Origin of the sequence: Sphingomonas montana, assembly GCF_001956315.1 — a bacterium.
GTDB lineage: Bacteria > Pseudomonadota > Alphaproteobacteria > Sphingomonadales > Sphingomonadaceae > Sphingomonas_R > Sphingomonas_R montana.
In genome coordinates, this window is sequence record NZ_MOLY01000030.1 from 57,270 (window position 1) to 112,474 (window position 55,205).

Consider the following 55,205-nt stretch of genomic DNA (forward strand, 5'->3'; position numbering starts at 1 on the left):
GACCAGCGCCTCGCGCGAATCGACGTCCAGATGGTTCGTCGGCTCGTCCAGGATCAGCATGTGCGGCGCCTCCCGCGTGATCAGCGCCAGCGCCAGCCGCGCCCGCTCGCCACCCGACAGCTTGCCGACCTTGGTCAGCGCCTTGTCGCCCGAAAACCCGAACCGCCCAAGCTGCGCGCGCACCGCGCCGGGGCTCATCCCCTTCATGATGCGCGTCATATGCTCCAGCGGCGTGTCCGACGTGTCGAGTTCCTCGACCTGGTACTGGGTGAAATACCCGACCTTCATCTTGCCGCTCGACGTCATCTCGCCGTCCATCGCGGGCAGCTGTGCCGCCAGCAGCCGCGCCAGCGTCGTCTTCCCGTTGCCGTTCCGCCCGAGCAGCGCGACCCGGTCGTCCGGGTCCAGCCGGAAATTCAGCCGTTGCAGGATCGGCGTCTCGGCATACCCCACCGCCGCCATGTCCAGCGTCACCAGCGGCGGCCGCAGCTCGCTCGGGTCGGGAAAATTGAACGACAGCGTCGGATCCTCCGCAGCACTCGCGATCGGCTGCATCCGGGCCAGTGCCTTGGCGCGCGACTGCGCCTGCTTGGCGGTCGATGCCCGCGCCGAATTGCGCGCGATATAGTCCTGCAGCTTCTCGCGCTGCTTGGCCTGGCTTGCCCGCGCTGACTCCAGCTGCGCCAGCCGCTCGGCCCGCTGCCGCTCGAACGAGTCATACCCGCCCGCGTACAGCGTCGTCGTGCCGTTCTCCAGGTGCAGGATATAGTCGACGACATTGTTCAGCAGGTCGCGCTCGTGGCTGATGACCACCATCGTCGCGCGGTAGCCCTTCAGGAAATTTTCCAGCCACATCGTGGCTTCCAGGTCGAGATGGTTCGACGGCTCGTCCAGCATCAGCAGGTCCGGCCCCGAGAACAGCAGCGCCGCCAGCGCGACGCGCATCTTCCAGCCACCCGAATAGCTGTCGAGCGGCCGCCCCTGCATTTCCTCGTCGAAACCCAGCCCGACCAAAATCCGCGCCGCCCGCGCCGGCGCGCCATAAGCGTCGATCGCGATCAGCCGTTCGTGCACCTCGCCCAGCTTGTCGAGGTCCTGTTCGGTCTCGCTGGCTTCCAGCAACGCCTTGCGTTCCAGGTCGGCGTCCAGCACCGTCTCGAACGGCGTCGCGGTGCCCGACGGCGCTTCCTGCGCGATATAGCCGATCTTGGCGCCCTTCGGCATCTCGACCGTGCCCTCGTCGGCATCGCCCAGGCCGCAGATGACCTTCATCAGGGTCGACTTGCCCGCGCCGTTCCGCCCGATCAGGCCGACGCGCGCCCGCGTCGGCAACGCGGCGGTCGCGCGGTCGAGGATCGTGCGTCCGCCAAGACGCACCGTGATACCGTTCAGATTCAACATGGCCGCGCCGATAGCGTAATTTGCTGCACCGCGCTATCGGACACGAAACACGAAACGGAATCCGCACCATGACCGATCAGACCCTTGACCAGAACCCAGGCGACCCGAACCCGGGCGACCTGCCGACCACCGAAGCCCCGGCTACGGACACCCCGCCGGACCGGCTGTCCACCAATCCGAAAAGCCCGTTCTTCCTGGCCGAACATCTCCAGCGTGGCGTTGGCATTGTCTTCAACGGGGTCGAAAAAACGAATGTCGACGAATATTGCATTTCCGAAGGCTGGGTGAAAATGGCGGTCGGCCGCACGCTCGATCGCAAGGGCAATCCGATGACGATCAAGCTGAACGGCACGGTCGAACCCTATTACCGCGACACGGCGGCCGCTCCCGAGGACGAACCGGAAGCCCACCCGTCCTGAACGAGCCCGAAACTGCCAACGGCCCACCCCAAACGGTCATCCCGGCGAAAGCCGGGATCTCTCTTCGGTCGGCGACACCCCGTTCACCGCCACGTCACCTCGCGCCCCAGACTCACCCCATCCGCGCCAGCATTGCCCGCTCCTTGGCCACCAACCCCGCGAACGAAGGCCGCGCCAGCATCGCTGCCAGATACGCCGATATCCGTGGATATCCGTCCAGCACCCCGCCGGCATGTTCCAGGTTTACCAGCGGGCTCGCCACCGCCAGATCGGCCAGCGTAATACGGTCCTCGACCAGGAACAGGCTCTCCGGAATACGCGCCTCCAGATAGGCGAGCACCCCCGGCAGCACGTCCGCCTCGCTCGCGTCCGCCGCGGCCAGGTCCCCCGGCTTGCCTTCGAACCGCGGGCGCACCACCCGGTTGAAGAACATCGGCCGTACCGCGTCGAACAGTTCCGCATCGCCAAACTCGTCCCAGAACAGCGCCATGCCCCGCGCGCGCGGCTCGGCCGGGATCAGCGCCGGCTCCGGATGCAGCGCCTCGATATACGCCACGATCGCCGACGAATCGGCCAGCAGATAGTCGCCGTCGCGCAAAGCCGGCATCTTGCCCAGCGGGTTGGCCTCGCGGAACGCCGGATCGGTACTGGCCCGCCCGATGCGGTGCAGGTCGATCGCGACGTCCTTTTCGGCGGCGAATGCCAGCACCTTGCGCACGAACGGCGAAAACGAACTTCCATAAAGGATCATGACGGCCCTGCTCCCGTGGATCGGCTTCGGATCGCCACGATCCGCCAATCTCAATGCATGCCATAATGATCCGCCAGCCGGTCCAGCGCCAGCCCCAGCACCAGCTTTCCCGACCGTTTCGGCCACCCCAGCGCGCGTTCCGCCGCCTCCAGCCCCTCGCCCGCGCACGCCACCCGCCACACCACGTCGGACAGGCCCGGCCCCGCCGCCGCGACGGCCGCCTCGAACCGTCGTCTGGCCGACAGCTGCGCCCCCGACGGGTCGATCGCGCCCCCCGTACCACCGCCCGGCGTCGCCGCCGGGTCCCAGCGCATCGTCACGCGCGGGGCCAGCTGCGCCGTTTCCCAGTCCGCGCGCACCCGCTCGCCCGCCTCATACTGCCGTGCGCTCACATGCCCCCGCGCGCGCAGCCAGCCCAGCGGCGACTCGCCCAGATTGACGGTCACGCGCCGTCCGCCGCCCTCGGCTGCCGGCAGCGTCCTGGTCACCAGCATCCGGTTCGCGCCGTCCGGCGTCGCGTCGCGGACCGACCACCCCCGACCTGCCGCAGTCGCGACCAGCCCGTCGTCGGTCACCCGCGCCAGGTCCGCCCGCACCAGCATCTCGACCAGCGCCGCCGGCGTATCGGACAGCTTCCGCCCTGCCGCCAGCGCCGCCATCACCGCCTGCCCCCGCCGATCCAACGTCAGCCCCATGTCGCGCATCCTCATCGCCCTACCGACGAACACTTGCCATAACGCCATGATTGTAGGACAGCACAATAACCAGAACGGTTATCGAGGTCCCATGATCACAGTCATCCGCGACGTCCGCCGCGCGCGGGGCATGACGTTGCAGGACGTCGCCGACGCCTGCGTCCCACCGACCACGGCCCAGACGATCGGCCGGCTGGAAACCGGCATGCGCACGGTGTCGGTCGGCTGGCTGAACCGCATCGCCGCCGCATTGGACGTGCCCGCCGCCGATCTCGTCCGCCTGCCGGACCAGGCCGAACTGCCCGTCGCCGCGATCCTCGGCGGCACCGGCGCGCATGCCCCGCGGCAATCCGACGCCGTCCTGCCCCCCCGCCCGGCCGCCGATCAGGTCGCGATCATCGTGGAGGCCGGCGTCGGCGATTACCGCGCCGGCGACATACTGTGGTGCCGCCGCGTGGGGCCGGACGGCTTTCCGGCCGCGCTCAACCGCGACATCCTCGTCCCCCGCCCCGCCGGCCGGTTCCTGTTCGGCCGCCTCATCGGGCGCGAGGCCGGCAAGCTCCAGATGCTCCCGCTCGGTGCCGGCATGCGCCAGCAGGTCCTTGCCGACCCCCCCTGGGCCGCCATCGCCAACCTGCTCGTCCGCACGCTTTAAGAGCCTAAAGCCCTCTCCCCTCCGGGGAGAGGGCTTGGCTTGGTACCACCAGGCAGCGACCGGAACATCCCGACCATTAAAGAGCGGCAGAAGCCCCCCTCGCCACCCCCGCGCCCATCCGCTATGCCCCGCGCGACACCCCAAGGAGACCTACCGATGATCGAAGCCGAATGGTGGGAGTTCGAGGATCGCGACAGCCTGGCGCAACAGGTTGCCGACGATATCGAATTCGTGATCGAACGCGCGCTCGCCGGTCGTGGCCATGCGCTGCTCGCGGTCACCGGCGGCAGCATGCCGGCCGCGATCTTCGCCGAACTGGGCAAGCGCAAGATCGCCTGGGACAAGGTCGTCATCACGCTGACCGACGACCGGATCGTGCCCGATGACGACAAGCTCAGCAATTTCGCCGAACTGACCAAGATGGCGGGCAAGACAGGCGCGACGCTCGTGCCGCTCGTCCGCGGCGCCACCGCGACCGACGATCCCGCCGCCACCGGCCGCGCCGCCGACGCGCGCCTCGCCGACCTGCATTTTCCGCCCGACCTGGTCTGGCTGGGCATGGGCGAGGACGGCCACACCGCGTCGATCTTCCCCGGCCCTGATTTCAACCATGCGGTGAACGGCCCCGCCGCGCGCCGCGCGATCGGCGTCCGGCCCGATCCGATGCCCGCCGATCGTCCCGCCAACCGCGTCACGCTGACCCTGCCCGCGCTCGCCGGTGGCCACGCGATGATCGTCACGATCGCCGGCGACGTGAAGAAAGCCACGCTGGAGCGCGCGATCGAGGAAGGCCCCTCGTCCACCCTGCCGATCGGCCGCGTGCTCGCCGCCACCGAAGCCGCGATCGACATCTACTGGAGCGCCGAATGACGACCGCGACCGATCTGGACATCCCGCCCGCCACCGACACCGCGACGCTCGCCGCCGCGGTCCGGCTCGCGCTGCGCCGGATGGCGAAATCGGTCACGGTCATCACCTGCCTGCATCTGGGTCGCCGCTATGCGATGGCGGCGACCGCGGTCGACGCGCTGTCGATGGATCCCCCGTCGATGATCGTCTCGGTCAACCGCTCCGCCTCGCTCCACGCGCCGCTCGCGGCCGGCGCGGACTTCTGCATCAACGTGCTGGGTGCGATGCACGAGGATGTCAGCCGCGCCTGCGGTGGCGGCGCCTCGGGCGAGGACCGGTTCGGCACCGGCAACTGGATCACCGGCCCGCGCGGGCTGCCGATGCTCGCCGACGCGCAGGCCGCCTTCGTCTGCCACAACGACGTCTCGCTCGGCTACGGCACCCACGCGCTCTTCATCGGCCGCCTCGTCGACGTCCGTTCCTACGGCGACGTCGATCCACTGGTCTATCTCGACGGTCGCTACACCCGCACCGCGGGGTAATACGCTCGCCGGTTTCGCCACCTGCCGGCTCCGCGAACCGAACAAAACCGGGAAACAGCGTCCGCCTCAAGCGGCAGTGATCGCCTCGCCCTGCTGCAACATCTCGCCGCGCGTCACGATCACGCGGTCGCCCAGCTTCACCGCCCGGAACAGCTTGGCCGCAAACGCGGTCGGCACCCCGATGCAACCATGCGTTACCGTGCCCCATTCCACGTCGCTGCCGTGGATAGACACGCCGTCGTTGGTCAGCCGCAGCATGTACGGCATCGGCGCGCCGTACAGATTGGACACATGGTCCGCATCCTTCTGCGTGATCGGGAATATGCCCAGCGGCGTCGGCTTCTCGTCCGCGCCGTACATCACCACCGCGGTGCCTATCTCGTACCCGCCGCGGAACACCGACAGCGTCTGCGCGGCCAGGTCGACCGTCACGATCATCGGCCCCGCCGGCACGCCCGCCTCGTCCCATACATAGTCGCCGTGGGTGAACGGGCGCGGCACATCCAGCACGCGTCGGATCACCATGCCCTCGTCCACCGCAGGCGCCGCGACCGGCACGACCGCCGGCTTCGCGGGGACGGTCCGGACCGACCCGACATGGTCGGTCGGCGACTTGGGCGTCACCCAGCCGGTCCGGATCAGCGGCGGGGTGCGCGCCGATACGCCCGCCATCCAGGCGACCGAACCCAGCACGGCCGTGCCCAGCGCCAGCTGTGCGATCCGCCCGCCCCCAAATCCGCCAGATCCTCCCGCCATCCTACCCGCTCCCACTTCTCCGGCCCGCCATCGCTCAAACCCCGCGGCAAGGCCAGTCGCCCATTCGCGCTGTCCCGCGGCGGCACGTTAAGCGCGTCGCTTCACCATCCCGCCACTGTACCGACCAAAGTTACAGCCACTTGGCATGCTTGAACCGCAGATAGAGCGCGGTGCAGACCACCGCGATCACCCCCAGCACGACGAAATAGCCATATTGCGTCTTCAGCTCGGGCATATGTTCGAAATTCATGCCGTATATGCCGGCGATCGCGGTCGGCACCGCCAGGATTGCCGCCCAGGCCGCAAGCTGGCGGGTGATCGCGCCGGTCCGCTGCTGTTCCAGCAGGTTGCTGAATTCGAACACGGACGACAGCACGTCGCGCAGCCCGTCGACCATCGTCTGCGTCCGGCGGACATGGTCCAGTACGTCGCTGAAATAGGGCTTCGCCTCCACGTCGATGCAGGGCAGGTCCAGCCGCACGATCTTGCCCGCCACCTCGCTCATCGGCCCGAGCACGCGCTGGAACCGGATCATCTCGCGGCGCAACGTGAAGATCCGCGTGATCTCCTCGCGGCCCAGGAAACTGTCCAGCGTACGCTGCTCCATCTCCAGTACCTCGTCCTCGATCGTTTCCACCAGCGGCAGATATCCGTCGACGATATAGTCCAGGATGGCATGCAACACATAGTCGACGCCGTGCATCAACAGCGTCGGCGCCGCCTCCAGCTGCAGGCGCAGCGCCTTGTGCGACCGTGCCGATCCGTGGCGCACGCTGATGATATGGCTGTGGCCGACGAACATCGCCGTCTCGCCGTACGCGATCTTGTCCCCGTCCAGCGCCGCGGTCCGCGCCACGACGAACAACTGGTCGCCGTACACGTCCAGTTTCGGCAACTGGTCCGCCTTCACCGCATCCTCGACGGCCAGCGGATGCAGCCCATATTGCTCCTGCAGGACATGCATCTCCTCCACGCTCGGATCGCAGATGCCGATCCAGACGAACTCCGATCGATCGGCCGGGCAATCGACCTTCTCGTCGATCCCGACCTCGCGCACCCGTTTGCCATGGCGATACAGATAGGCGGCTACGACAGTCATTCAGGCCTCTATGGCAATTCCGCGATTTGGCTTCCCTAGACAGGTTTCTCCGCAAACACCCCGGCCAAAACATAGCCATCCCGATCGCGGTCACGAAATCCGTCGAGCGTGCCCCCTACCAGCCCGCGGTCCGCGTCCTGACCCGCGCCAGCATGTCGGACGACGTCATGAACAATGTCCGCCCGTCCGCACCGCCGAAACAGCAGTTGGCGACCGTCTTTCCCGTCGCGATGATACCCAGCAGCCGCCCGTCAGGGGTCAGCACATGGACGCCGCCCGGCCCGGTCGCGAACAGCCGCCCCGCCCGGTCCACCGTCATGCCGTCGGGCAACCCCGGCCCGCCCGCCGCCTGTTCCGCACGCATGTCGCGGAACAGCCGCGGCGCGCCGGCCTCGCTGCGGCTGTCGAGCGGATAGGCATGGATTTCGGGTTTCGTCTCGTCCGACAACGCCAGGTACAGTGTGCGCGCGTCGGGGGAGAGCGCGAGGCCGTTCGGTTGCCGATGGCGCCGGTCGATCAGGTGCAGCCGCCCGTCCGGGTCCAGCCTGTACAGGCCCTGAAACGGCAGCTCGCGCAACGGCGATTGGTGGTCCTTCAACCCGTACGGCGGATCGGTGAAGAAGATCGCTCCGTTCGGCGCGACCACCACCGTGTTGGGGCTGTTGAACCGTCGTCCGCCGAACCGGTCGACCAGGATCGTCTTGCGCTTCGTATCCAGGTCGACCCGCGCGACCGCGCGATTGCCGCTGTCGGCCATCACCAGGCGCCCCTCCCGGTCGATCGCCAGCCCGTTCGCGCCCGCTTCGTTGAACGCGTCCGGCACCGGCCCCACCAGTCCCGAAGGCTGCAGGAACCTGTCCAACCCCACCCCCTCGCGCCACCGCCAGACGGTGTTGCCCGGCACGTCGGTGAACAGCAACCAGTTGCGCCTGCGCACCCACACCGGCCCCTCGGCCCAGCGATAGCCCTCGCCGAGCACTTCGACCGGGGCTGCCGGATCGATGACCGTGTCCAGCGCCGCGTCGATCCGCCGCACGCCACCGACCGTCCTTGTCGGGGCCGGAGCGCCGCGCGCCGCCGATGCCAGCACCACCGGTGTCGCCAGCGCGGCCGCCACGACGCCGCGGCGCGACCAGGTCATGCTCACGCCCGGTCGAACCGCACGCTGCGGCCTTCGCGCGCGGATCGGTATATCGCCTCGATCACGCGCATGTCGGCCAGCCCCTCTTCCCCCGCCACGATCGGCGCGCGCCCGCTCGTCACGCAGTCGGACAGATGATCCAGTTGCAGCGCGAATTGCGATCGCCGCTCCGCCGGCAGGACGCGTGCCGTGGTCGCACCGTCCCGCCGGATCGTCATGCGCTGCCCGTCATAGGATGTCGCCGGCTCCAGATCGATATCGCCGCCGGTGCCCACCACCCGATACCGGTTGTGGTTGGAACTGTAGCTCGACACGCAGTTGGCGATCGCGCCGGACGGAAAGCGCAGCATGAAATCGATCCGGTCCTCCACCGTCCGGAACCGCGGGTCGCGCCGGTCGGTCGATTCCACCGCCTGCACCGAAACGGGCTCCTCCCCCGTCAGGTATCGTGCCGCGTTCAGGCTGTAGATGCCGATATCCATCAGCGAACCACCGCCCGACAGCGCGCGGTCCAGCCGCCACTGGCCGGGCTGCGCCGCAAAACCATGCTCCGCGGTCACGATCCGCGTCGGGCCGACATGGCCGCCGCGTGCCAGTTCGATCGCCAGCCGGTTATGCGGTTCGAACCGGCTGCGATATCCGACCATCAGCATGCGCGCCGCCGCGCGCGATGCCGCGATCATTGCCTGGGCTTCGGCCACGCTGGTCGCCATCGGCTTCTCGCACATCACATGCTTGCCGGCCCGCGCCGCGCGGATGCTGTATTCGGCATGCAGGCTGTTGGGCAGCACGATATAGACGATGTCGATCGCCGGATTGTCGCGGATCCGGTCGAAATCGCGATAGCCGTAACAGTTGCCGGCCGGGATGTCATATTCCGCGGCGTAACGGGTCAGCTTGGCCGGCGTCCCGCTGACCAGTGCCACCAGTCGCGACGAATCGCATTCCTTGAACCGCGGCATGATCTGGCGCGTGGCATAACTGCCCAGCCCGACGATCGCATAGCCCAGCTTGCGCCGCCCCCGGCCGCCGCCTTGCGCAAAGGCGCTTTCCGCGATCGACGCCGCCACGCCCGCGCCGATGCCCGCCAACACGTTCCGCCGGTTCGTCCCCATCGCCGTCCCCATCCTGTCCTGCATCACCGTCCGCATCTTCCGTCCGGGACGGCGCGCCTGTGTCGGCAGCGTAGGAACGTCCCGGCGCGTCGTAAAGCGCCGGGTTCGGGGCCGCGTCGCTGATCGTTACAGCGTTCCGGTACGCATCAGGCCGGCCACGTCGGCGGCAAGCTGGTTGTTCGCGCCCAGCCGCTCGATCAGTTGCGCCGCCCGGCTGCCGCGCAACCCCGCCGTCGTCAGCTGACCGTCGCGGACATAGGTATGGACCCCGCTCACCGCGAATGCCGTCGCATGGGCAATATGCGCCTTCTGCTCCACCCGGGTCGCCACGAACGTCTCGCTTTCGAAGAATGCGCGGCGTGCGATCGGCGACTCGAATGCCAGGTCCAGCACCGCGATCAGTGTGCGCTCGGTCGGTACGGCATGGTCGACATTCGGGGCCGGCGGCGCCGGATCGGCATTATCGTACCGATCGGGCAGGTGCAGACGCAGTTTCAGCACCGCGGGATCCGCGGCCAGCTGCCTCGCGAACCCGGTCATATATTCGGCGAACGCATCTGCATCGCCGTCTGCCGCGCCCAGATGAACGTGGATACGGTCGATCCCGTCGTCGCCGTTCGGCGTCGCATCCGGCAACCGGTCGACCAGCGTCCAGGAACCGTTCGGCAGCGCATAGGCAACGGTCGCGGCGAACATGTTCTGCTCGTCGGCGAACAGGATGTGGCTCGCGGCATTGAACGCCGCCTGGTCGGCTGCGGACGCGAACCCGATCTCCACGCCGCCGTCCAGTTCATAGTCCACGAACGGCGCAATGCCGTCGATCGCCGGCCACAAATGGGCATCCTGCGCGCGGTCCAGATGATGCTGCACATACCAGCCGAGGCCGGGTATCCGCGCGCACAGCGGCCCGTGCACGTCGCGCCAGTACGTTGCGAACACGTCGTGCGGCACCCGGTCGCGCCGCAGGACCGTGGTGTAGGAATTGATCGCGATCGTCACGTCGCGCGCCGCATAGTCGGTCGTGGTCGATATCTTGGGCATGGGGATATTCCTTCAGAATTGGGAAATGGCGCCGGGCCGCGCCCGCAACCGGTGGACCAGCGGCGCGACGATCACGGCCAGGATCGCGATCGCGGCCGCGACATGGCCGACGGCGCCCAGCCCCATCTGCCGGATCACCGATCCGCCGATGATCGCGCCCAGACCGATGCCGGCATTGGCCATCGACACGTTCAGCGTGCCGGCCAGCGCCTGCGCATGGCTTGCCGATTGCATCACGCGGACCTGGCAGATCGGGTAGAGCGCGGTGTTCGCGATGCCCCACACCGCCAGCGCCGCGGCCAGCCAGCCCGGCGACGCCGCTACCAGCGTCGTCGCGGCCATGCCCGTCGCCAGCACCAGCGCGGCGACCGCCGTCACCAGCAACGGCCCGCGCCCCACGAAATGCCCGCCCAGCCAGTTGCCGGCCAGCCCGACGATCCCGAACCCCATCAGCCACCAGCCGACCTGCCCGGCCGGAATGCGCGCTATCTGTTCCAGCATGTCGGCCAGGTAGGTATAGGCCGTGAACATCGCGGTAAACACGATCACCGACAACAGGACGTTACCCAGGAAATACGGGTCCTTCAGGATCCGCGCCTGTTCGGCCAGCTTCACCCGCGCCGGCCGCGCCAGCGTCGGCATCACCACCAGCAACAGCACCGCCATCACGAGCGACAGCCCCGCCAGGCCCCAGAAGGTCCCGCGCCACCCGAACGCCGTCGATGCCAGCGTGCCCAGCGGAATGCCCAGCACCATCGCGCCGGAAATCCCCAGATACACGTTGGCGACGGCCTTGCCCGCCTTCTCCGGCCCGGCCAGCACCCCCGCGGTCTCGCTCGCCGTGCCCCAGAACACCGGCAGCGCCAGCGCCGGTATGAAGCGTGCCAGCCCCAGGATCCAGATGTCCGGGGCCGCGGCCGCCAGCGCGTTGGCGGCCGCGAAGATCAGCAGGATCGCGACGAACAGCCGCTTGCGTTCGAAATGCGACAGCATCGCCGTCAGGAACGGACCGGCCAGCATCACCGTGAACGCGAACAACGTCACCAGAAGTCCCGCCGTCGCGACGCTGATGCCCAGGTCGCGCGACAGGCCTGGCAGCAATCCGACGATGATGAATTCCGTGGTGACGATCACGAAGGCGGAAACCGCCAGCAGCCATACCGCAAGGCCATGGCCCGCAGGCTTCCCCGCCGCAGGTGCGGCGGTGATCGGACGACTGACGGATGGCATGCAGGAACTCCCGAGATCGGACGCCCCTCTAGCCGCGATGATAATTCCAGTCGCGCGGCGTTAATTCGGGTATCGCAGGACAGAAATTCCAGAATGGAGCCAAACCATGATTCCGTCGGAGCGCCTGAAGGGGATCGAAGCCTTCGTCTGCACGGCCGATGCGGGCAGCTTCACCGCCGCCGGGCTTCGTCTGAACCTGACGAACTCGGCGGTCAGCAAGAGCGTCGCCCGGCTGGAGGCGCGGCTCGGCCACCGGCTGTTCGAACGCACGACGCGCCGGCTGACGCTCACCGACGCCGGCACCGCCTTCTACGGCACCTGCGTCCGCGTGCTGGGCGAACTGGCCGATGCCGAAGCGGTGCTGGCCGCGCATCGGTCGGAAATCGCGGGCCGGTTGAAGGTCGACCTGCCCGTCGCGTTCGGCCGCATGCGCGCGATGCCGCTCCTGCTCGCCTTCGCCGATGCGCATCCCAACCTGCGCCCGCACATCACCTTCACCGATCGCATGGTCGATATTGTCGAGGAAGGGATTGACGTTGCGGTCCGGATCGGCGCATCCGCCGGCTGGGCCGACGATCTGGGGGCTCGCTGTCTCGGCAGCGAACATGTGATCTTCTGCGCCGCCCCCGCCTATCTCGACCGGCGCGGCACGCCCGCCTCGGCGGACGACCTGGCGCGGTTCGACTGCATCCTCTACGGGCGCGCCGACGGCAGCACGATCGGCTGGCGCTTCGCGGACGACACCGCGGGACCGCGCAGCCGCACGATGGACGGGCGGATGATCCTGGGCAGCGCAGAGGCGCAGGTCGGCGCGGTCAAGGCGGGCTTCGGCATCGCCCAGCTGGCGACCTGGCTGATCGAGGCCGAACTGGACCGCGGCGAACTCGTGGAAATCCTGCCCGCCTCGGCCACCACCGGCCTCCCGCTCCACCTCGTCTGGCCACGCAGCCGGCAACTCAGCCCGAAAGTCGACGCGCTCCTCGCCACCTTGACCACCGGCCTCCGCATCGACTGACCGCCACGACCCTGGATTAGGCCCGTGCGCAAACCTGTCCGCGACCTCCTCCACAACGACGGCGGAGCGTCCGGTTGTGGTGGTTAGCTGCCGTTACCGCGACTTGAGCCAAGTACGTGCGGGAAATGCGCGGCGTCCCACTCATCAAGGCGGAAAAGTACCTTGCCCCACTCGATGATTTGATCGCCTTCACGATAGGAGAGACCCTGAACGGGAACCTCCCCGTCGAGGTCTTCTGGTCCAAAATGGAAGTGTTCGCTCGCTTCGCTCAAGCCTTGAAGCTGCCGCACCAACAGGTCGCGGCCCGTTGGGTTGAGCCAAATCTCCAACTCGCCGTCTTCATTCGTGTTGAGCGTGATGCGCGGCTTCATGGTTTCCTCCGTCGGGAAACTGGCACATGCCGGGAAAAGCGGAATGTCTGCAACTGGGCGAAAGCGGACATCGACCTGGACCGGCTGGCATCCACGCAAGCCCCGATGCCTCGTAGGCACCCAAAGAGTCTCCGGGCGCGGTTAGTATGGACCGTTCAAGGGATCGGGCCTTCCACCGCCGGAACGCGGCACCATATCGGAACCATGGGCGGACGGGTCAAAGGGAAGGCAGGCCTCGCCGAGGCGGAGGCGCGCGCCGCGCGGGTCGTATCGAACGACCGCTGCGCGCTTTGCGGGCGTCCGCTCGGACAGCGGACCGAATGGCATCATGCGATCCCCAAGAGCCGGGGCGGGACCGAAACATTCCCGGTCCACCCGATCTGCCACCGCGCCATCCACGCCCATGTCTCGAACCGCGATCTCGCCGCTAGCTTCGCGGACTTTGATGCCCTGCGCGCTCGTGACGACATCGCCGCCTTCCTCCGGTGGATTGCCGACAAGGCACCGGACTTCTACACTCCGACGCGACGGGCACGTCGATCCGAAACGCCGGTCTGACAGGGTTCCCCGATGTGCAACCAAGCTCGCATGACCGGTGTACCCGATACGGACCACCGGCGTGGCGCGGGCACGCGCCGGGTCTGCACCGCGGCAAAACTCATATCGACGGAGGTCGGACCATGACAGACAGTGACCGCCAACGGTCCGGTCCGTCGCCGCTTGGACCGTTCCGATACCCGGTCTTCCGCAACGTCTGGATCGCCAACCTGCTGTCGCGGTTCGGGGGGCTGATCCAGTCGGTTGGTGCGTCTTGGCTGATGGTATCGCTGGGTGCGTCCGCCACGCTCATCAGCCTTGTCCAGACGTCGACGACGCTGCCGATCATGCTGTTCTCGTTGCTTGCGGGCGCGCTGGCCGACACCTTCGACCGCCGCCGGCTGATGCTGATCGCGCAACTGTTCATGCTGGTCGTCTCGCTCATGCTGTCGCTGGCGGCGTGGTTCGACATGCTCACGCCCGGGCTGCTGCTGGCGTTCACCTTCCTGATCGGGACCGGTGCGGCGCTGAACGGCCCGGCGTGGCAGGCGTCGGTCGGCGACATGGTCCCGCGTGACGATCTGCCGTCCGCGGTGGCGCTGAACAGCATGGGCTTCAACGTCGCGCGCAGCACCGGCCCCGCGGTCGGCGGCCTGATCGTCGCCGCCTTCGGTGCGGCCGCGGCGTTCGCGGTCAACGCGGTCAGCTATCTCGGTCTGCTGTTCGTGCTCGCCCGCTGGCGGCCGCCCCGCGCGCGCGCGCGGCTCCAACGCGAAACGCTGGGTCATGCCATGGCGGCCGGCATCCGCTACGTCGCGCTGTCGCCCGCCATCCTGACCGTCCTGATGCGCAGCGTCATCTTCGGTCTAGGCGCCAGCGCCATCCCCGCCCTGATGCCGCTGGTCGCACGCGATCTGGTCGGTGGCGGCCCGCTGACGTTCGGTCTGCTGCTCGGCGCGTTCGGCGTCGGCGCGGTGGTCGGCGCCTATTTCTCCGGCGGATTGCGCCAGCGCCTGTCGACCGAATCGTTCGTCCGGCTGGCGCTGCTGGCCCTAGCCGCCGCGTCGGGCATCACCGCGTTCAGCAATATCGTCGTGCTGACGATGGCTGCGCTGTTCGTCGGCGGGGCCGGCTGGGTACTGGCACTCTCCACCTTCAACGTCACCGTACAGATGGCCTCGCCGCGCTGGGTCGTCGGCCGGACGCTGGCGCTGTACCAGATGTCGGCATTCGGCGGCATGGCGGTCGGCAGCTGGCTCTGGGGCGGCGTTACCGAACATGCCGGCCTCGCCACCGCGCTGCTCGTGTCGGCGGGCGTGTCGCTCGGCTGCCTTGCAATGGGCCTCCTCCTGCCGCTGCCGACCGCGCAGAAGCTCGATCTCGAACCGCTCGGCCGCTGGAAGGAACCCCGCCTTGCCATGCCGATCGAGGGGCGCAGCGGGCCGGTCGTCACGACCATCGAATACCGGATCGACGACGACAAGCTCCGCGAGTTCCTTCAGCTGATGGTCGAACGGCGCCGCATCCGCCGGCGCGACGGCGCACGCCACTGGTCGCTGCTGCGCGACCTCGAACAGCCCGACATCTGGGTCGAACGCTACGACACGGCGACCTGGACCGAAACCGTCCGCCACAACGAACGCGCGACCAAGGCCGACGCTGAAATCGGCGAACGCTTGCGTGCGCTGAACACCGGTCACGATCGCCAGCGCGTGCGACGCATGCTCGCCCGCGATCTCGATGCCGTACTGGACGACGCGGACGATACCGCCGCGCTCGACCAACCCCTCACCGACCCCGCCCGGCAGGCGTAGAGCCGAACCGCCCCGCGCTACAACATCATCGCCCACGCCGGAAAAGCCGGCTGCTGCCCACCCCGCAAGGACCACGAACCATGACAGCCTCGAAACACCGCGAGCCGCGCTTGCGTGCAGGCCGATAGATGGCGTTCACGACCGGAACCGGCCGCGGTCGCCAGCCGCCCCCGCCCACCAGCTGGCGGGAACGGCTGGGCGCGCTCCGCAACCTCCCGCCGTTCCTCGCGATGGTATGGCGTACCAGCCGGGCGCTCACCGCGACCACGCTCGCCGTCCGGCTCGTGCGCGCGCTGCTGCCGGTCGCGACCTTGTTCATCGGCAAGCTCATCATCGACGAGGTCGTGCAGTTGAACCGCCTGCCCGCGCGCCCGGCGGGCCTTGCCGGATGGCTCGGCTCGGGCCTGCTTGATCGGCTGGAAGCGTTGCTGCTCGCCGAATTCCTGCTGGCGATCGTCTCGGACCTGCTCGGCCGCCTGGTATCGCTGATCGACGGCCTGCTCTCCGATCGCGTCAGCAACGACGCCAGCGTACGGCTGATGCAGCACGCCGCCACGCTCGACCTGGCCGATTTCGAGGACGCCGCCTTCCAGGATCGCATGGAGCGCGCACGCATGCAGGCCAGTGGCCGCATGTCGCTCATGGGCCAGCTGTTCGGCCAGGCCCAGGATATCATCACCGTGGTCAGCTTTGCGGCCGGACTGGTCGTCTACGCGCCGTGGCTGATCGTCATGCTCGCCATCGCGCTGGTGCCGTCTTTCCTGGGCGAGGCGCATTTCAACGCACTCAGCTACGCACTCAGCCACCTCCGCACGCCGCAGCGGCGCGAGCTGGATTATGTCCGCCAGGTCGCGGCCAGCGCGGACACGGCCAAGGAGGTCAAGATCTTCGGGCTCAGCCCGTTCCTGATCGACCGCTACCGTTCCATCTCGCGCGATACCTATGATGCAAGCCGCCGGCTCGCCATCCGTCGTGCCGTCTGGGGCGTGGGCTTCGGCGCGCTGGGCACGATCGCCTATTACGGGGCCTATGCGTATATCGCCTGGCGGACGGTGAACGGCTCGCTGTCCGTCGGCGACCTCACCTTTCTGGCCGCCTCGTTTCTCCGGCTGCGCGGGTTGCTGGAAGGCTTGTTGACCGGCTTCTCCACCACGGCCGGCCAGGCGCTCTACATCGAGGACCTGTTCTCCTTCTTCCGCGCCGAACCCGGCATCCGTTCGCCTGAGAATGCGTTGCCCTTTCCCAACCCGATCCGGCAGGGCTTCGTCTTCGACGATGTGGGCTTTCGCTATCCGGGCACGGAACGCTGGGCGGTACGCCATCTGTCCTTCACGCTGGCGCCGGGCGAGGTGCTGGCCCTGGTGGGGGAGAACGGCGCCGGCAAGACCACGCTCGTGAAACTGCTCGCCCGGCTCTACGATCCAGTCGAGGGCCGCGTGCTGCTCGATGGTCGCGACCTCCGCGACTATGATCTGGACGCGTTGCGCGCCGCCATCGGCGTGATCTTTCAGGACTTCGTCCGCTATAATCTCTCTGCTGCCGACAATATCGCGGTCGGGCGCATCGCGGCTCGCGGGGACCGCCCACGGATAGCGAGGGCCGCCGCCGCCGCGCTTGCCGACGCGGTCGTCGCCAAGCTGCCGGGCGGGTACGACCAGATGATCGGCAAGCGGTTCCGCAACGGCATCGATCTGTCGGGCGGCGAATGGCAGAAGATGGCGATCGCCCGCGCCTACATGCGCGACGCGGAGGTCCTGATTCTCGACGAACCCACCGCCGCGCTCGACGCCCGCGCCGAATATGAGGTCTTCCAGCGGTTTCGCGAACTCAGCGCCGGGCGCTCGGCGGTGCTGATCTCACACCGCTTCTCCAGCGTGCGGATGGCGGACCGCATCCTGGTGCTCAGCGACGGCCGGGTCGAGGCGTCCGGTACGCATGCCGCGCTGCTCGCGGCTGGCGGGCGCTACGCCGAATTGTTCGAACTGCAGGCTGCCGGCTACCGCTGACCACCGCCAATGTGCGGGCCTGCAACCGCGACCTGACGGCAATTTCCCTTCGCAACCCGTCGTCCGGCTATTTCCGCCTGCGTGACGGGCAAAGCAAAACGCATCGAAATGACGTCGTGCATCCCACCTCTTATATTTTGTTAATGATGAGAATGTAGGCTGGTTTTCAGGCGATCAGGCCCGCCGAGACCCGCTGCCGACGTCAGGTTCGAAACCGTGATTGAGCTTCAGAACATCATTCTTGAGATGATTGCGACGGGCGAATCGCTTGCGGACACGCTTGCCAGCATGTGCGAGGCGGCCGAGGCATTGGCGCCGGACGTCATCTGTTCGATTCTCGCGGTCGATGAAGCCGGTCTGCTGCACCCCCTCGCCGGCCCCAGCCTGCCCGCCGACTATTCGGCTGCGCTCGACGGCCTGCCGATCGGCGCCGACGTCGGGTCGTGCGGCACGGCGGCCTATCTCCGCCAGGAAGTGACGGTCACCGACATCCGCAACGATCCGCGGTGGACGGCCTACAAGGATCTGGCGCTGCCGTTCGGATTGCGCGCCTGCTGGTCCATGCCCATCCTCAACGCGGCGGGCGAGGCGATCGGCACATTCGCCTTCTACTATCGCATATGCAGGTGCCCGACCCAGCTTGAGCGGGAGATAGTCCGGCAATGCGTGCATCTGTGCGTGATCGCCTTCGAACGGCACCAGCGTGTCGTCGAACGGGAACGCCGGGCGTCCACCGATGGGCTGACCGGGCTCGGCAACCGCGCAGCGTTCGATGCCGCGCTCGCCGACCTGACCTGTGATCTGCCTGGACGATGGGCGCTGCTCATTCTCGATCTCGACAATCTCAAGACCGTCAACGACACCTTCGGGCATCATGCCGGCGACAGCCTCCTGCGCACGGCCGGCGCCCGGATCGCTTCGGCAATGGCCCCGGACCGCGCCTTCCGGATCGGCGGCGACGAATTCGCCATACTTCTCCAGGCGCGGGACACAACGCTCGACATAGATCGGGCTGCGGAACGGACCCTGGACGCGTTGGCCGAGCCCGCGGCATGCGGCAGTCAGATCATCGTGCCGCGGGCGACGATCGGCGGTGCCCTGCTCTCCGCCGGTGATCGTCAGGCGGAACGGGTGCGCCAGAATGCGGACCTCGCCCTCTACCATGCCAAGGAAACCGGGCGCGGCGGGTTCGTCCGCTACTGGCCGGGGCTGGGCACCAACATTTCCCGCCGCCTCGGCAACATCCGCGAAGTCGACGCCGCACTTCGCGAAAACCGGATCGAGGCCTTTTACCAGCCCGTGGTTCGGCTCGATACGCGCGAGATCGTCGGGCTGGAGGCGTTATGCAGGATGCGGCTCGGGGGTCGCATCATCGCGGCTGGCGACTTCCACGAGGCGACGAAGGATTTTCATGTCGCCAGGGCGCTGACGGAACGGATGGTAACGCTCGTCGCGGCGGATCTCCGCGGCTGGCTCGACATGGGCATTCCTTTCCAGCACGTCGGCGTCAACGTCTCCTCGGCCGACATGCATGACGGCACGCTGGACGCCATGCTGACCGCGACGTTCGAACGGGCGAATGTTCCGCTGAAGCACGTCATCATCGAGGTGACGGAGGCCGTCTACATGGGCGATGGCGATCCGTCGGTCGGAAAGGCCGTCGAAGCGCTCCGGGCAAAGGGGTTCCGCGTCGCGCTCGACGATTTCGGGACGGGTTTTGCCTCGCTGACCCATCTGCTGACCGTCCCGGTCGACATCCTCAAGATCGACAAGAGCTTCGTCGATCGTCTGGCGCTCGACAACGCCAGCATGGCCATCGTCGAGGGGCTGGTCCAGATCGCGGGAAAGCTCGATATCCGCGTGATCGCCGAAGGGATCGAGACGGAGGATCAGGCGCGCCTTCTGCAACATGCGGGATGCGTCCTGGGGCAAGGCTATCTGTTTTCCCGCGCCGTCGATCGGCACGCGACGACCGCGCTGCTGCTCGACCGGGCACAGCATTCCACGAAATCCGTCCCGCCCGAAAGCGACGCCCGGCAGCGGCTACGACGCCAGATCTGAACCGGACCACCCGCTGTCATCTCGAAGCGGTTGTCCAGATCGCTCCCAGCCAAAGTCACGATCGATCAGCTCTAACCACTCGTCATCCCGGACTTGATCCGGACCCCTCCCCCTGCTCTGGGGGAGGAGTCCTGCATCATCGCATCACTGCATTCCACCAGTCACGGGCGCCGGCGGGGTCGCGGCCGCACCATCGGCATCCACAGTCGGCGCGGACCGGGCAGGCGCCGGCGCAGGCCGATCGGCACCGGGCGGCGGCGAATCCGGACCATGATCGGGTCGGCCGCGCGGTCCGGCCGGTCCGTGCGGCTCGGGCGGCCCGGCCAGCGGACCCAGCACGATCACCTTGCGATCCGCCTTGACCAGGAAGGCGGCCCGTACGAAGCCGCGATCGAAGCGCCCCTGCACGGTCACGACCTCGTTGGCGGTCACCAGCGCGCGCTCGTCGCCTTCACGCCCGGTATCGACCAGCGCGCGGCCGCTGCCGTCCGCCATCACGAACTTGTTGCCGTACACCTCCGCCACCCGGCCGCGGATCGTCACGATGCCGGTGGACGAAAGCGATCGGATCGCAACGGGCGTGGCGGGTGCCATCGACACGGTCGGTCGGGTTTCGGCCATCACGATGGCGCCGGCAGCACCACCCAGCGCGAGCAGGCCGGCACCGATGACGGCCAGCTTGGCCGGAAGATGAAGCCGCAAGCGCCGGCTCTGTTCGGTATGTTCGATATGGTCGGTCATGCGCTACTCCTAGGGTTGATGGAGCCAATCTACGCCGCCGCACCCCCGCCCCGCTGAACCGCGCCGTTCAGCTTCGGTTTGGCTTGACGGGATAGGATGAAACCGAGGGAGCCGGACGCTGCGCATATTGCTGGTTGAGGACGATGCGATCCTGGCGGACGGCATCGCGCGGGCGCTGCGGGCCGAAAGCTTTGCCGTGGATGTCGCCACGAACGGCGAGGATGGCGCGCATCTCGGCGCGACCGAGCGCTACGACGCCGCCGTGCTGGACCTCGGCCTGCCCAAAAAGGACGGCGTCACCGTGCTGCGCGAATGGCGCGCCGAAGGCCGCGACCTGCCGGTCCTGATCCTGACCGCTCGGGACGGCTGGTCGGAGAAAGTCGCCGGTTTCAAGGCCGGCGCCGACGACTATCTGACCAAGCCGTTCCGCGTCGAGGAGGTCATCATGCGGCTGCGCGCGCTGGTGCGCCGCGCCGCCGGGCATGCGGGCGCGCTCATCACCTGCGGTGGCCTGGCGTTCGACGCGCAGCTCGGCCGGTTCGAACTGGACGGCCTTCCCCTGAAACTGACCGCGCTCGAATGGCGGGTCCTCTCCGCGCTGATGCTCCGCAAGGAAGTCGTGATGGACCGTGCCGACCTGATAGAGCGCGTCTATGAAGGCGATGCGGACGTGGACTCGAATTCGGTCGAGGTCATCATTGGCCGACTGCGCAAGAAGATCGGTGCGACGATGATCGAAACGGTCCGCGGGCGCGGTTACCGGGTCACCGCAGGTTCGGCATGAGGCTGGTTCCGCACTCCCTGTCGGGCAGGCTGCTCGCAATCTCGGCGCTGACCACGATCGTGGCGCTGCTATTCGCCGCGGTCGGCATCGGCCACGTGCTGGAACGGTTCGTGATCCGCGGCCTGGACCAGCAGCTGGATGCCCAGGTCGCGATGCTCGGCCGCGCGCTGCGCACCGACGGCACGCTCGATCCCGCCCGCGTCGTCAACCTGCCGGTCTTCGAACAACCCGGACAGGGTTGGGGCTGGCAGGTCGAAAGCGCCCGCGGCCGCTGGACCGGCGGCGATGCGATGACCGTCCGGCGGTCCCATCGCCCCCTGCCGCAGGGACCGGAAGAACACGGTCCGGCTGATCTCGGCGGAAAACCCGGCGAAGGGATCACCGCCACGGGCGAACAGGTTCATACGCGCGAACGGACCGTGCCGACCGCCATGGGCGACGCGACCATCGTTGCCGGCGGGCCGCGCCATCTGGCCACCGCGCCCTTGCGGGCGGCCATGGTCCCGCTCCTCGGCTCGCTGGCGATCCTCGGGCTGTTGCTGGCGGCGGCAACGATCGTGCAGCTTCGCGTCGGCCTGCGCCCGCTTCGTACTTTGCAGGCCGCACTCGCCGACGTGCGGGCCGGCCGTGCGCGCCATGTCCCCGAAGCGCTGCCCATGGAACTTGCGCCGCTGGCGGTCGAACTGAACGCGCTGATCGACCAGAACATGACCCAGCTGGACCATGCGCGCCGCCACGTCGCCAATCTGGCGCATGGCATGAAGACCCCGCTGGCCGCGCTCGGCATGAAGCTGGCCGAAAGCGGTCGCGACCCGGACGGCGATCTGCGCGCCATGGTGGCGGACATCGACGGCCGTGTCCGGCATCATCTGGGACGTGCGCGCGCGACGGCACCCGGTAGCCGGCACATCGTCCGGACGATGCTCGCCCTCGCGATCCGCGATCTCGCCATGGTCATGCGGGGGGTCCATGCCGACCGGTCGATCGACGTCACGATCGCCGTCGCCCCCGAACTTGCGGTTGCCGCGGACCCGCAGGACATGGCCGAGATGCTGGGCAACCTGCTCGACAATGCATGGCGTCATGCTCGTGCGGCGGTCACCGTCTCGGCCAGATGCACCGCATCGACGATCGAACTGGCGATCGAGGACGACGGTGCCGGCCTGCCGCAAGAGGCGCTCGCGGAAGCACTCGTACCCGGACGCCGGCTGGACGAGCGCGGCGACGGACATGGTTTCGGCCTGCCGATTACGCAGGAACTGGCCGAACTGAACGGCGGAACATTGCGGCTCGAACAGTCCGCCCTCAGGGGACTTCGCGCCGTCCTCACCCTGCCCGCCACCTGACCGGATCTTGCATCCATGGTCGGTCAGGCCGTTAGGACATGACCATATCAACAGACCATCCTCCAGTCCGTTTGGTTCGAGCCTGTCGAGAACGCCGCTCCGGGTTCTCGACAGGTTCGCAGCGGCGCGACAAGCGCCTTCGAGACAACCATGTGGACTCCCCTCTTGCAGTCGCCGAGCTCGGAGACCTCGACGGATCGGGTCGCGTCAGCGGACATCGGGAGATGACGACGGAAGCGCCGCAGCCGTCCCGGGAGAAGCGGTCGCGGGAAACGCCGACACGTTTCCCTGTCACATCGACAGGCCGATCATCTACGGGTCGCAAGTCCCCGGAATGAGAGCGCGACGTTGCTGCGGGCATTTTGCCCGGCCTGGAGCCCCGATCGAGCGGACCCCTCGACGCCGATCTTAGGTGATGCTTAACGCTCTCGCAGCATAACCCGCCGTCAAGGGAGCCACCGTCGTGTCATTGAATAAAGCCGGTTTTGAAACAATTCCGTTGAGCGACCTTGATATGATGAGCGTCGCGGAACGCGATGCCCTGCCGTTCGGGGTGGTCGGCTTCGAAGCGGACACGATCGTGCAATCCTACAACGCGACCGAGGCGCAGATGTCGGGGCTCGATCCCGCCACGGTCATCGGCGTACCGTTCTTCGACGCCGTGGCGCAGTGCATGAACAATTTCATGGTCGCCCAGCGGTTCGAGGACGAGCCCGAAATCGACGATATAATACCCTACGTCCTGACCTTGCGGATGCGTCCGACGAAGGTGCGCCTGCGCTTGCTGGCGGCGGCGGACACACCGCGCCGCTATATCCTCATCCAGAGGTGAGATCGCGACCATGACCGACATGTCGGGCGAAGAGCAGCTCCTCGAATTCCTCTATGCCTGTCCCGTCGGGCTGATCGAGTGCGATGCCATGGGCGAGATCGCGCTGATGAACCCGCACGCGATGCAGCACCTCCTGCCGCTGGCCGGCGCGCGCAATGCCGGAAACCTGTTTGACGCGCTCGAACGGCACGCACCCGAACTGCGCGGCATCGTCGCCGACTTCGGCCCGGCGACGGGTCGCATCTGCGACGGGCATCGCATCTTTGTGGACCTGGGCACCCGCAGGCGCACGGTGGCGCCGAAGGTCCTGGCGTGCACGTTGGTCAGGCTCGGACCGGATCGGCTGATGGCCACCCTGTCGGACATCAGCCAGCAGGTCGCCCAGGAAGACCGACTGCGCCAGGCGGATACCTGGTTCGCGACCCTGCTGGACGGCGTCAGCGATTATGCCGCTCTGACGATCACCGCGGACGGCAGGATCGCGACGGCCGATCCCTGCTTCACCCGCCAGACAGGCCATGCCTTCGCGGACGTGATCGGACGCAATCTCACCGATCTGCTCCATACCGACGCCAGCGGTGGCGACCTCCGGCTGGACGAGCAGCTGGTGATCGCGGCACGCGACGGGTGGCATCTCCAGGAGGGGTGGCAGCAGCGCGCGAACGGGGACCGCTACTGGTGCCAGCGCCTCGTCGTCGCCCGCTCCAGCGGCGAACAGGCCCCGGCGTCCGATTACTCGGTTGTCCTGCGCGACGTCCCGCGACGCGAGGAAGCCGCCGAGGACGTCCGCCGCCTGCTCACCTGCGATCACCTGACGGGGGCGGCGAACCGCCGGCATTTCGGGCAGGTCATGCAGCGCGAACAGGCGCACTGGCAGGAATTGCGGCAGTCGCTGTCCCTGATCGTGCTCGATCTCGACCATTTCAAGGCGGTCAACGACAGGCACGGCCATCCGGTCGGCGACGTCCTGCTCCGCCGGGTTGCCGAAGTGTGTACCGCCCTGCTCCCGCCCCGCGGGGTCTTCGCGCGGTTGGGGGGTGAAGAGTTCGGCGCCCTTCTGCCGCGCTACGACAACGGACAGGCCATGACGCTGGCCGAGGAAATGCGCGCGGCAATCGCCGCGCTCCAGGTCGAAACCCCGCATGGCCCGTTGACCGTAACCGCCAGCCTGGGTTGCGCGGCGCTCGACGAAACCGACGGTTCGATCGATGCCCTGATCGCGCTGGCCGACGAACGGCTCTACGCGGCCAAGCACGCCGGACGAAACCGGGTCTGCCACCACAAGGCCTGCGCCGCGTGACCCCGCCCATCCTGCAACGCCCCGCCGTGCACCGCATCGCGTGCGCGGTGGTCGCGGCCGAGCTGCGCCGCCTGCGCGATACGAACCAACTGGGCATGATCGGGGACGACTGGCTGGACCCGACACCGATCGGCGATGACGGGCTGGGACTGGATTCGCTGGAACAGCTCGGTGCGCTCGGCGCACTGGCCGAGGCGTTCGATCTCGACGACAGCGTGCTGGGCGACGATCCGCCGCGGACGGTCGGTGCCTGGGTCGACTGGATCATGCAGGCGCCCGCCTCGCCCGATCGGCGGATGACGGTCAGCACCTCCGGCTCGACCGGCAGCCCGCGCCCGTGCGTCCATGCCGTGGCCGACCTGCTCGGTGAGGCCGCGTTTCTCGCGGCGCGGCTCCCCGGGCGACGCCGGGTGGTCGCGCTGGTCCCCGCGCATCATCTGTACGGGGTGATCTGGACCGCCCTGCTGCCCGACTCGCTGGGCGTGCCGGTCGTCGTGCGTCGGGTCGGGGCACCGCTGGGGCTGACCGCAGGCGACCTCGTCGTCGCGGTGCCGGACCAGTGGCTGGCGCTGTCGCGCATCCTTCGCCGCTTTCCCGACGATGTCGTCGGCGTCAGTTCGGCCGGAAAACTCGACGAAGGCCTGGCTTCGGGACTGCTGACCGCGGGCCTTGCCCGGCTGATCGATATCTACGGCTCTTCCGAAACGGGTGGCATCGCGATGCGCGATGTGCCCGCGACAGCGTATGAACTGCTACCCCGCTGGCGCCTGTCCGCGCAGGGTGACGACGACTGGCGCCTGGTCGATCCCGCCGATCGGTTTCACGATCTGCCGGACCATGTCGAACGCATCGACGATAGGGTCATACGATTGCTCGGCCGGCGCGACGGGGCCGTGAAGGTCGCAGGTCACAAGGTCTGGCCGGAACGCGTCGCGCGCCAGTTGCGGACCGTCCCCGGCGTCGCCGATGCCGCGGTGCGGCTTCACGCCAACGGACGGCTGAAGGCGTTCATCGTCCCGCAGCATGACCGCGATCCCGCGGCGCTGTCCGCGCTGATCGAACAGGCCGTCGTCGCGCACCTGACCGATCCCGAACGTCCCAAGAGCTTTCGTTTCGGGCCGGCTCTGCCGCGCAACGCGATGGGCAAATTGGAAGACTGGGCATGATGTATTCCCCGATCACCACCGCCGACGCCGCGCGCGCCACGCCGCTGGAAACCCCGAATCCCTGTCACGGCTGTCGGACGGCAACGTTGCGGAAGATCGCGATCACGATGGCGTTCCAGCCGATCGTCGACATCCAGACGGGGTCGGTGTTCGCCTACGAAGCATTGGTGCGGGGCACCGAGGGCCAGTCCGCCGGGCAGGTGCTGTCCGGCATCGAACCGGACATGATCTACAAGTTCGATCAGGCCTGCCGGGTCAAGGCGATCGAACTGGCCGGCGGGCTGTTCGCCCCGGATGGCGATGCGAAGCTGTCGATCAACTTCATGCCGAACGCGGTGTACGAACCCAACGCCTGCATTCGCGCATCGCTTGCGGCCGCGCGTCGCGTCGGGTTCGATCCCGGCCGGCTGATGTTCGAATTCACCGAAAACGAGCGGATGCTCGACGTCACGCATGTCCGGCACATCATCGAAGCCTATCAGGCCCGCGGTTTCACCACGGCGATCGACGATTTCGGCGCCGGCTATGCCGGCCTGGGGCTGCTGGCCGATCTGCGCCCGGACATGCTGAAGCTCGACATGGCGCTGATCCGCGGGATCGACGGCTCGGCCGCCCGCCGGACGATCGTCGCAAGCGTGGTCCGCATGGCGGAGCAACTCGGTATCCGCTGTATCGCCGAGGGGATCGAAACCGCGGCGGAACTGCAGACGTTGCGCGAAATTGGCCTCCGCCTGTGCCAGGGCTATCTGCTCGCCCGTCCTGCGTTGGAAGCCCTCCCACCGATCGCGCTGCCCGACTAGGCCAGCCACAGACACCATCGCGTGAAGCAACCGACACGTTGAACAGGCCGGCAACCGCGCCAGCGACCGTCCGCCGGCGCGGACCGCGACCAGGCTGCTTGCCATGTAACGGCCCGCCTGCCTGACACTGCGGAAGACGATGCAGGGACGCGCGGGCTGACTCACACGACCGACCGAAACATATCGGACCGTCAGCTCCGCGGTGGGAATAACATGGAAGGTCCACTGCGCCGGATCGCGGTGGTCGGCGGTGTCGTCTGCGACGGCGTAATGCGCAAAGACATAGAGGTCTGCCCAGCGCCGTTCCTCGGCCAGCCAGGCATCGCCGTCATAGCGGCTTGTCCGGGCCGCGATATCGAACGTTGCGGGACGATAAGCAGCCTTTGGCTGCGCCCAGCTCTGCCGTACCGCGGACTGCTTGACCTTAAGCCGCAACCCATCCCCCCGGTCGAAGTCCCAGGCGGCGTAATCTGCCGAGCACCACCGCCAGTCGGGTTCGAGCACGGTGGCTACAATTGCCTCGACAACCAGATCGCGCAGCGTGTTGGTCACTAGCGGATGTCCAAAGGCAGCATGCGCCGCACGGTCCCGAATGGTGGACGCGCTGATTGCTCCTGTTGCCGACAACTGCTCCACCGCCTTGCCTCTCGCCTCCGCTCATCGCTGCATACGATAAGTGACGTTCGTCATGTTCGACACGCAAAGACAGTCAACCGCATTGTCTCTTATCGTCTGTAGATCGATCGTCTGCAGGCGCGTCGCAGCCGGGCGTGGATGTTCGCACACGCCTTGATCGTAATGTACGCCGTTTGCGCGAGGCAAAAGGCTGGAGCCAGGAAGCCTTCGCTCACGAGGCAGACATCCACCGGACCTATGTCAGCGATATCGAACGCGGTGCCCGTAACCCGACGATCATGAGCGTCGAGAAGCTCGCGCAGCCGCTTGGCGTGACCGCTGACGAGTTGCTCAAATAGGTCGCTGTACCGCCGGCTGGACCGTTCGGTCAGCCCGCCTTACCTACCCCGATAGCATGTGGCCATTTAGGGTAGAGTGCTTAGTTGGCACCGACTTCTCGCAACGTTGGGCAAGCCCGGCTTTCCGTAGTCGATCCGAGAGCGCAACCAAACTCGCGTCACGCGAATCCTTTTTTGTTCAGTCAGCCAACCAGTTGCGTCGTGAAGGCCGCCGGGTCGCAAGGTTGGTTACGGCGTCATCGATACGCCCGCCCTTGCATACGCCGATGTTGGCATCGCGATGAGCACCGGAGCCCACGTCGCGGTGGAAAGCGCGGGCATCACGCTGCTCGGCGGCGACCTGATGGGGATCGTCCGCGCGCGCAAGCTGGCCGTCGCCACGCTGCGCAACATCAAGCAGAACCTGATGTTCGCTTTCGCCTACAACGCGCTGGGCATACCGCTCGCCACCGGTCTGCTCTATCCGTTCACCGGACTGCTACTGTCGCCGATGATCGCGGCGGCGGCGATGAGCCTGTCGTCGGTGTCGGTCATCACCAACGCGCTGCGGCTGCGGCGCGTCCATCTGTAGGCCCTGCCGGCTGCCCCGTATTTGCCGATGGCTGCCGTCAGTCGACAGACCCTCTACGCAGGCGACGCATCAGCGTTTAGGATGAAGTGATGACGCCATCGATCCTAGTGTTTCTCGGTTCGGAACGTGTTTCCGGCGCACCGCTGCCGACGCGCCTCGGTGCCCGGGTTTCCTCGGCCTGCCTCAGGCGCCTGGCCGACAAGGGTGTGGCCACGACCCAGATCGACCCCGTCGAGGTCGACGCACCCCATCCGTTCAAGCCGCTTTTCGCCTACGGAGCAGGCAAGGGTCCCGAGGCGCTCGATCATCTGGCCGACCAGATCCGGCACGCCGACGGCTATGTCATGATCAGTCCCGAGTATAACCACCTCATGAGCCCGGCGCTGAGCGACCTGCTGAACCACTTCGGCAGCTCGCTGTTCTCCTATAAGCCGAGTGCGATCGTGACCTATTCGGCTGGCCAGTGGGGCGGCACTCGCGCCGCCGTGAGCATGCGGACATTCCTGTCCGAACTGGGCTGCCTGCCGGTATCGGCGATGGTCCATGTGCCGCATGCCCAGGATGTGTTCCACGAGGATGGCGGATATCGCCCCGGCGTCGACGGCGATCGCTGGGACGGCTACTTCGATCGAACGTTGGACCAGCTCCGCTGGTGGTCAGAAGCCGCAGCGCGGCAGCGATGCAGCGCGACGGACTTACCCAAAGCGTTCGTTACCAATCCAACCGAGCGGAACGCCCCGTAGGGGCGGGATCAAAGCTTCAGCAAGATGGGAATCTCATGACCAGGATCGCGAACCAGCCCCTGCGCAGCAGGATCATGAGCGCCGACGCGGCTGCCGCACTGATCGCGCCGGGCAGCACGGTCGGCCTCAGCGGCTTCACGGGTTCCGGCTATCCCAAGGCGGTGCCGCTGGCGCTCGCCGCGCGGATCGAGGCGGAACATGCCGCGGGCAACCCGTTCCGGATCCGCGTCTGGACCGGCGCCTCGACCGGGCCCGAACTCGACGGTGCGCTGGCCAAGGCGGACGGGATCGAATTCCGCCTGCCCTACAACTCCGACCCCATCGCGCGCGAGAAGATCAACCGCGGCGAGATGGACTATTTCGACATGCATCTCAGTCAGGTCGCGCCCATGGCATGGCAGGGCTTTCTCGGGCCGCTCGACACCGCGGTGGTCGAGGTGTCCGGCATCCGCGCCGACGGCTCGCTTATCCCCTCATCCTCGATCGGCAACAACAAGACCTGGCTCGACCGCGCCGGCCAGATCATCCTGGAGGTCAACGCCTGGCAGAACCCGGCGCTCGAGGGGATGCACGACATCTACTACGGCACCGCGCTGCCGCCGCACCGCGTGCCGATCCCGCTGATCCGCCCCGACGACCGGATCGGCGAAGCGTATTTCCGGGTCGATCCCGGAAAGGTCGTCGCGATCGTCGAGACCGAGGCACCCGACCGCAACCTGCCGTTCGCGGCACCCGATGCCGCCGCGCATGCGATCGCCGGTCACCTGATCGAGTTCTTCCGGCACGAGGTCGCCCGCGGCCGCCTGCCCGCATCGCTGCTGCCATTGCAGTCGGGCGTCGGCAACATCGCCAACGCGGTGCTGACCGGGCTCGTCACGGGGCCGTTCGATGCGATGACCTCCTACACCGAGGTGATCCAGGACGGGATGCTCGACCTGCTCGACTCCGGCAAGCTGCGGATGGCATCAGCCACCGCCTTCTCGCTCAGCCCGGAGGCGGCGGCCCGGCTGAACGCGGACATGGCCGCTTACCGCGACCGGATGATCCTGCGCCCGCAGGAGATCAGCAACCATCCCGAACTGATCCGTCGGCTCGGCTGCCTGGCGATGAACGGGCTGATCGAGGCTGACATCTACGGCAACGTCAACTCGACGCACATCATGGGCTCGCGCATTCAGAACGGCATCGGCGGTTCGGGCGATTTCGCGCGCAACGCCTATGTCTCGATCTTCATGACGCCGTCGACCGCGAAGGGCGGCAAGATCTCCGCGATCGTGCCGCAGGCCAGCCACGTCGATCATATCAGCCAGGACGTCCAGGTGCTCGTCACCGAACAGGGGCTGGCCGACCTCCGCGGGCTCAGCCCGAAGCAGCGCGCCGCCCTGATCATCGAGACCTGCGCGCACCCCGACTACCGCCCCGCACTGGTCGACTATTACCGCCGGGCGCGCGTGGGTTCCTATGGTCAACAGACGCCGACCTTGCCGGGCGAGGCGCTGTCCTGGCACCAGCGTTTCCTCGAAACCGGTACGATGCGGATGTGATGCGACGGAGTGCTCGGCGTTCAAGCTGCCAGACCTTGGGCCTCAGCCGATTGCGACCCGAGCCAGCTCCAAGGCCGACGCGAAATCCTCGGCGTGATGCACCCGATCGTCCGACGGACCGAGATGGATGCGAGCAAGCATCTCGGCCGGCTGCGGTTGGACTCCTGATAGGATCACCCGGATGCCCGCTCGCTCCGCCTTGCCGACCAGCCCTTCGAGCGCGGTCGCGCCGGATGCATCGATCATGGGCACCAGCCGCATGCGCAGGATGATCGCGCGGGGTTGCTGACCCATCGCCCGGAACGTGTCCATCAGCCCGCCCACGACCCCGAAGAAGAACGGCCCGCTCATCCGGAATATCTCGACGCCGGGGGGCACCGCGTCGCGTTGATGCAGATCCTCGTCCCCGTCGTCGAAGTCCGTCCCGATGTGCACGGTCGCACTCATCCGGGCCATGAAGATCAACGACGCCAGCGTCACGCCCACGCCGATCGCGACGGTCAGGTCGACCAGCACCGTCAATCCGAAGGTCAGCAGCAGAACGAGGCGGTCGCCGTTCGGCATCCGCAGGTAGCCGAGGAAATGGCGATGCTCGCTCATCCCCCAGGCGACCATGAACAGGATCGCGGCCAGCGCCGCCATCGGGACGAACGCCATCAGCTTCGACCCGAACAGGACGAACAGCAGGATGAAGATCGCGTGTGACATGCCCGCGACCGGCGAGCGCCCGCCCGCCTTGATGTTGGTCGCCGTGCGCGCGATGGCCCCCGTCGCCGGCAGTCCGCCGAACAGCGCAGAGCCGATATTCGCGATACCCTGCCCCACCATCTCCTGGTTCGAACGGTGGCGGAACCCCGTCATGCCGTCGGCGACCACCGCCGACAGGAGGGACTCGATGCCCGCGAGGAACGCGATCGTGAAGGCGGACGGCAGAACCTGGCGGACCTTCTCAACCGTGAAGGCCGGCAGCTGCGGCATCGGCATGCCTGTCGCCATGGTCGGGAACCGCGACCCGATCGTGTCGACCGGCAGCCCGAGCGCCACCACGACGATCGACGCGAGGACCACCGCAACGAGGAAGCCGGGAATGCGTGGCGCGACCCGCCGCAGGACGATGATCGTCGCCAGCGCGCCGCCACCGACCGCGACGGTCAACGGGCTTATGGTCGCGATCTCCGCGAAATAGGCCGCCCATTTGGGAATGAAATCGGCCGGCATCGATGTCATGCGCAGGCCGAGAAAGTCCTTCACCTGTGTCGATGCGATGATGACCGCGATCCCGGCGGTGAACCCGGTCACCACGGGATGCGGGATGAACTTCACCAGGCCGCCGAGCCGCAGATAGCCGGCGGCGGCCAGGATGATGCCGGCGAGCAGCGTCGCAAGCACGAGGCCGTCATAACCATGCTGCGCGATGACGTTGAAGACGATGACGACGAACGCGCCCGTGGGGCCGCCGATCTGCACCCGCGACCCGCCGAGCAGCGAGACGAGCAGGCCGGCGACCACGGCGGTGATCAGCCCCTTGTCGGGCGTGGCACCGCTGGCGATGCCCAATGCCATGGAAAGCGGCAGGGCCACGATCGCGACCGTCAGGCCCGCGACGACGTCCGCCCGCAGCCGGGCCATGCCATAGCCCTCGCGCAGGACCGAGAACAGCTTGGGCGTGAACTCGACCGGGAACCGCTTGAACAGCATCGTCACACTCTCCGGTCGAGCATCCGCTCACATTGGGTCGGGTCAGGCAGGGGCGGCCATCGACGCCGTTCGAACCAGTTTCTTGTTCACGAACTGCTGGATGCCCATGTCGCCGAGTTCCCGGCCATAGCCCGAGTTCTTGATGCCGCCGAAGGGCAGCTCGGCATCGGTCCAGTCGATGTTGTTGATGAACATCATGCCGGTATCGACCCGGCTGGCGACGCGCGCACCGCGGGCGGCGTCGGCGGTCCAGACCGAGCCACCGAGGCCGAAGTCGGAATCGTTGGCCAGCGCGACCGCGGCGTCCTCGTCCTTCACGCGGTAGAACGACGCGACCGGGCCGAAAAATTCGTCGCGGAAGGCAGGATTGCCTGGTGCGATGTCCGTCAGGATGGTCGGCTGCATGAACGCGCCGGGCCGATCAATCCGCTTGCCGCCGGTGACGACCGTGGCGCCGCTGGCAACCGCTATGTCCACCTGCTCGACCAGTTGCGCGATCGCACCTTCGCTGGACAGCGGTCCGAGCGTCGTCGCGGGATCCAGCGGGTCACCGGCCTCCAGTGCCTCCAGCGCGACCTTGAACTTCGCAAGGAAGGCATCGGCAAGCGACTCCACGACGATGAACCGCTTGGCGGCGCAGCAGGTCTGGCCGGTGTTATACATCCGGCCCCATACCGCCCAGGGAATGACGTGATCGAGATCGGCATCGTCGAGCACGATGAACGCATCGCTGCCGCCGAGCTCCATCGACGAGATCTTGAGGTTGCGGCCTGCCCGCGCCGCAATGCTCTGGCCCGCCGCGACGCTGCCGGTCAGCGCGACGCCCTTGATCCGCGGATCGTCGATGATGTGGTTGGACTGGTCATGCGTGATCAGCAGGTTCGTGTAGAGGCCGACCGGCGCACCGGCGTCGATCAACAGCTGCTCGAACGCGAGCGCGCAGCCCGGCACGATCGCGGCATGCTTCACGACCAGCGTGTTGCCCGCCATCAGGTGCGGGCCCGCGATCCGTGCGAGTTGATAGTAGGGGAAGTTCCAGGGCTCGACGCAGAACACGACGCCGATCGGGCTGCTCTCCATATGCGCCGCGCCGACGATCGGATCGAGCTTGGCCGGTGCCAGGAAGCGCTCGGCGTTCTTCGCATAATAACGCAGGATACGCGCGCTGAACGCGACCTCGCCGCGCGCTTCGCCGATCCGCTTGCCCATTTCCAGCGTCATCGTGCGCGCCAGCGCGTCGGCCCGCTCGTCGAGCAGATCGGCGGCGCGGTTAAGGATGACGGCACGGTCGGCAAAGCCGGTGTGGCGCCACGTCTCGAAACACGTCTGCGCCGCGGTCAGCTTCACCTCGACGTCGCTATCGGACAGGTCGGTGAACGTCTCGATGATCGTGCCATCGAACGGATTGAGGCTCTGATAGGTCATGGTGTCGATCCTTTCGGGATCCAGATACTGTGCAAGGGCGACGATCAGGCTTCGATGATGACCTTGAGCGCACCCGTTTCCGCCGCGTTGCCGAACGTGTCGTAGGCCTCGATCATCTGGTCGAACCTGAAGCGGTGGGTGATCAGCAGGGTAGGATCGATCTTCTTCGCGTCCACGATCTTGAGCAGCATCGGCGTGCTGGACGTGTCCACCAGCCGCGTCGTGATCGCGATGTTGCGATCCCACAACGCCTCCAGGTGCAGAGCCACCGGCTTTCCGTGGACGCCCACATTGGCGATCACGCCACCGGGGGCGATGATCTGCTCGCACAGCTCGAACGTCGCCGGCACGCCGACCGCCTCGATCGCGGTGTCGACACCGCGATTGCCGGTCATCGCCATGATCTGCTCGAACGCCGTCCCGTCTGTGCTGTTCACCGTGGCGGTCGCACCGAAGCGCCGGGCGACCTCAAGACGATTGTCGTCGAGATCGACCATGATAATCTCCGCTGGCGAGTAGAATTGCGCGGTGAGGAGTGCCGCCAGACCGATCGGGCCGGACCCCACGATCGCCACGGTGGAACCGGGCTCGACCTTGCCGTTCAGGACACCGCACTCGAAACCGGTCGGCAGGATGTCGCTCAACATCACCAGCGCCTCCTCGTCCGCCCCCTCGGGGATCGGATACAGGCTGGTGTCGGCATGCGGCGTGCGGACATATTCTGCCTGCGTACCATCGATCGTGTTGCCCAGGATCCAGCCGCCGGTCGTGCAGTGCGAAAACATGCTCTTGCGGCAATATTCGCATTTGCCGCAGGCACTGACGCAGGAGATCAGGACCCGGTCGCCGGGCTTGAACGCCGTCACCGCGGTGCCGACGGACTCGATCACTCCGACGCCTTCATGGCCGAGGATGCGCCCCGGCGTGCAGGTCGCCACGTCACCCTTCAGGATGTGCAGGTCGGTCCCGCAGATCGTCGTCCGGGTGATCTTCACGATCGCGTCGGTCGGGTCGCGAAGCTCGGGCTTCGCATGGTCCTCATAGGCCTTCAGGCCCGGTCCCTTGTAGACGAGAGCTTTCATAGATTCTGTCTTTTGCATCCGAGGACGCCCGTCGGCGCATGATCGCCGGCGCGCGGATCCTGGCGGCTGACGCTCAGGATCTGGAACCGCGTCCCTAGACGATCCGGGTGCCGCTCCTGCAGCCTCGGGAACTACGCAGCCAATGCCATGCGGGAAACCACAATAGTCCGAGCATGGTGGAGGTGCGACTGCCGGCTCGAGACAGCGCCTCGATCCGCGCCCGGAACCGACATCATGCACAGCATTTCCGCGATCATCGCCGTATTCGATGACGAAACCCTGGCCGAGGCCGCGGTCGACCGGCTGAGCGACTTGCTTGCCAGCCGAGCGGCGATCACCGTCGCCGGCGTCGATCGCGCTGACTGCGTCCTGCCGATCAATCTCTACAAGGTGGATCAGCGGGTCCGGATCTGGGGGCGTCCGTCCGGCCTTTGGCAGAGGCAATGGCCGATCTTCGCGGACGGCGTCTCACTCCCGTCACCTGGCAGCGGAGCGACTTTCGTTCTCGGATACATGGCATCCGCCGTGATCGCGGCGCTCGATGGCTGGGTGAGCGCCACCGGCGCCGAAGTGTTCGGTTCCGCCCTTGAGGGGATCGGGGTGCCGGCGGACGATGCCACGATGGCGCAGGCCAGTCTTCTGGCGGGCAAAATCATCGTCATGACGAATGCCAGGATCGACAACGGCGTCCTACTCCCGGCGATCGCAGGTGCCGTTGCGATCCGGCTCTACGACGCCGTCTCCGCCGCCCCGGCCATGCCGTCGGCGGATCAGGCCTTCCATGTCGAGATGCACTGCCAGACCTGAGCCGAACCACGTCGCGGTCCCGCGACGGGCGTGCTGCGCCCGACAATTCCGTTCCGCAAAGTCGAAGGATACTCCGATGAAGTCCATTCTCCTGCACGTCTACGACGATGCCGGCTTCGAATCCCGCCTGCAGGCTGCCTTCGATCTCGCCAGAGCCTTCGAAGGCCATATCACCTGCCTCCACGCCACGCCTTATCCCGATTACTTCGCAGCCGATCCCAGCATGGCAAGCGCTTTGCCGGTTGAGCTCTCCCGGCAGATGGAGGAGCGGCGGCTTGCGATGCAGAAGAAGATCGAGGAGCGTCTGCGGCTCGAGATGATCCCTTGGACCTGGGTCCATGTCGATCAGGTGCCGGCCGACAGCCTGATCGGCTTTTCGCCTCTGTCGGACGTCATCGTCCTCAGCCTCGACGACCGGTCCACCGAATATGGAAAGTCCCAGGCACTCGCCGCGACCGTTGCAACCGGCGCGCTGCCGCCCGTCCTGGCGATGCCGGCCTCCGTCCATTCGCTCGATACCAACGCGCCGGTGATCGTCGCCTGGAATGGATCGGCCGAAGCGTCGACAGCGCTTCGAGCCGCCGTGCCGCTTCTCCGGCTCGCGGCCAGCGTGCATCTGGTCGAGATCGCCGAACCCACGGCGTCGCTTCCGGCCGATGCGGGCGCGCGCTATCTGTCGCTTCACGGTATCGAGGCTGAGATCCTGCAGCGTCAGCCAATCGATGGCAGCGTCGGCAAGGCGATCCTGCGCGCCGCGCTCGAAAAGGGGGCCGGGCTGATCGTGTCGGGCGCGTATGGCCACTCGCGGCTCCGCGAGTTCCTGCTCGGCGGGGTCACCCGCTTTTTGCTGACGAACAGCAAGGTTCCGCTTCTCTTCGCGCATTGAGATTGCAAGGGGGGCGTCCCCGCCCCCCTTGCCACTTCGGTTCGCCGCGCCGAGAACGCGGCCGGTCATCCGGCCGGCGGGAGGAACAGGATCATGACAGTCCACTTGCTCGAACAGAAGCGTGCGGCACCAAGCGGTCGAAGGGTCGCCTGATCGTGCGCACTGCCGCCGACTTCGTGACCCATGTCCCGCTGTTTCTCCGCCCCGATCCGTCGCGCATGGTCGTCAGACCTTATGCACCGGGCGCTGACCCCGACCACGCCCGTGCGGTGCGCATCGGTCGCCACATCCTGGACCTCTCGGCCGCGGACGTCGCGCTGGAGCTTGCCCGGGTGACGGAAGACTTCGCCGCCCGCCACCTCGATGTCGCAGACCTCTTTCGACGTCGCTTTCGCGATGTCGCACCGATCGTTCTTGATGGTGTGTCGGCGGGCGGGAACGAGGCGCTGCTGATCGGCGCCTATTTCTCGCAGGAATACACTTACGAGGCCGCTGCGCTCTTCAACCCCAGTATCGTCCCCCACCCCGACCAGACCGGGCTCGCCGGGGGTGCGATCCGGTTCGTGCTGTCCCTGCGCGCGGTCGGCGAAGGTCATGTATCCTCGATCGCGTTCCGCACCGGCGTGCTGGCGCGTGACGGGTCGATCATGATCGACACCCCCGGACCGCAGGCGATCGTTCCCCGGATCGCAAGTTCCAGTCTGGATGCCGCCTCGAATGGATCGATCCGGATGGAACGCGACGACGCCTATGGGCTGTCGGAAACGGTGATCTTTCCATCGACCCCCAACCAGCGCAACGGCATCGAGGATCTAAGGCTGGTCCGGTTCGTCGACGATGATGGGTCGTCGACCTACCTCGGGACCTACACCGCCTACAGCAGCGACGGCATCAACCAGGAGCTGCTGTCTACGCGCGATTTCAGGACGTTCGACATGTCGCCGATGCGGGGCACGGCGGCGCGCGGCAAGGGCATGGCGCTCTTTCCACGTCGGCTCGACGGGCGCTACGCGATGCTCGGACGGCACGATAACGAGACGATCTCGCTGTCCTATTCGAGTTCGCTCTACGACTGGGACGCCGGGGCTGCGATCGTCGCACCCCGCTATCCGTGGGAGTTCGTCCAGATCGGAAATTGCGGCTCGCCGATCGAGATCGCGGAGGGCTGGCTCGTCATCACCCACGGCGTCGGTGCGATGCGCAACTATGCGCTCGGAGCCTGCCTGCTCGACCGTAGGGATCCGAGCAAGTTGCTGTGTCGGCTGGCCGAACCGTTCATCCGGCCCCACGCCGGCGAACGCGCCGGCTACGTCCCGAACGTGACCTACAGCTGCGGGGCGATGGTTCAGGACCGGACGCTGATCCTGCCCTACGCCGTCGCGGACAGCGTGACGACGTTCGCGACCATCCCGCTCGATCAGCTGCTCGCCGCGATGGAATGACGCCTGCCGATCGCGCTGCGAACGGCGGGCGTCCCACGGCACTATCCGACGCGGGGCTCCGCCCGATGATCGCCCTGCCACTTTGCGACGATCAGCTTCGTGACCTCGGTCACCACCAGCGTCGCTGCGGTGGCGGCGGCGCAGAACAGCAGCGTGTGCCGGCTCACCGGCCCGGTGCCCAGCAGTCGCGAGAGCGGTGACCAGAACATCGCGGTCAGTTGCAGGCATAGCGCGGTGCCGACGACCAGCAGAAGCCAGGGGTTCGAGAACAGCGGCTCGCGCCAAATCGGACGACGCTCGCTTCGCATGCACAGCACGTAGACGTTCTGGAACAGGACAACCATCAGCAGCACGCCGTTCTGGATCTCCGCCAAAGGAAGGCCCAGCGTTCGCATGTCATATGCCATGACCAGAGCCAGCACGGTCATCGTCATGGCCGGCGGCATCATGAGCGCGAACGCGCTGCGGTCCAGCAACGGTGTCGCCGGCGATCGCGGCGCCTGCTTCAATTCGTCTCCCTCCCCGCGCCCGAAGCCCAGCATGACGTCCTGTGCGCCGTTGGTGACAAGGTTCAGCCAGAGAAGCTGGACCGCCGTCAGGGGCATCGGGAGGCCCGTCGCGACGGCGCCCAGAAACATCGCGATCTCGGCGATGCTGGTGGTGATCAGGAAGATCACGATCTTGCGGACGTTCGCGTAGGTGACCCGGCCCTCTTCCACGCCCGCGACGATGGAGGCGAAATTGTCGTCCGCCAGCACAAGGTCGGCGGCGTCGCGCGCGACGTCGGTGCCGGCTCGCCCCATCGCTACGCCGATATGGGCGGCATGCAGCGCCGGCGCATCGTTGACACCGTCACCGGTGACGGCGACGAGTTCGCCGCTCTCCGCCAGCAGCTGGACGATGCGCAGCTTCTGGTTCGGCTCGATGCGAGCGAACACGCGACCTGCGAGGATCCGCCGCGTCAACTCGTCAGGCCGGTTGAAGAGATCCGTCATCTGGGCACCCGTCACGACCTGATCCGGCTCGGCCTCTATGCCGAGCTGCCGCGCGATGGTCAGCGCGGTGCCGGGGTGATCGCCCGTCACCATCCGAACCGCGATGCCCGCCTCTCCGCATTCGGCGATCGCGGCGGGGACTTCGGGGCGGATCGGATCGATCAGCCCCACCCAACCCAGCAACGCCAGATGGGCCGGCGCGGATACGTCGCCGGCCGGGGGGACTCCGGCTGGCGAAGCCGCGATCGCCAACACGCGGTAGCCGTCGCGCGCCATCGCCTCCGCAACCTCCACTGCACGCGTATCGATGTCGTCGCACATCGGAAGCACGGTCTCGGGCGCGCCCTTGACGTAGAGCCGATGGCCACCCGCCTCCTCGATCGTGACGCTCGAGAATTTGCGGGCCGGTTCGTAGGGCAGTTCGGCAACACGCCCGGTCGCGTGCAGCTGAACGATGTCCTGCCCGCCCTCGCGCGCCAGCCGCAGCAAGGCGACGTCCACCGTGTCGCCGATGAATTCGCCCTCGACGTCGATCGAGGCCTCGTTGCAGATCGCGGCCGCGCGATACAGATCGGTCAACCGCGCGACGTTCGCCGACCAGTCGCTGCGATCGGACGTCGCACCGTCCGCGAGGATGATCCGTTCGACCGACAGGATGTTCTGGGTCAGCGTGCCCGTCTTGTCGCTGGCGATCATCGTGCAGGCGCCGAGCCCTTCGACAGCCGGAAGCGACCGGACGATGACGTTTCGCCCCGCCATCCGGCGACTGCCCGCTGCCAGGGCAACGGTGACCGCGATCGAGAGCCCCTCCGGGATCGCCGACACGGCCAAAGCGACCGCCAGGATCAGGACCTCGTCGCTTGGTCTGCCCTGCCACAGCAGGATGAGCGCGAACGGGATGATCAGCCCCACCGTCGCGATGCTGATCTGTCGGGCGAGCCGCTCCAGCGAGAGGACCAGCGGGGGCGGTGTCGGTGCCGTCGTGCGCAGCGTCGCGTCGATCGCCCCGAGCTCCGTCGCGCTCCCCGTTGCGACGACGATCCCGGCGCCGCGGCCCTGATCGACCATCGTGCCGGCCAGGATCATCGTCGTGCGATCGCCAAGCGCCGTCTTCGGTGCCAACACGTCGCTCTCGCTTTTCTCGACCGGCACGGACTCGCCACTGAACGTCGACTGGTCGATCAGCAGGTTCCGGCTCGACATGAGCCTGATGTCCGCGGGCACGGACATGCCGCTCTCCACCTCGACGATATCGCCGACCACGACCTGCCGCGCGTCGACCGCCGCGGCGGCCCCGCCGCGCCGGACATTCGCGCTGTGACCGATCATGTGGCGCAGCGCCGTCAGGCTCGCCGCGGCCTTGCCCTCCTGCACCGTGCCGATGACGGAATTGACCAGCAGGACCAGCCCGATGAAGCCCGCGTCGGTCATGTGGCCCAGGCTGAGCGACACGACTGCCGCGGCGACCAGCAGGTAGATCAGCGGACTGTTGAACTGCTTCAGGAAGAGCCGGAGGAGCGACGGCGCATAGGGCGGCGCAAGCTCGTTGAAGCCGTCGCGTTCCAGCCTCAAGGCTGCCTCCTCCACGGTCAGACCATCTGGCGGCGTGCCGGTCGTCGACATCGTGTTCTCGATCGACGTGGCATGCCAATCGCGGCGGTTGACACCCGAACCGGCGCGCGGCGTGCGATCGACCATCTGCTCAGCCATCATGGCAGGAAGTCGGTCGAAACCGGCGCCTGCCGCTGCCCGGCGCGGACGCTACGCAGATGCAGGATCGAACGCCTCTGCGGAACGGAAGCTACCACGTCCGCGGGTCGCCGGTCGGTTGCCGCGGTCGTCGTCGACGCGTTTTCGAAGGTCATGGGAAGATCCACCCTGCAGGAGACGAGGGCGGTCGGATCGCGCCGCGCCTTGATGCTCTGCCGCCTACCCGCAGCAGCAGGACTCAGGCAGCGTCGGAAACTACGCAGATCGGGTTCGACCGGCCCGGGCACCGCATCACCGCGATCCCGTTGCCGGTCTAGGTGGTTCCCGAGGGTTCGGCGGCGGTCTTCCCCGCTGTATCGGTGGGAAAGCCGCCCACCCCTCGAAGGATTGCGCATGATCACGACCATACCGGCCACGGCCCTGCCAAGCGACGCTGCGACCGCCCCTGTCGATGACTGGAGCCGGGATCTGACCACGCAATCGGGCTATGCGTTCCATGTCCGCCCCGCCGACGCCAGCGACGAGACCGGCCTTGCCGCGTTCTTCACGCATGTGACGCCGGAGGATCTGCGTTTCCGGTTCCTGTCCGCCATCAAGACGGTCGGGAAGGATCAGATCGAGCGGCTGACCCATCTCGATCATCGCGGCACCGAGAACTTTCTCGTGTTCGACGCCCTCCACGGTACCATGGTCGCGACGGGGATGCTGGCTGCCGACGCCGCACTCGAAACCGCGGAAGTCGCGATCGTCATCCACCGGGACTTCAAGCATCGTGGTATCGGCTGGACGCTGCTCGAACATATCACGGCGTTCGCCCGGTCGCGCGGGATCAAGACAATCGAATCCCTCGAAAGCCGCGACAATCATCAAGCCATCCAGCTGGAGCGCGAGATGGGCTTCGAGCTGGTCACATGTCCAGGCGATCCAAGCTCCGTCATCGTGCGCCATACGCTGAACTGACACGCAAATGGGTGTCGGGGCGCCAGACCCTCCTGCCGGGTCGGTTTGACGCGCGACTAAGTGGTTTCCGATCCTGCCGTCCGGATCACCTGGACGGTAAGGATTTTCCCAACAGGCAGGGCGGCGGGATCCCCCGTGGGCCGCCTGCGCAGCAACTCGTCCCTCTGGCGGGTCCCTCTGCCATCAAGGACATACGACATGGTCAATTCCGTCCTCACCCCCGATGCCCGCGCGCTCGAAATCGAGCGGGTCGCGGAACCCGTCGTGCATCACATGCCGCACGGCTTCTCCGACCGCTTCGCGCTCGGTTTCACGAAGCTTCTGCGGTTCAGCGCCGACACCTTCTTCGCCAAACGCTACGGCCACCGGGCCATCGTGCTCGAAACCGTCGCGGCCGTGCCCGGCATGGTCGGCGCGATGTTCACCCATCTCAATTGCCTCCGCTGGATGCGCGACGACGAGGGCTGGATCCGCACGCTGATGGAGGAAGCCGAGAACGAGCGCATGCATCTCATGACGTTCATCGAGATCGCCAAGCCGACCTGGTTCGAACGCATGGTCATCCTGGCCGTGCAGGGTGTCTTCCTCGTCGCCTTCTCGATCCTCTACCTGCTCTCGTCGCGGACGGCGCACCGCGTGGTCGGGTACTTTGAGGAGGAAGCCGTGACCAGCTACACGCTGTATCTGCAGGAGATCGACGAAGGCCGCTCACCCAACGTGCCGGCCCCCGCGATTGCCAAGCATTACTGGAAGATGGCGGACGACGCGACGTTGCGCGATGTCGTGCTCGTCGTCCGCGCGGACGAGGCCCACCACCGCGACGTGAACCACGGCTTCGCCAGCAGCCTGGCCGGCGATGCCGAAGTGCGGGATATCGCGCCCTATCCGATCCACGCCACGGAGCTGCGCGCGGCGGCATAGCCCCTGTGGCCCCTGACGTGGCCGCTCGGCGGCGGGGCGACCGCTGGTCGCCCCGCCGCCGAGCGCAACGGCTCACACCCAAGACAGGAAACCGACGATGCTCGTTCAGGGAATGGTCGATGACGCACGTCAGCGTCTCGTCACGATCGGCGACGACCGGCCGCTGATCGAGGCGGCGGGGCTGCTGACGCAAGGTGCCGAGATCCTGGTCGTCGTCGAGGCTTCGGGCCGGATCGTCGGCCTGATCACGAAGAGCGACGTGGTCCGCCAGATGAGCGTCTGCGACGGGGCGCGCTGCCGTTGCGCCGTCTCAACGGTGATGACGCAGTCGGTCGTCACCTGCACCGGTTCGGACAGCTTGCAGGATGTCTCGGATCGCATGAAGCAACGGCATCTCAAGAACATCCCGGTGCTCGATCAGGACAGCCGTCCCATCGCGGTGCTGACCGCCCGATCGATCCTCCGCGTCCTGCTGAGCGATGCGGAATTCGAAGAAGCCCAGCTCGTCGATTACGTCAAAGGCGTCGGATACCGATGATGCGCTCCGACCTACCAGCCAACCTGCACGAGGACGTCGCGATGTCAGGGACAGATCATCCTCCCAGCGCGGCCGAGCTTCGACTACGCGCGCTTTCCCGTTGGGATAACGAAGGCGGGGCGATCGCGACCGCCCCGTCGCGGCACGCGGACGTGGCGCCCCTGTCACCGGCGGAACTCATCCAGCTCCGCATCCGCGTCATCGCGCTCGAAAACATGCTGATCGCAGTGCTTGCAGACGGCACCGACCGTCAGCGCGACGTCGCCCGCGACATTGCCGCCTACATCGCGCCGCGGTCCGGCTTCACGCACCACCCGCTGACGATCGAAGCCAGCCGGCACATGACCGCGCTCGTGGATCGCGCTGTTCACTACCGGACGATCGACAGCTGAACGGCGTTCGCAACGCGTGGCAGAGCAGGGTGCGGGGGGCGTGCGGTCAGCATGGCCGGCTCCGGAATTACCGCTGACCCTTCGGAGGAAGCAAAATGAACGCGCACGGTCTCACCGAGCAGGATCTCACAGGCCTGATCCCGATATTCTACGAACGCGTGCGGACCGACCAACAGTTGTCTCCGATCTTCTCCGCAGCGGTTTCGGACTGGCCGGCCCATCTGGATAAGCTCGTGGACTTCTGGTCGTCCGTCATGCTCGGAAGCGGTCGATACAAGGGCCAGCCGGTCCTCGCCCACCTTCGCCATGCCGACGTCATGACGACGGCGAACTTCGATCGCTGGCTGGCGCTCTGGCAGGACGTCACCACCGAAATGTTGTCCGCCGGCAAGGCAAGCGCGCTCCAGGCCACTGCCCGACGGATCGCGCAGAGCCTCCGCCTCGCCATCCAGTTTCGTCCCGACGACGCCTCGCCCTCGCGTGGCACCCCCTTACCTGCCTGATCAGGCCGACACCGGAAAACGCATCATGTCCAAGCCCCTTTCGCCGCAAACCATGGCACTCGTGAAGGCGACGGCGCCCGCGCTGCAGCAGCATGGTGTCGCGATCACCACGCTCATGTATCAGCGTCTCTTCGTCGATCCCGACATCAAGGCGCTGTTCGACATGGCCGCGCAGGAGTCCGGCGCGCAGCCCCGGCGGCTGGCCGCTGCGATCCTGGCGTTCGCGCAGAACGTCGACAGACTGGACGCGCTGAAGGACGCCCTCGAGCGGATCTCGCAGCGTCACATCGCGACGCATATCCGGTCGGAACACTACCCCGCGGTCGCAGACGCGCTGCTTCCCGCAATCCGGGATATCCTGGGCGACGCCGCCACCGACGCGGTTCTGGCGGCGTGGGCAGAAGCCTACTGGTTCCTGGCCGACATCCTGATCGCCCGGGAACGGGAACTCTATCTCGAAACCGAACCGGCATGACCGCGCCGCCCAACCCGCTCCCGGAAGGCGCGCAGAGCTACAAGCGCACTCCCTCGTTCACCGAGGAAACGGTGCCGGCAGGCCTGCTGAACGATCATGCGACCAAGGATGGCACCTGGGGGCTGATCGAGGTCGAAAGCGGCCGACTGCTCTACCGGGTCATCGACCCCCGCCGCGTGCCCTCCGAGCGCCTCCTGACGCCGGACGACCCGCCTGGGATCGTTGAGCCGACGATCGTTCACAACGTGACACCGGTTGGGCCGGTGTCGTTCCACGTCTCCTTCTGGCGATAGCCGCCGGGTAAGGCGGTGGCTGCACAACGACCCGCGGCAGGCTTTCCCTGGCGCGGGTCTCGGATCAGCTGCGTCGCGTGCTGCGAACCAACTGCGTTCGCAGGATGTCAGGAGCCTTCGGTCTCGATGATCGTCACGGCCGTGCCGGTGCCGGCGCTGGCCAACGTCTCGCGGGTGACCAGCAACGTCGTGCCCGGGGTGAGGACCGTGGCCAGGGCTCGGCGGAACTCCTCTGGCAGTTGACCCTTGGCGCGGTCCGCAACGCTTAGTTCGCCACGCTGCGTTTCGCCCGGCAGCGGCAGGCGAAGCCAATGCTGGCCCTGTGCGTCGATCGCCTGCAAGGTGAACGCCGCGGTCTGTTCGACCGGCCCATCGAGCGCGATCGGGCTTGATCCGATCTCGATGCCGTTGCGCAGGACCACCATCCGCCTGTCACGACCGCTGACGACGATCGAGACCGGGCCCTTCGGCGATCGCGCCGGCTGCCAGACGAACGCGTCCGTCGGTGCGGAAGCACCCCGGCCAGCCTTCAGCAAGGATGGAGCAGCGACCACGACTGGAACGAGCGCGTCCTGCGTGATGACGACGGTGATGCCCGTCCTGGTCAGGCCGAACAGCAGTTTCGCGAAGGCAAGCGGCATGCGGATGCAACCATGCGACGCCGGATAGCCCGGCAGATTGCCGGCATGCATCGCGATCCCGCCCCAGGTCAGCCGCTGCATGAACGGCATGGCGGCATCCTGGTAGAGATTGGACACGTGATCCGCATCCTTCTGCAGGACCGTGAAGACGCCCGTCGGCGTGGTGTGTGTCTCCATGCCGGTGGACACCGTCGACACGCCTATCGCCACCCCGTTGCGATAGGCATAGGCCTTTTGCGTCTTCAGGCTGACGATGATCGTCACCGGTCCTGCCGGGGCGATCTCCGGCACCCAGAGATACTCGCCCGGCTTCAACCCTTCGATCCTGCCATCGGCCACGGCGACCGGCGGCGTCTGCGCGACGACTCCTGCCGACATGAGCGAAGCGGCCATGAGTGCGGGCATCACCCGAAGGCGCAGGAGTTTGCGCGCGGAGAACATGGTCATGGCGGCTGATGTCCTGTGTCACATGCTTGATCGGAGATGTCCCGGCGGGCGGGCAACGGAAGTGCAGACGCCTCTATCGGCCTGCCCGGGACGACATCATCGTCGGAAACTACGCAGTTTCGCCTTTGCGTGATCGCATCGGCGATCAGACCGTCGTGCCGATCAGACCCCCGATGAGGGCGGTGGCGGCCATTGCGAATGCCCCCCAGAAGGTGACGCGCAGAGTTCCGGTCCACACCGAGGCCTTGCCTGCCCACGAGCCCATGGCTCCAAGGAACGCCAGGAACATGAGCGAGGCAACGGCGACGCCGGGGATCAGCAGCCTGACCGGCAGCGCGAAAACTGCAAGCAGCGGCATCGCCGCCCCGACCGTGAAGCTGGCAGCCGAGGCGAATGCCGCCTGGACGGGTCGGGCGCGGGTGCTGACCGACAGGTCGAGTTCGTCGCGGGCATGGGCGCCGAGGGCATCCCGCGCCATGAGCTGCGTCGCGACCACAAGGGCGGTTGCCTCGTCCACACCGCGCGCGACGTAGATCGTCGCCAACTCGGCAAGCTCGCCGGCAGGATCGGCAGCAAGTTCGTCACGTTCGCGGGCAATCTCGGCGTTCTCGGTGTCGGCTTGCGCACTGACCGAAACATATTCCCCTGCGGCCATCGACATCGCGCCGGCAACGAGTCCGGCGGTCCCGGCGATCACAATGTCGGTCGTTCGGCTACCGGCCGCGGCGACACCGAGGATGAGGCTCGCCGTGGAGACGATGCCGTCGTTGGCGCCGAGAACCGCGGCGCGCAGCCAGCCGATGCGATCGACGACATGGCCTTCGCGGTGCCTGCCCGTCATGCCGATCATCCTGGGGTTGTTTTCCGCTCGTCGAGGCTGCGACGCGCCTTCGGCGGTATTGCCGACATTCTTGATATGCATCGATTTTCTCACGGGCGTTCAGCGCTAAGACGGCGACGGCCTCATCGCGTGATGCCCTTCGAAATGACAGGCTCGGAAACTACGCACCCCCAAAACCGTCCAGTACGGCAGAAATAACCACCGACTTGCGTGAAACCACAATATCGATCGAACCGCGCAACGCGCAGGCCGTCCTTGCATCTTGAGGACCGACGATCATGATCAAAGCAATTCGAATCTCTCTTCATCCGCTGAAGGCCATGAACCGGCGGGCTCTGATCGGCGGGGCGGGACTGATGCTGTTGGTCCTGGGACAAGGTGCGATGTCCCTGATGGCGCCGTTCGCCTGACATGGCCCCCGACCCGTTCAGAGGCGTTGGTCTGTTTCGGGTCGTTCATGACTTCCTGCCGCACCTCTCGGAAGGGAAACGACTTGACGCAACCGACTGTCCGCAAACCTGGAGCTTCGCGTCCATGACCGAAACATCGCGCCGGAACGCGGTGATGGCCGAGGAGCTCGGGCTGCTGATCGACGGCGCCCTTGGCTATGCGATCTACATGATGGACCGGGAAGGCCGCGTCACGATCTGGAACCGCGGCGCCGAACGGATGAAGGGCTGGACCGAAACCGAAGTCGTCGGCTGCAACTTCGCGATGTTCTACACGCCCGACGATGTCGCCGCTGGCAAGCCGGCAGGCGATCTACGGCGTGCCGCGGCGCAGGGCCGCATCGAAGAAGAAAGCTGGCGTCTGCGCAAGGACGGATCCGAGTTTCTGGCCAGCGTCACGATCACTGCACTTCGCGACGAAACGGGGGCGCTGCGCGGCTTCGGCAAGGTCAATCGCGACATCACCGATCAAAAGGCGTCCGAGGCGGCGTTGCTGCGGCGCGAGCAGCATCTGCGCTCCATCCTCGCGACCGTCCCGGACGCCATGGTCGTCATCAACGAACAGGGCATCATCGCGTCCTTCAGCCGGGCGGCCGAACAGATGTTCGGATATTCGGCGGCGCAGGTCATCGGACAGGACGTGGGCATTCTGATGCCACCCGAACAACGCGGCGAGCATGGGAATTATCTGCGCGCCTATCTCACCACCGGCATCCCCCACGTAATCGGAACGGTCCGCGCCGCCTCTGCGCGGCGCGCGAACGGCGAGCTCTTCCCGATCGAGATCGCGGTCGGCGAGGCGTCGATGGCCGGCGACCGTATCTTTACCGGCTTCGTGCGCGATCTGACGAACCGTCACGATACCGCCCGGAAGATGAAGGAGCTCCAGTCCGAACTCGTCCATGTTTCCCGAGTCAGTGCGATGGGAACCATGGCCTCAACTCTCGCACACGAGATCAATCAGCCGCTGACGGCGATCGCGGCCTATCTCGAAACCACCCGCGCCATGATCGGCAACAGCGACGATGACATGCTGTCCGAGATCGCTGAAGCCCTCGATCTTGCTGCCGCCCAGTCGCTTCGTGCGGGAACGATCATCCGGCGGCTGCGCACCTTCGTGGACGGGGGCGACACCGGGTTTCAGGTGGAGCGCCTCGATGCCCTTGTGGAGGAAGCGACGAGCCTGGGTCTGCTCGGCGCGCACGAAGCGGGCGTCAAGGTCACGATGACGATCGCCGCCGGTCTGGACCGGGTGCTCGTGGATCGGGTCCAGATCCAGCAGGTCCTCGTCAACCTCATCCGCAACGCGATCCAGTCGATGGCCTGCGTGCCATGCAAGGAACTGACGATCGCGACCGCTCCGGACCGTGCGGGGTGGGTGCGCGTGACCGTCGCGGATACCGGGATCGGGCTCGCACCGGCGATCCGCGATCGGTTGTTCGAGGCGTTCGCGACCACCAAGGAGGATGGGATGGGTCTTGGCCTGTCGATCTGCCGCACGATCGTCGAGGCGCATGGCGGCAAGATCTGGGCGGAGGCGGGTGCGCGCTCCGGAACCGCCTTCCATTTCTGCGTCCCGCTTGCAGGAGACCGAGATGTCTGACCCCACACGCACCGTCCATATCGTCGACGACGACGAGGCCATCCGGCAATCGGTCGGTTTCATGCTGCGCAAGGCCGGGTTCGATGTCGAGACCTACGTCTCAGGTGTCCAGTTCCTGAAACAGGCAAACCGCAGCACACCGGGTTGCGTGCTGCTCGATGTCCGCATGCCGGAAATCGATGGACTGGAGGTCCAGACGCGGCTTGCCGCGCAGGGCATCCTGCTTCCGGTCATCATGCTGACGGGGCACGGCGACGTCACCCTTGCGGTCCGCGCCGTCAAGGCGGGCGCGATCGAGTTTTTGGAAAAGCCGTTCGAACGGACGGCATTGTTGGCCGCGATCGAAGAGGCGTTGCGGCAGGCCGGGCGAAACGACCGTGGCCAGCTTGCCGCCGCCGAAGCGACCGTGCGCCTGGCCGCCCTGACCGCACGGGAACGCGACGTGCTGGACGGCATGGTGGTGGGCCGGCCCAACAAGCTGATCGCCTACGACCTGGACATCGCGACCCGCACCGTCGAGGTTCACCGCGCCAATCTCATGGAGAAACTGTCGGCGCGCAGCCTGTCGGACGTGCTGCGGATCGCTTTTGCCGCCGGGCTCGGCGAAACGGAACCGGCGCAATCGGTGCCGCCATCGTCTTCTACGTAAAGACTACCGACGATCGACCTGCGATCCTTGGGAGAAGCCAAGGATCGAGACATGCAGAATATTATCGAGACGACGTCCGAAGACGCGATCGGGGTGTCCCTGGTCGATGGGGAACCCACCGCCCGCCGTGCCCGACAATTGATGCTGCGTTCCGAGGGCTTCGCCGTGCGTTCCTACCCGACATGCGCCGCCATCCTCGCCGACCCACAGTCGCGGGACTATCCGTGCATCATCCTGGACCTCGAGATGGAGGACATCGGCGGCCTCGATCTGCTGCGGCGGATGCGGGCCAGTGGCTGGCGGGGCAAGGCCCTGCTTCTCGACGGTCCCGGTTCGACCGGCCCGACGGTCCTGGAAGCCGAGCGTTACGGTGACAAGGTCCTCCAGCGCACGGTCGGCGACCGGACGCTCCTGACCGCCATCGCCGCCTCGATCGATCACGACCGAACCGGGCTTACGGTTGAGCGGTAGGTAGTTCCCGACACTGGGTCCCGCACCGGTGGCCGGAGTATCGATATCGCCTGCCTTTCGTCTGACATCCGCTTTCGGGTTTGTCGTCGCGACTTGGAGACACGACGATGACCATCACGCCCGAAGGTGCCGACCATGCGGCGTTCACCCGCCCCGCTCCGCGCGCCGGAGCCAAGGCGTGGCTGGTTGGGGGAGGCATCGCGTCGATGGCCGCTGCCGCCTTCATGATCCGCGACGGCGACATACTGGGTGCCGATATCACGATCCTCGAAGAGACGGACGTGATCGGCGGCAGTCTCGATGGGTCGGGCACCCCCGAGACCGGCTATGTCGTTCGGGGCGGACGCATGCTCGAAAGCAAGTATCTGTGCACTTTCGACCTGTTCTCGTCGATCCCGGCGCTCGACGGCGCACGCACGGTCACGGAAGAGATCTTCGACTGGAACCGGACGATGCAGACGTCCTCCAGGTCGCGGTTCTTCGTCGACGGTGAACGCCGGACAGCACCGGCGTTCGACCTCACGGAGAAGCATATCCTCACGATCGAGCGTCTGGCGCTTCTACCCGAGGTGACGCTCGGGAATGCGACCATTGCCGGTCAGTTCGATCCGTCCTTCTTCGAGACCAACTTCTGGATCATGTGGTGCACGACCTTCGCGTTCCAGCCCTGGCACAGTGCGGTCGAATTCAAACGCTATCTCGTTCGCTTCGCGCACATGATCGGCGGGTTCAACCGGCTGACCGGTATCATGCGGACCGTCTACAATCAGTATGACTCGCTGGTCCGGCCGCTTCACAAATGGCTTGCCGATCACGGCGTCCGGTTCGAAACGGGGGTGCGGGTCGTCGACATCGATTTCGTTCCGGAGGGCGGCGGCGAGGCCGCGTCCTCCATCATCGTCGAGAAGGCGGGCGTTCGCGACTGTATCGAACTCGGCGAGGACGACTTCCTCCTCGTCACGCTCGGGTCCATGACCGAAGCGTCCAGCCTCGGCGCGATGGACGCCGCGCCCGCGCTGAAAGGCAAGTCCGATGGTGGGGCATGGCGGCTCTGGCGGAGGATCGCCGCCGGTCGCCGTGACTTCGGTCGCCCGGCGACCTTCGCCGGTAATATCGATCGTTCCAAATGGGTCTCGTTCACGACCACGCTGACCGATCCGACCTTCCTGAACCTCGTCCGCGACGCGACCGGCAACGTGCCCGGCGAGGGCGGCCTGATCACCTTTCCGCAGTCGAGCTGGCTGGCGTCGATCGTCATCCCCCATCAACCGCATTTCATCGGGCAGCCGGACAGCGTCAGCGTCTTCTGGGGGTATGGCCTGTCGGTCGATGCGATCGGCGACTTCGTCCAGAAGCCGATGTCGGCCTGCACGGGGCGTGAGATCATGACGGAGATCCTCGGCCATCTCGGCATCGTCCGCGACGCCGACACCGTCCTGGCCGCGTCGAACTGCATCCCGTGCATGATGCCGTTCATCACCAGCCAGTTCATGCCAAGAAAGCCTGGCGATCGTCCCCGGGTCGTGCCGCAACATTCGGTCAACTACGCCTTCATCGGACAATATTGCGAGCTGCCGGACGATGTCGTGTTCACGGTGGAATACTCGGTCCGCTCGGCCCAGGCCGCCGTCTCGGAATTGCTTGGCCTGGCTCGAACACCGCCGCCCGTCTACAAGGGAATGTTCGATCCCCGCGTTCTGATCGACGCGTTCGTCGCGCTACACGACCTGGGGGATAGGCCCCCCGAACAGGACGCGGCATGATCGACCCGCAACCGGTAACGGGTCGGCCAGGCCGTGCCGGCCGGTCGACGGACCGGTCCGACCGGATGTTCACTGTCGTCGCGACGCGGTTCGCCGGTGTCGCTGGTCAGCCGATCGCCTTCGTAACCGCCGTCGCGATCATCCTGCTCTGGTCGGTCACTGGACCGCTATTCGGCTACTCCGACACCTGGCAGCTGGTCGTGAACACCGCGACAACGATCGTGACGTTCCTGATGGTGTTCCTGATCCAGAACTCGCAGAACCGGGATGCGGCGGCCATGCAGGCCAAGCTCGACGAGCTGATCCGTGCGGTCGACGCGGCGCGGTCGCAGTTCATCGGCATCGAGCACCTGACCGAGCGCGAGATCGAGAAGGTCCGGTCCGATCTGGAACGCGAATGTCGGGACGCCGACGGCGACCTTTCACCCGCAATCAGCCTCGCGCACCTGCGCGACCGGCTCTGACACCATGCATTTCGCGGAAAGATTCACGATGCCCGATCGACGCGACGTTTTGCTAGGCTCGGCCGCGCTTGCCCTCGGCGGTTTGAGCGGCTGCAGCAGCACGGTCGGCGGCGCCTACGACACCACGATGAGCAGGCTGCGGGCACCGCTCGGACCGACACCCGATCTGCCCGACTTCGTGCGATATGCCACGCTCGCACCGAACGGTCACAACACGCAACCGTGGCGCTTTGCCGCCACACGCGCCGGCGTCGACATCCTGCCGGACCTGTCGCGACGGACACCGGTCGTCGATCCCGACGATCATCATCTGTTCGTCAGTCTCGGATGTGCCGCCGAAAACCTGGCGATCGCGGCATCGGCAAGCGGACGGCCGGCGTCCATCGGCTTCGACCCGTCGGGCAACGGACGCATCGCCATCGGACTGGCCAGCGGCCAATCGCGCGATCTCGCTCTCTGCCGGGCGATCCCGGCACGTCAGTCGACACGTTCTCCCTACGATCGTCGGGCAATCCCGGTCGAAGACCTGAGAAGTCTCGAGCGCGCCGCCGCCGTCCCGGGCGTGTCGGTCCTGTTGATCACCGATCCGCCGGGCCGCGAGCGTGTTCTGGAAACCGTCCTCCACGCGAACGATCTGCAGATGGGTGATCCGGCCTTCATGGCGGAATTGATGCTCTGGCTGCGCTTCAACGAGGCGGCGGCACTCCGCACGGGTGACGGTCTCTACTCGGCCTGTTCCGGCAGTCGGACGTCGCCCACCTGGCTCGGCAAGCGGATGTTTCCGCTGTTCTTCACGAAGGCTTCCGAGACCGAACGCTACACCGAGCAACTCCGATCGTCCTCGGGCATCGCCGTCTTCATCGGCGACCGGGCGGACAGGGATCATTGGGTGCGGGTCGGCCGAAGCTTCGAGCGTTTCGCGCTTCAGGCGACGGTGCTCGGTCTGCGCCACGCGCATGTCAACCAGCCGATCGAGGTGCCCGCGGTGCGCTCCGCCTTCGCCAAGTCGCTCGGTCTCGGTGACGGGCGTCCCGATCTGGTCATCCGGTTCGGCGCCGCACCGGCCTTGCCGATGGCGATGCGACGCGCACCGAAAATTACATAGGGTCCGGACCCGTTCGCAGTCCGAAGGCGGGGGCCGCAGTAAGGGCAGCGCTCGGAAAGAAACGGCCAGCGTGTCGTAGCGGGTGGCGACGCTGCGGGCCCCCGCGACGCGGCAGAAGGCGTCTTCAACAAAGTGAAGCACTCGGTGGCCGAAAATGTCGGGAAGCGCGCTTTCGGGTGGCGACCGGGCTTGACCAGGACGGCGCCAACATCTCGCAAAGAACGGCGCGGTTCATCGGTATCATCGCCCTTCCCAGCATTCGGGTAGCGCATGCAGCCCGCCCGCTGGAATGGGCGGAAGCGTCTTCGACGGCGCTGACGTCGCCGGGTGGCAGCGCCAGCGCCCAATCCACCGATTGGGCTTGAGCCCTACTGCAAGGTCGACGCGCGTTGCAGGTCAGGCCTGAACGCGTGCAACCAAAGCGGCGCGTGTCGCCAGCCGGTCCATCAGATCCGCAGTGTCGATCGTCGTGCCGTCACCCACTTTGGAGACAAGCGGCCTGGCGAACAGCGCCATGTCGTGAATGACCGCGCGCTGATCGTTGGATGCGCCTGCCAACATCGCAACGGTGACATTTTCCAACGCGACCAGTCTCGCCTTCAGCTGCGCGATCTCGCCGTCGGCCATGTCGTGTTCGACGGCATGGCCCACCGTCAGAGTCGGCCCATCATCGGCAGGCAGCGCACTTGCACCGTTATCGAAAGTTGGAGCCCGGGGTCTCGGCAGCGTCCCATCGGTTTGCGGCACCAATCCCGTCCCGATCAAGACCGAAGAGGTCGGCAGGTTCGCGGAGGTGCCGGGGGCGGCGAGGGATGCCAGCCGCTTGCCATAGGCGGCCGCGATACCAGCGTGCGATAGCCGCGCACAGATATCTGTGGAGGCAAGCGCCAGCTCGGTCGATCGCGCGATCCGCCGCGTGCAATAGGCAGCTTCGTTAGCGATAGCGGGCATGGGGAACTCCAACTTGATGCCCAATTGCCGATCACGGACGTGTCCGGGTTTGTGAGCGATAGGCTTCTGCTTAGCGCCCTCCCTCCATCGTGGGGACGGTCGGGTTCTACCTAGTGACGGCAGTCGTTCGGAGACGAATCAACGGCCCTCGACGAGCGCCTGGACATGCCGCGCGATCTGACGCTCCTCACGGGACGGCAACATGATGGCGGCGCGGGTTGCCGTGAAGCCGGAAGCAGGCTCGCCATGATCCAACAGGCACACCCCCGCCCATGCGAGCCCGTCGCAGATGCTGCGGCGGACGGACGGATCATGTTCACCGATCCCGCCGGTGAAGACGATCCTGTCCACCCCGCCGAGCACGACCATCATCGCCGCGATCTGCTTGGCGACCGACCGACAGAACATCGCAACTGCAAGGTCGGCATTCGCGTCCCCCGCCGCGGCGTGCAGTACGCGCATGTCGCCCGACCGCCCGGATACGCCGAGCATGCCGGCGTCCTTGTCGAGGAACCGTTCGAGTTCGTCGGGTCCGCATCCGAGCGTCCGCATCAGGTGGATCAGCACGCCGGGATCCAGGTCGCCCGTTCGCGTGCTCATGACGACGCCCCCCGTCGGCGTCAGGCCCATGCTGGTATCGACCGAGCGCCCCCCGCGTACCGCGGTCACGCTCGCCCCGTTGCCGAGATGCGCGATGATGAGCCGGCCCGGCAGTTGATCGCCCAGCTGATCAACAACGGACTCGCACGAAAGGCCGTGAAAACCGTAGCGGTGGATGCCGTCCGCACGGAGCGCGCGGGGGATCGGCAGGGTCCGGGCGATGGCCGGCATCTCTGCATGGAACGCAGTGTCGAAGCAGGCGATCTGCGGCCGGCCCGGGTAGCGCGCCGCGGCTGCCTCCAGCAGCTTCAAAGCCTGCGGGACATGCAGTGGCGCAAACGGCTCCGCCCGTTCCAGTTCGCGGATCACCGCATCATCGACCAGGCAGTGCTGCAACAGCTTCGGCCCGCCATGCACGATCCGGTGCCCGACCGAGGCGGGCGCCGGCGCACCCGCCTTCGCCAGAGCTGCATCGATCGTCGCGAATGCCGCCGCCCCGTCGGTCGGGTCGACCTGCCCCGCGACCAGTTCGCGAAGGTCGGGTGCCGCCAGGTCGAACGCGGCGAACTTGAGCGACGACGAACCGCTGTTCAGGACCAATGCGATGCGCGGTTCGCTCACGCCGGCCACTTCCATTCGCGCACCTCCGGCATGTCGTCGCCTTGTTCGGCGATGTAGAGCTTGTGCCGTTCCATCGTCGCCCAGTAACGCGCGGTCTCGGCCGGCACCCGCCCCGCCAGCCGCGGGATGCGCTCGATCGCGTCGAGCGCGAGCCGGTAGCGATCGAGATCGTTC

The 55,205-nt window shown here is 66.8% G+C and carries 56 protein-coding genes and 1 pseudogene (1 of these 57 only partly in view); 36 read left to right on the forward strand and 21 right to left on the reverse strand.

Annotated features, from left to right (window positions below; all coding sequences use genetic code 11):
* Positions 1-1,401, reverse strand: the 5' portion of a protein-coding gene (locus BKY59_RS08820) for an ABC-F family ATP-binding cassette domain-containing protein (RefSeq protein WP_076070725.1). The gene continues 477 nt to the left of window position 1, outside the view; 1,401 of the gene's 1,878 nt are visible here — the first part of the coding sequence; the start codon lies at positions 1,399-1,401; its stop codon lies beyond the left edge, outside the window.
* A gap of 68 nt (positions 1,402-1,469) precedes the next feature.
* On the opposite strand from BKY59_RS08820, the gene BKY59_RS08825 reads away from it, so the two are divergent.
* Positions 1,470-1,820 (forward strand): DUF3297 family protein, encoded by a 351-nt coding sequence (locus tag BKY59_RS08825; protein WP_083671999.1) that lies wholly within the window; start codon positions 1,470-1,472, stop codon positions 1,818-1,820.
* 112 nt (positions 1,821-1,932) lie between these two features.
* On the opposite strand, the gene BKY59_RS08830 is transcribed toward BKY59_RS08825, so the two are convergent.
* Positions 1,933-2,571 carry a glutathione S-transferase family protein gene (locus BKY59_RS08830; protein ID WP_076070809.1) on the reverse strand — a complete coding sequence of 213 codons (639 nt, stop codon included), beginning with the start codon at positions 2,569-2,571 and terminating at the stop codon, positions 1,933-1,935.
* Between the two features lie 50 nt (positions 2,572-2,621).
* Positions 2,622-3,065: a DUF6456 domain-containing protein gene (locus BKY59_RS08835; RefSeq protein ID WP_076070811.1), complete on the reverse strand. Its 444-nt coding sequence runs from the start codon at positions 3,063-3,065 to the stop codon at positions 2,622-2,624.
* A gap of 292 nt (positions 3,066-3,357) precedes the next feature.
* Between BKY59_RS08835 and BKY59_RS08840 the strand changes: the two genes are divergently transcribed.
* The 3 genes from BKY59_RS08840 to BKY59_RS08850 all read left to right on the forward strand — a co-directional run bounded on the left by BKY59_RS08840 (position 3,358) and on the right by BKY59_RS08850 (position 5,312).
* Entirely contained in the window at positions 3,358-3,921 is a 564-nt protein-coding gene (locus BKY59_RS08840) for a helix-turn-helix domain-containing protein (RefSeq protein ID WP_076070727.1), read from the forward strand.
* Positions 3,922-4,077: 156 nt separating this feature from the next.
* Positions 4,078-4,791: a 6-phosphogluconolactonase gene (gene pgl / locus BKY59_RS08845; protein WP_076070729.1), complete on the forward strand. Its 714-nt coding sequence runs from the start codon at positions 4,078-4,080 to the stop codon at positions 4,789-4,791.
* Entirely contained in the window at positions 4,788-5,312 is a 525-nt protein-coding gene (locus tag BKY59_RS08850) for a flavin reductase family protein (protein ID WP_076070730.1), read from the forward strand. Before pgl ends, BKY59_RS08850 begins: the two co-directional genes overlap by 4 nt.
* Positions 5,313-5,378: 66 nt before the next feature.
* Here BKY59_RS08850 and BKY59_RS08855 read toward each other — a convergent pair whose 3' ends face one another.
* The 6 genes from BKY59_RS08855 to BKY59_RS08880 all read right to left on the reverse strand — a co-directional run bounded on the left by BKY59_RS08855 (position 5,379) and on the right by BKY59_RS08880 (position 11,694).
* Entirely contained in the window at positions 5,379-6,068 is a 690-nt protein-coding gene (locus BKY59_RS08855) for a L,D-transpeptidase family protein (RefSeq protein ID WP_083672000.1), read from the reverse strand.
* Between the two features lie 130 nt (positions 6,069-6,198).
* A complete protein-coding gene (locus tag BKY59_RS08860) occupies positions 6,199-7,167 on the reverse strand; it encodes a magnesium and cobalt transport protein CorA (RefSeq protein WP_076070732.1) in 969 nt (322 codons plus the stop codon).
* A gap of 115 nt (positions 7,168-7,282) precedes the next feature.
* Entirely contained in the window at positions 7,283-8,308 is a 1,026-nt protein-coding gene (locus BKY59_RS08865) for an SMP-30/gluconolactonase/LRE family protein (protein ID WP_076070733.1), read from the reverse strand.
* A 2-nt stretch (positions 8,309-8,310) separates the two neighbouring features.
* A complete protein-coding gene (locus tag BKY59_RS08870; protein WP_076070814.1) occupies positions 8,311-9,423 on the reverse strand; it encodes a Gfo/Idh/MocA family protein in 1,113 nt (370 codons plus the stop codon).
* Between the two features lie 126 nt (positions 9,424-9,549).
* Positions 9,550-10,464: an EthD domain-containing protein gene (locus tag BKY59_RS08875; RefSeq protein WP_076070735.1), complete on the reverse strand. Its 915-nt coding sequence runs from the start codon at positions 10,462-10,464 to the stop codon at positions 9,550-9,552.
* Between the two features lie 12 nt (positions 10,465-10,476).
* Positions 10,477-11,694: an MFS transporter gene (locus BKY59_RS08880; RefSeq protein ID WP_076070737.1), complete on the reverse strand. Its 1,218-nt coding sequence runs from the start codon at positions 11,692-11,694 to the stop codon at positions 10,477-10,479.
* Between the two features lie 106 nt (positions 11,695-11,800).
* Between BKY59_RS08880 and BKY59_RS08885 the strand changes: the two genes are divergently transcribed.
* A complete protein-coding gene (locus BKY59_RS08885; protein ID WP_076070740.1) occupies positions 11,801-12,709 on the forward strand; it encodes a LysR family transcriptional regulator in 909 nt (302 codons plus the stop codon).
* Positions 12,710-12,792: 83 nt separating this feature from the next.
* Here BKY59_RS08885 and BKY59_RS08890 read toward each other — a convergent pair whose 3' ends face one another.
* Positions 12,793-13,080: a hypothetical protein gene (locus BKY59_RS08890; RefSeq protein WP_076070742.1), complete on the reverse strand. Its 288-nt coding sequence runs from the start codon at positions 13,078-13,080 to the stop codon at positions 12,793-12,795.
* A gap of 204 nt (positions 13,081-13,284) precedes the next feature.
* On the opposite strand from BKY59_RS08890, the gene BKY59_RS08895 reads away from it, so the two are divergent.
* From BKY59_RS08895 to BKY59_RS08910, 4 genes are all read left to right on the forward strand, one after another.
* Positions 13,285-13,638 (forward strand): HNH endonuclease, encoded by a 354-nt coding sequence (locus BKY59_RS08895; protein ID WP_076070744.1) that lies wholly within the window; start codon positions 13,285-13,287, stop codon positions 13,636-13,638.
* A 122-nt stretch (positions 13,639-13,760) separates the two neighbouring features.
* A complete protein-coding gene (locus tag BKY59_RS08900; RefSeq protein ID WP_076070746.1) occupies positions 13,761-15,431 on the forward strand; it encodes an MFS transporter in 1,671 nt (556 codons plus the stop codon).
* 128 nt (positions 15,432-15,559) lie between these two features.
* Entirely contained in the window at positions 15,560-17,437 is a 1,878-nt protein-coding gene (locus BKY59_RS08905) for an ABC transporter ATP-binding protein (protein ID WP_076070748.1), read from the forward strand.
* Between the two features lie 216 nt (positions 17,438-17,653).
* Positions 17,654-19,498, forward strand: coding sequence for a putative bifunctional diguanylate cyclase/phosphodiesterase (locus BKY59_RS08910; protein ID WP_076070750.1), 1,845 nt, complete (start codon positions 17,654-17,656; stop codon positions 19,496-19,498).
* A 144-nt stretch (positions 19,499-19,642) separates the two neighbouring features.
* Here BKY59_RS08910 and BKY59_RS08915 read toward each other — a convergent pair whose 3' ends face one another.
* Positions 19,643-20,239: a hypothetical protein gene (locus BKY59_RS08915; protein ID WP_076070752.1), complete on the reverse strand. Its 597-nt coding sequence runs from the start codon at positions 20,237-20,239 to the stop codon at positions 19,643-19,645.
* A gap of 118 nt (positions 20,240-20,357) precedes the next feature.
* Between BKY59_RS08915 and BKY59_RS08920 the strand changes: the two genes are divergently transcribed.
* The 10 genes and pseudogenes from BKY59_RS08920 to BKY59_RS08965 all read left to right on the forward strand — a co-directional run bounded on the left by BKY59_RS08920 (position 20,358) and on the right by BKY59_RS08965 (position 30,299).
* A complete protein-coding gene (locus BKY59_RS08920) occupies positions 20,358-21,023 on the forward strand; it encodes a response regulator (protein WP_076070753.1) in 666 nt (221 codons plus the stop codon).
* On the forward strand, positions 21,020-22,369 hold the full coding sequence (locus tag BKY59_RS08925) for a sensor histidine kinase (RefSeq protein WP_076070754.1): 1,350 nt from the start codon (positions 21,020-21,022) through the stop codon (positions 22,367-22,369). The genes BKY59_RS08920 and BKY59_RS08925 overlap by 4 nt, the downstream gene beginning before the upstream one ends.
* A 499-nt stretch (positions 22,370-22,868) precedes the next feature.
* Entirely contained in the window at positions 22,869-23,201 is a 333-nt protein-coding gene (locus tag BKY59_RS08930) for a PAS domain-containing protein (protein WP_240500037.1), read from the forward strand.
* A gap of 10 nt (positions 23,202-23,211) precedes the next feature.
* Complete coding sequence (locus BKY59_RS08935; RefSeq protein ID WP_076070758.1) at positions 23,212-24,501, forward strand: sensor domain-containing diguanylate cyclase; 1,290 nt, start codon at positions 23,212-23,214, stop codon at positions 24,499-24,501.
* Positions 24,498-25,667 carry an AMP-binding protein gene (locus BKY59_RS08940; protein WP_076070760.1) on the forward strand — a complete coding sequence of 390 codons (1,170 nt, stop codon included), beginning with the start codon at positions 24,498-24,500 and terminating at the stop codon, positions 25,665-25,667. Before BKY59_RS08935 ends, BKY59_RS08940 begins: the two co-directional genes overlap by 4 nt.
* Positions 25,664-26,467: an EAL domain-containing protein gene (locus BKY59_RS08945; protein ID WP_476712786.1), complete on the forward strand. Its 804-nt coding sequence runs from the start codon at positions 25,664-25,666 to the stop codon at positions 26,465-26,467. Before BKY59_RS08940 ends, BKY59_RS08945 begins: the two co-directional genes overlap by 4 nt.
* A gap of 770 nt (positions 26,468-27,237) precedes the next feature.
* Complete coding sequence (locus BKY59_RS08950) at positions 27,238-27,441, forward strand: helix-turn-helix domain-containing protein (RefSeq protein WP_076070762.1); 204 nt, start codon at positions 27,238-27,240, stop codon at positions 27,439-27,441.
* Positions 27,442-27,632: 191 nt separating this feature from the next.
* Positions 27,633-28,012 (forward strand): annotated as a pseudogene (locus BKY59_RS08955) (copper-transporting ATPase); the annotation flags it as partial.
* A gap of 89 nt (positions 28,013-28,101) precedes the next feature.
* Positions 28,102-28,755, forward strand: coding sequence for an NADPH-dependent FMN reductase (locus BKY59_RS08960; protein ID WP_076070764.1), 654 nt, complete (start codon positions 28,102-28,104; stop codon positions 28,753-28,755).
* 35 nt (positions 28,756-28,790) lie between these two features.
* Complete coding sequence (locus BKY59_RS08965) at positions 28,791-30,299, forward strand: acetyl-CoA hydrolase/transferase family protein (protein ID WP_076070766.1); 1,509 nt, start codon at positions 28,791-28,793, stop codon at positions 30,297-30,299.
* Between the two features lie 42 nt (positions 30,300-30,341).
* On the opposite strand, the gene BKY59_RS08970 is transcribed toward BKY59_RS08965, so the two are convergent.
* The 3 genes from BKY59_RS08970 to BKY59_RS08980 are packed head-to-tail and all read right to left on the reverse strand — an operon-like array spanning position 30,342 to position 34,504.
* Positions 30,342-31,997 (reverse strand): SulP family inorganic anion transporter, encoded by a 1,656-nt coding sequence (locus tag BKY59_RS08970; protein ID WP_076070768.1) that lies wholly within the window; start codon positions 31,995-31,997, stop codon positions 30,342-30,344.
* Between the two features lie 42 nt (positions 31,998-32,039).
* On the reverse strand, positions 32,040-33,422 hold the full coding sequence (locus BKY59_RS08975; protein WP_076070770.1) for an NAD-dependent succinate-semialdehyde dehydrogenase: 1,383 nt from the start codon (positions 33,420-33,422) through the stop codon (positions 32,040-32,042).
* Between the two features lie 44 nt (positions 33,423-33,466).
* The gene (locus BKY59_RS08980) at positions 33,467-34,504 is read right to left on the reverse strand and encodes a zinc-dependent alcohol dehydrogenase family protein (RefSeq protein WP_076070772.1); all 1,038 of its coding nucleotides are present in this window, start codon (positions 34,502-34,504) and stop codon (positions 33,467-33,469) included.
* 234 nt (positions 34,505-34,738) lie between these two features.
* On the opposite strand from BKY59_RS08980, the gene BKY59_RS17670 reads away from it, so the two are divergent.
* The 3 genes from BKY59_RS17670 to BKY59_RS08995 all read left to right on the forward strand — a co-directional run bounded on the left by BKY59_RS17670 (position 34,739) and on the right by BKY59_RS08995 (position 37,639).
* The gene (locus BKY59_RS17670; protein WP_076070773.1) at positions 34,739-35,311 is read left to right on the forward strand and encodes a hypothetical protein; all 573 of its coding nucleotides are present in this window, start codon (positions 34,739-34,741) and stop codon (positions 35,309-35,311) included.
* 76 nt (positions 35,312-35,387) lie between these two features.
* Positions 35,388-36,197 (forward strand): universal stress protein, encoded by an 810-nt coding sequence (locus BKY59_RS08990; RefSeq protein ID WP_076070775.1) that lies wholly within the window; start codon positions 35,388-35,390, stop codon positions 36,195-36,197.
* Positions 36,198-36,352: 155 nt separating this feature from the next.
* Positions 36,353-37,639, forward strand: coding sequence for a glycoside hydrolase family 130 protein (locus BKY59_RS08995; RefSeq protein ID WP_240500038.1), 1,287 nt, complete (start codon positions 36,353-36,355; stop codon positions 37,637-37,639).
* A 41-nt stretch (positions 37,640-37,680) separates the two neighbouring features.
* Here BKY59_RS08995 and BKY59_RS09000 read toward each other — a convergent pair whose 3' ends face one another.
* Together BKY59_RS09000 and BKY59_RS17675 are read right to left on the reverse strand one after the other, a co-directional pair.
* Positions 37,681-40,347 carry a cation-translocating P-type ATPase gene (locus tag BKY59_RS09000; RefSeq protein ID WP_083672004.1) on the reverse strand — a complete coding sequence of 889 codons (2,667 nt, stop codon included), beginning with the start codon at positions 40,345-40,347 and terminating at the stop codon, positions 37,681-37,683.
* Complete coding sequence (locus tag BKY59_RS17675; RefSeq protein ID WP_165374820.1) at positions 40,344-40,499, reverse strand: hypothetical protein; 156 nt, start codon at positions 40,497-40,499, stop codon at positions 40,344-40,346. Before BKY59_RS17675 ends, BKY59_RS09000 begins: the two co-directional genes overlap by 4 nt.
* Positions 40,500-40,737: 238 nt before the next feature.
* On the opposite strand from BKY59_RS17675, the gene BKY59_RS09005 reads away from it, so the two are divergent.
* The 7 genes from BKY59_RS09005 (at position 40,738) to BKY59_RS09035 (ending at position 44,426) form a co-directional block, all read left to right on the forward strand.
* Positions 40,738-41,304 (forward strand): GNAT family N-acetyltransferase, encoded by a 567-nt coding sequence (locus BKY59_RS09005; RefSeq protein WP_076070776.1) that lies wholly within the window; start codon positions 40,738-40,740, stop codon positions 41,302-41,304.
* A gap of 198 nt (positions 41,305-41,502) precedes the next feature.
* Positions 41,503-42,225, forward strand: coding sequence for an alternative oxidase (locus tag BKY59_RS09010; protein ID WP_076070778.1), 723 nt, complete (start codon positions 41,503-41,505; stop codon positions 42,223-42,225).
* Between the two features lie 97 nt (positions 42,226-42,322).
* On the forward strand, positions 42,323-42,763 hold the full coding sequence (locus tag BKY59_RS09015) for a CBS domain-containing protein (protein WP_076070780.1): 441 nt from the start codon (positions 42,323-42,325) through the stop codon (positions 42,761-42,763).
* A gap of 41 nt (positions 42,764-42,804) precedes the next feature.
* Positions 42,805-43,155, forward strand: coding sequence for a hypothetical protein (locus BKY59_RS09020; RefSeq protein WP_076070822.1), 351 nt, complete (start codon positions 42,805-42,807; stop codon positions 43,153-43,155).
* A gap of 95 nt (positions 43,156-43,250) precedes the next feature.
* Positions 43,251-43,658, forward strand: a complete 408-nt coding sequence (locus BKY59_RS09025) for a group III truncated hemoglobin (protein ID WP_076070782.1) — start codon at positions 43,251-43,253, stop codon at positions 43,656-43,658.
* Between the two features lie 25 nt (positions 43,659-43,683).
* Positions 43,684-44,133, forward strand: coding sequence for a globin domain-containing protein (locus BKY59_RS09030; protein WP_076070784.1), 450 nt, complete (start codon positions 43,684-43,686; stop codon positions 44,131-44,133).
* Positions 44,130-44,426, forward strand: coding sequence for a TehB family protein (locus BKY59_RS09035; protein WP_076070785.1), 297 nt, complete (start codon positions 44,130-44,132; stop codon positions 44,424-44,426). The genes BKY59_RS09030 and BKY59_RS09035 overlap by 4 nt, the downstream gene beginning before the upstream one ends.
* Before the next feature lie 107 nt (positions 44,427-44,533).
* Here the strand turns inward: BKY59_RS09035 and BKY59_RS09040 are convergent, their stop codons facing one another.
* On the reverse strand, positions 44,534-45,514 hold the full coding sequence (locus BKY59_RS09040; protein WP_240500039.1) for a L,D-transpeptidase: 981 nt from the start codon (positions 45,512-45,514) through the stop codon (positions 44,534-44,536).
* A 145-nt stretch (positions 45,515-45,659) separates the two neighbouring features.
* Positions 45,660-46,355 carry a VIT1/CCC1 transporter family protein gene (locus tag BKY59_RS09045; RefSeq protein WP_076070826.1) on the reverse strand — a complete coding sequence of 232 codons (696 nt, stop codon included), beginning with the start codon at positions 46,353-46,355 and terminating at the stop codon, positions 45,660-45,662.
* Between the two features lie 278 nt (positions 46,356-46,633).
* Here BKY59_RS09045 and BKY59_RS18230 point away from each other — a divergent pair, with 278 nt between their 5' ends.
* The 7 genes from BKY59_RS18230 (at position 46,634) to BKY59_RS09075 (ending at position 52,859) form a co-directional block, all read left to right on the forward strand.
* A complete protein-coding gene (locus BKY59_RS18230; RefSeq protein ID WP_276205497.1) occupies positions 46,634-46,765 on the forward strand; it encodes a hypothetical protein in 132 nt (43 codons plus the stop codon).
* A 124-nt stretch (positions 46,766-46,889) separates the two neighbouring features.
* Positions 46,890-48,407, forward strand: coding sequence for a PAS domain-containing sensor histidine kinase (locus BKY59_RS09050; RefSeq protein ID WP_240500040.1), 1,518 nt, complete (start codon positions 46,890-46,892; stop codon positions 48,405-48,407).
* On the forward strand, positions 48,400-49,056 hold the full coding sequence (locus BKY59_RS09055; RefSeq protein ID WP_076070787.1) for a response regulator transcription factor: 657 nt from the start codon (positions 48,400-48,402) through the stop codon (positions 49,054-49,056). The genes BKY59_RS09050 and BKY59_RS09055 overlap by 8 nt, the downstream gene beginning before the upstream one ends.
* 27 nt (positions 49,057-49,083) lie before the next feature.
* Positions 49,084-49,527: a response regulator gene (locus tag BKY59_RS09060; protein ID WP_129586313.1), complete on the forward strand. Its 444-nt coding sequence runs from the start codon at positions 49,084-49,086 to the stop codon at positions 49,525-49,527.
* Between the two features lie 107 nt (positions 49,528-49,634).
* A complete protein-coding gene (locus BKY59_RS09065; RefSeq protein WP_076070791.1) occupies positions 49,635-51,290 on the forward strand; it encodes an oleate hydratase in 1,656 nt (551 codons plus the stop codon).
* A gap of 65 nt (positions 51,291-51,355) precedes the next feature.
* Complete coding sequence (locus BKY59_RS09070; RefSeq protein WP_076070831.1) at positions 51,356-51,754, forward strand: low affinity iron permease family protein; 399 nt, start codon at positions 51,356-51,358, stop codon at positions 51,752-51,754.
* A 28-nt stretch (positions 51,755-51,782) separates the two neighbouring features.
* On the forward strand, positions 51,783-52,859 hold the full coding sequence (locus BKY59_RS09075; protein ID WP_076070793.1) for an Acg family FMN-binding oxidoreductase: 1,077 nt from the start codon (positions 51,783-51,785) through the stop codon (positions 52,857-52,859).
* 396 nt (positions 52,860-53,255) lie between these two features.
* On the opposite strand, the gene BKY59_RS09080 is transcribed toward BKY59_RS09075, so the two are convergent.
* The 3 genes from BKY59_RS09080 to BKY59_RS09090 form a co-directional block, all read right to left on the reverse strand.
* Entirely contained in the window at positions 53,256-53,834 is a 579-nt protein-coding gene (locus BKY59_RS09080) for a hypothetical protein (RefSeq protein WP_129586314.1), read from the reverse strand.
* Between the two features lie 114 nt (positions 53,835-53,948).
* Complete coding sequence (locus BKY59_RS09085) at positions 53,949-55,031, reverse strand: acetate/propionate family kinase (RefSeq protein ID WP_240500041.1); 1,083 nt, start codon at positions 55,029-55,031, stop codon at positions 53,949-53,951.
* Entirely contained in the window at positions 55,028-55,168 is a 141-nt protein-coding gene (locus BKY59_RS09090) for a hypothetical protein (RefSeq protein WP_420822089.1), read from the reverse strand. Before BKY59_RS09090 ends, BKY59_RS09085 begins: the two co-directional genes overlap by 4 nt.
* Positions 55,169-55,205: the final 37 nt, after the last annotated feature.

Coding starts and splice junctions, on each gene's coding strand:
- BKY59_RS08915 (WP_076070752.1), bottom strand. CDS start 20,239: ATGACCGACCATATCGAACATACCGAACAGAGCCGGCGCTTGCGGCTT.
- BKY59_RS09035 (WP_076070785.1), top strand. CDS start 44,130: ATGACCGCGCCGCCCAACCCGCTCCCGGAAGGCGCGCAGAGCTACAAG.
- BKY59_RS08945 (WP_476712786.1), top strand. CDS start 25,664: ATGATGTATTCCCCGATCACCACCGCCGACGCCGCGCGCGCCACGCCG.
- BKY59_RS08925 (WP_076070754.1), top strand. CDS start 21,020: ATGAGGCTGGTTCCGCACTCCCTGTCGGGCAGGCTGCTCGCAATCTCG.
- BKY59_RS08980 (WP_076070772.1), bottom strand. CDS start 34,504: ATGAAAGCTCTCGTCTACAAGGGACCGGGCCTGAAGGCCTATGAGGAC.
- BKY59_RS08970 (WP_076070768.1), bottom strand. CDS start 31,997: ATGCTGTTCAAGCGGTTCCCGGTCGAGTTCACGCCCAAGCTGTTCTCG.
- BKY59_RS09070 (WP_076070831.1), top strand. CDS start 51,356: ATGTTCACTGTCGTCGCGACGCGGTTCGCCGGTGTCGCTGGTCAGCCG.
- BKY59_RS09045 (WP_076070826.1), bottom strand. CDS start 46,355: ATGACGGGCAGGCACCGCGAAGGCCATGTCGTCGATCGCATCGGCTGG.
- BKY59_RS09040 (WP_240500039.1), bottom strand. CDS start 45,514: ATGACCATGTTCTCCGCGCGCAAACTCCTGCGCCTTCGGGTGATGCCC.
- BKY59_RS08965 (WP_076070766.1), top strand. CDS start 28,791: ATGACCAGGATCGCGAACCAGCCCCTGCGCAGCAGGATCATGAGCGCC.
- BKY59_RS08855 (WP_083672000.1), bottom strand. CDS start 6,068: ATGGCGGGAGGATCTGGCGGATTTGGGGGCGGGCGGATCGCACAGCTG.
- BKY59_RS08885 (WP_076070740.1), top strand. CDS start 11,801: ATGATTCCGTCGGAGCGCCTGAAGGGGATCGAAGCCTTCGTCTGCACG.
- BKY59_RS09020 (WP_076070822.1), top strand. CDS start 42,805: ATGTCAGGGACAGATCATCCTCCCAGCGCGGCCGAGCTTCGACTACGC.
- BKY59_RS08865 (WP_076070733.1), bottom strand. CDS start 8,308: ATGACCTGGTCGCGCCGCGGCGTCGTGGCGGCCGCGCTGGCGACACCG.
- BKY59_RS08860 (WP_076070732.1), bottom strand. CDS start 7,167: ATGACTGTCGTAGCCGCCTATCTGTATCGCCATGGCAAACGGGTGCGC.
- BKY59_RS09010 (WP_076070778.1), top strand. CDS start 41,503: ATGGTCAATTCCGTCCTCACCCCCGATGCCCGCGCGCTCGAAATCGAG.
- BKY59_RS09050 (WP_240500040.1), top strand. CDS start 46,890: ATGACCGAAACATCGCGCCGGAACGCGGTGATGGCCGAGGAGCTCGGG.
- BKY59_RS08825 (WP_083671999.1), top strand. CDS start 1,470: ATGACCGATCAGACCCTTGACCAGAACCCAGGCGACCCGAACCCGGGC.
- BKY59_RS08850 (WP_076070730.1), top strand. CDS start 4,788: ATGACGACCGCGACCGATCTGGACATCCCGCCCGCCACCGACACCGCG.
- pgl (WP_076070729.1), top strand. CDS start 4,078: ATGATCGAAGCCGAATGGTGGGAGTTCGAGGATCGCGACAGCCTGGCG.
- BKY59_RS18230 (WP_276205497.1), top strand. CDS start 46,634: ATGATCAAAGCAATTCGAATCTCTCTTCATCCGCTGAAGGCCATGAAC.
- BKY59_RS08975 (WP_076070770.1), bottom strand. CDS start 33,422: ATGACCTATCAGAGCCTCAATCCGTTCGATGGCACGATCATCGAGACG.
- BKY59_RS08990 (WP_076070775.1), top strand. CDS start 35,388: ATGAAGTCCATTCTCCTGCACGTCTACGACGATGCCGGCTTCGAATCC.
- BKY59_RS09075 (WP_076070793.1), top strand. CDS start 51,783: ATGCCCGATCGACGCGACGTTTTGCTAGGCTCGGCCGCGCTTGCCCTC.
- BKY59_RS08935 (WP_076070758.1), top strand. CDS start 23,212: ATGACCGACATGTCGGGCGAAGAGCAGCTCCTCGAATTCCTCTATGCC.
- BKY59_RS09055 (WP_076070787.1), top strand. CDS start 48,400: ATGTCTGACCCCACACGCACCGTCCATATCGTCGACGACGACGAGGCC.
- BKY59_RS09065 (WP_076070791.1), top strand. CDS start 49,635: ATGACCATCACGCCCGAAGGTGCCGACCATGCGGCGTTCACCCGCCCC.
- BKY59_RS08870 (WP_076070814.1), bottom strand. CDS start 9,423: ATGGGGACGAACCGGCGGAACGTGTTGGCGGGCATCGGCGCGGGCGTG.
- BKY59_RS08835 (WP_076070811.1), bottom strand. CDS start 3,065: ATGCTGGTGACCAGGACGCTGCCGGCAGCCGAGGGCGGCGGACGGCGC.
- BKY59_RS09005 (WP_076070776.1), top strand. CDS start 40,738: ATGATCACGACCATACCGGCCACGGCCCTGCCAAGCGACGCTGCGACC.
- BKY59_RS09000 (WP_083672004.1), bottom strand. CDS start 40,347: ATGATGGCTGAGCAGATGGTCGATCGCACGCCGCGCGCCGGTTCGGGT.
- BKY59_RS08840 (WP_076070727.1), top strand. CDS start 3,358: ATGATCACAGTCATCCGCGACGTCCGCCGCGCGCGGGGCATGACGTTG.
- BKY59_RS08895 (WP_076070744.1), top strand. CDS start 13,285: ATGGGCGGACGGGTCAAAGGGAAGGCAGGCCTCGCCGAGGCGGAGGCG.
- BKY59_RS08960 (WP_076070764.1), top strand. CDS start 28,102: ATGACGCCATCGATCCTAGTGTTTCTCGGTTCGGAACGTGTTTCCGGC.
- BKY59_RS09015 (WP_076070780.1), top strand. CDS start 42,323: ATGCTCGTTCAGGGAATGGTCGATGACGCACGTCAGCGTCTCGTCACG.
- BKY59_RS08905 (WP_076070748.1), top strand. CDS start 15,560: ATGGCGTTCACGACCGGAACCGGCCGCGGTCGCCAGCCGCCCCCGCCC.
- BKY59_RS09030 (WP_076070784.1), top strand. CDS start 43,684: ATGTCCAAGCCCCTTTCGCCGCAAACCATGGCACTCGTGAAGGCGACG.
- BKY59_RS17670 (WP_076070773.1), top strand. CDS start 34,739: ATGCACAGCATTTCCGCGATCATCGCCGTATTCGATGACGAAACCCTG.
- BKY59_RS08875 (WP_076070735.1), bottom strand. CDS start 10,464: ATGCCCAAGATATCGACCACGACCGACTATGCGGCGCGCGACGTGACG.
- BKY59_RS08890 (WP_076070742.1), bottom strand. CDS start 13,080: ATGAAGCCGCGCATCACGCTCAACACGAATGAAGACGGCGAGTTGGAG.
- BKY59_RS08880 (WP_076070737.1), bottom strand. CDS start 11,694: ATGCCATCCGTCAGTCGTCCGATCACCGCCGCACCTGCGGCGGGGAAG.
- BKY59_RS09025 (WP_076070782.1), top strand. CDS start 43,251: ATGAACGCGCACGGTCTCACCGAGCAGGATCTCACAGGCCTGATCCCG.
- BKY59_RS17675 (WP_165374820.1), bottom strand. CDS start 40,499: ATGACCTTCGAAAACGCGTCGACGACGACCGCGGCAACCGACCGGCGA.
- BKY59_RS08900 (WP_076070746.1), top strand. CDS start 13,761: ATGACAGACAGTGACCGCCAACGGTCCGGTCCGTCGCCGCTTGGACCG.
- BKY59_RS08830 (WP_076070809.1), bottom strand. CDS start 2,571: ATGATCCTTTATGGAAGTTCGTTTTCGCCGTTCGTGCGCAAGGTGCTG.